This is a genomic window from uncultured Ellagibacter sp. (genome assembly GCF_934636505.1).
Classification (GTDB): domain Bacteria; phylum Actinomycetota; class Coriobacteriia; order Coriobacteriales; family Eggerthellaceae; genus Ellagibacter.
On record NZ_CAKUAL010000007.1, the window covers coordinates 1 to 50,254 of the forward strand.

At 60.2% G+C, this 50,254-nt stretch carries 48 protein-coding genes; 6 read left to right on the forward strand and 42 right to left on the reverse strand.

Annotated elements, in window-relative coordinates:
- The 5 genes from nadA to Q0G18_RS01575 all read right to left on the reverse strand — a co-directional run.
- The coding region (gene nadA / locus Q0G18_RS01555) for a quinolinate synthase NadA (RefSeq protein ID WP_297148878.1) at nt 1-432 on the reverse strand (432 nt) is incomplete at its 3' end.
- A gap of 229 nt (nt 433-661) precedes the next feature.
- On the reverse strand, nt 662-1,051 hold the full coding sequence (locus tag Q0G18_RS01560; RefSeq protein ID WP_297148880.1) for a hypothetical protein: 390 nt from the start codon (nt 1,049-1,051) through the stop codon (nt 662-664).
- Nucleotides 1,052-1,169: 118 nt separating this feature from the next.
- The gene (gene dut / locus Q0G18_RS01565; protein ID WP_296058816.1) at nt 1,170-1,619 is read right to left on the reverse strand and encodes a dUTP diphosphatase; all 450 of its coding nucleotides are present in this window, start codon (nt 1,617-1,619) and stop codon (nt 1,170-1,172) included.
- Nucleotides 1,620-1,622: 3 nt separating this feature from the next.
- Entirely contained in the window at nt 1,623-2,069 is a 447-nt protein-coding gene (nrdR, locus tag Q0G18_RS01570; RefSeq protein ID WP_296058818.1) for a transcriptional regulator NrdR, read from the reverse strand.
- A gap of 117 nt (nt 2,070-2,186) precedes the next feature.
- Nucleotides 2,187-2,525 (reverse strand): hypothetical protein, encoded by a 339-nt coding sequence (locus Q0G18_RS01575; RefSeq protein ID WP_297148882.1) that lies wholly within the window; start codon nt 2,523-2,525, stop codon nt 2,187-2,189.
- Between the two features lie 115 nt (nt 2,526-2,640).
- On the opposite strand from Q0G18_RS01575, the gene lexA reads away from it, so the two are divergent.
- Nucleotides 2,641-3,291, forward strand: a complete 651-nt coding sequence (gene lexA, locus Q0G18_RS01580; protein ID WP_297148885.1) for a transcriptional repressor LexA — start codon at nt 2,641-2,643, stop codon at nt 3,289-3,291.
- Here the strand turns inward: lexA and hflX are convergent.
- The 26 genes from hflX to Q0G18_RS01710 all read right to left on the reverse strand — a co-directional run bounded on the left by hflX (nt 3,251) and on the right by Q0G18_RS01710 (nt 31,975).
- Nucleotides 3,251-4,591 (reverse strand): GTPase HflX, encoded by a 1,341-nt coding sequence (gene hflX / locus Q0G18_RS01585; RefSeq protein ID WP_297148965.1) that lies wholly within the window; start codon nt 4,589-4,591, stop codon nt 3,251-3,253. The genes lexA and hflX overlap by 41 nt on opposite strands.
- A gap of 2 nt (nt 4,592-4,593) precedes the next feature.
- Entirely contained in the window at nt 4,594-5,511 is a 918-nt protein-coding gene (gene dapF / locus Q0G18_RS01590) for a diaminopimelate epimerase (RefSeq protein WP_297148887.1), read from the reverse strand.
- 25 nt (nt 5,512-5,536) lie between these two features.
- Nucleotides 5,537-6,508 (reverse strand): tRNA (adenosine(37)-N6)-dimethylallyltransferase MiaA, encoded by a 972-nt coding sequence (miaA, locus tag Q0G18_RS01595; RefSeq protein ID WP_297148889.1) that lies wholly within the window; start codon nt 6,506-6,508, stop codon nt 5,537-5,539.
- Between the two features lie 5 nt (nt 6,509-6,513).
- Nucleotides 6,514-7,884, reverse strand: a complete 1,371-nt coding sequence (gene miaB / locus Q0G18_RS01600) for a tRNA (N6-isopentenyl adenosine(37)-C2)-methylthiotransferase MiaB (RefSeq protein WP_297148891.1) — start codon at nt 7,882-7,884, stop codon at nt 6,514-6,516.
- Nucleotides 7,885-7,890: 6 nt separating this feature from the next.
- Nucleotides 7,891-8,208 (reverse strand): stage V sporulation protein S, encoded by a 318-nt coding sequence (locus tag Q0G18_RS01605; protein ID WP_366513193.1) that lies wholly within the window; start codon nt 8,206-8,208, stop codon nt 7,891-7,893.
- Nucleotides 8,209-8,340: 132 nt separating this feature from the next.
- A complete protein-coding gene (locus Q0G18_RS01610) occupies nt 8,341-9,441 on the reverse strand; it encodes an ATP-binding protein (protein ID WP_297148894.1) in 1,101 nt (366 codons plus the stop codon).
- Nucleotides 9,442-9,444: 3 nt separating this feature from the next.
- Nucleotides 9,445-10,977, reverse strand: coding sequence for a ribonuclease Y (gene rny, locus Q0G18_RS01615; RefSeq protein ID WP_296058835.1), 1,533 nt, complete (start codon nt 10,975-10,977; stop codon nt 9,445-9,447).
- Nucleotides 10,978-11,194: 217 nt separating this feature from the next.
- Nucleotides 11,195-11,761, reverse strand: coding sequence for a regulatory protein RecX (locus Q0G18_RS01620; protein ID WP_297148896.1), 567 nt, complete (start codon nt 11,759-11,761; stop codon nt 11,195-11,197).
- A gap of 6 nt (nt 11,762-11,767) precedes the next feature.
- On the reverse strand, nt 11,768-12,823 hold the full coding sequence (gene recA / locus Q0G18_RS01625; protein ID WP_297148899.1) for a recombinase RecA: 1,056 nt from the start codon (nt 12,821-12,823) through the stop codon (nt 11,768-11,770).
- 173 nt (nt 12,824-12,996) lie between these two features.
- Complete coding sequence (pgsA, locus tag Q0G18_RS01630) at nt 12,997-14,163, reverse strand: CDP-diacylglycerol--glycerol-3-phosphate 3-phosphatidyltransferase (protein WP_297148900.1); 1,167 nt, start codon at nt 14,161-14,163, stop codon at nt 12,997-12,999.
- Nucleotides 14,163-15,476, reverse strand: coding sequence for a 30S ribosomal protein S12 methylthiotransferase RimO (rimO, locus tag Q0G18_RS01635; protein WP_297148902.1), 1,314 nt, complete (start codon nt 15,474-15,476; stop codon nt 14,163-14,165). The genes pgsA and rimO overlap by 1 nt, the downstream gene beginning before the upstream one ends.
- A gap of 12 nt (nt 15,477-15,488) precedes the next feature.
- The gene (locus Q0G18_RS01640) at nt 15,489-15,986 is read right to left on the reverse strand and encodes a YajQ family cyclic di-GMP-binding protein (protein ID WP_297148905.1); all 498 of its coding nucleotides are present in this window, start codon (nt 15,984-15,986) and stop codon (nt 15,489-15,491) included.
- 14 nt (nt 15,987-16,000) lie between these two features.
- Entirely contained in the window at nt 16,001-17,146 is a 1,146-nt protein-coding gene (locus tag Q0G18_RS01645) for a helix-turn-helix transcriptional regulator (protein WP_297148907.1), read from the reverse strand.
- Between the two features lie 3 nt (nt 17,147-17,149).
- The gene (locus tag Q0G18_RS01650; RefSeq protein WP_297148910.1) at nt 17,150-19,756 is read right to left on the reverse strand and encodes a DNA translocase FtsK 4TM domain-containing protein; all 2,607 of its coding nucleotides are present in this window, start codon (nt 19,754-19,756) and stop codon (nt 17,150-17,152) included.
- Between the two features lie 84 nt (nt 19,757-19,840).
- On the reverse strand, nt 19,841-21,700 hold the full coding sequence (locus Q0G18_RS01655; protein WP_297148912.1) for a ribonuclease J: 1,860 nt from the start codon (nt 21,698-21,700) through the stop codon (nt 19,841-19,843).
- Between the two features lie 69 nt (nt 21,701-21,769).
- Nucleotides 21,770-22,666 (reverse strand): 4-hydroxy-tetrahydrodipicolinate synthase, encoded by an 897-nt coding sequence (gene dapA / locus Q0G18_RS01660; protein WP_297148914.1) that lies wholly within the window; start codon nt 22,664-22,666, stop codon nt 21,770-21,772.
- A gap of 98 nt (nt 22,667-22,764) precedes the next feature.
- Nucleotides 22,765-23,541 carry a 4-hydroxy-tetrahydrodipicolinate reductase gene (gene dapB, locus Q0G18_RS01665; RefSeq protein WP_297148917.1) on the reverse strand — a complete coding sequence of 259 codons (777 nt, stop codon included), beginning with the start codon at nt 23,539-23,541 and terminating at the stop codon, nt 22,765-22,767.
- 39 nt (nt 23,542-23,580) lie between these two features.
- Nucleotides 23,581-25,800, reverse strand: a complete 2,220-nt coding sequence (locus Q0G18_RS01670) for a polyribonucleotide nucleotidyltransferase (RefSeq protein WP_297148919.1) — start codon at nt 25,798-25,800, stop codon at nt 23,581-23,583.
- A 164-nt stretch (nt 25,801-25,964) separates the two neighbouring features.
- Complete coding sequence (rpsO, locus tag Q0G18_RS01675) at nt 25,965-26,252, reverse strand: 30S ribosomal protein S15 (RefSeq protein WP_158048528.1); 288 nt, start codon at nt 26,250-26,252, stop codon at nt 25,965-25,967.
- A gap of 177 nt (nt 26,253-26,429) precedes the next feature.
- Nucleotides 26,430-26,678 (reverse strand): TIGR03905 family TSCPD domain-containing protein, encoded by a 249-nt coding sequence (locus Q0G18_RS01680; RefSeq protein ID WP_297148923.1) that lies wholly within the window; start codon nt 26,676-26,678, stop codon nt 26,430-26,432.
- A 16-nt stretch (nt 26,679-26,694) separates the two neighbouring features.
- On the reverse strand, nt 26,695-27,471 hold the full coding sequence (gene recO, locus Q0G18_RS01685; RefSeq protein ID WP_297148925.1) for a DNA repair protein RecO: 777 nt from the start codon (nt 27,469-27,471) through the stop codon (nt 26,695-26,697).
- A 5-nt stretch (nt 27,472-27,476) separates the two neighbouring features.
- A complete protein-coding gene (locus Q0G18_RS01690; protein WP_297148927.1) occupies nt 27,477-29,081 on the reverse strand; it encodes a PASTA domain-containing protein in 1,605 nt (534 codons plus the stop codon).
- 126 nt (nt 29,082-29,207) lie between these two features.
- Nucleotides 29,208-30,113 carry a GTPase Era gene (gene era / locus Q0G18_RS01695; RefSeq protein ID WP_276995963.1) on the reverse strand — a complete coding sequence of 302 codons (906 nt, stop codon included), beginning with the start codon at nt 30,111-30,113 and terminating at the stop codon, nt 29,208-29,210.
- Nucleotides 30,114-30,115: 2 nt separating this feature from the next.
- A complete protein-coding gene (locus Q0G18_RS01700; RefSeq protein WP_297148929.1) occupies nt 30,116-30,475 on the reverse strand; it encodes a diacylglycerol kinase family protein in 360 nt (119 codons plus the stop codon).
- Entirely contained in the window at nt 30,476-31,006 is a 531-nt protein-coding gene (ybeY, locus tag Q0G18_RS01705; protein WP_297148932.1) for an rRNA maturation RNase YbeY, read from the reverse strand.
- 18 nt (nt 31,007-31,024) lie between these two features.
- Nucleotides 31,025-31,975 carry a PhoH family protein gene (locus tag Q0G18_RS01710; protein ID WP_297148935.1) on the reverse strand — a complete coding sequence of 317 codons (951 nt, stop codon included), beginning with the start codon at nt 31,973-31,975 and terminating at the stop codon, nt 31,025-31,027.
- Between the two features lie 80 nt (nt 31,976-32,055).
- Between Q0G18_RS01710 and Q0G18_RS01715 the strand changes: the two genes are divergently transcribed.
- The 3 genes from Q0G18_RS01715 (at nt 32,056) to Q0G18_RS01725 (ending at nt 36,221) form a co-directional block, all read left to right on the forward strand.
- Nucleotides 32,056-32,925 carry a methylenetetrahydrofolate reductase gene (locus tag Q0G18_RS01715; RefSeq protein ID WP_297148940.1) on the forward strand — a complete coding sequence of 290 codons (870 nt, stop codon included), beginning with the start codon at nt 32,056-32,058 and terminating at the stop codon, nt 32,923-32,925.
- 85 nt (nt 32,926-33,010) lie between these two features.
- Nucleotides 33,011-33,700, forward strand: coding sequence for a vitamin B12 dependent methionine synthase (locus Q0G18_RS01720; RefSeq protein ID WP_297148942.1), 690 nt, complete (start codon nt 33,011-33,013; stop codon nt 33,698-33,700).
- On the forward strand, nt 33,693-36,221 hold the full coding sequence (locus tag Q0G18_RS01725) for a homocysteine S-methyltransferase family protein (protein WP_297148944.1): 2,529 nt from the start codon (nt 33,693-33,695) through the stop codon (nt 36,219-36,221). Before Q0G18_RS01720 ends, Q0G18_RS01725 begins: the two co-directional genes overlap by 8 nt.
- A 128-nt stretch (nt 36,222-36,349) precedes the next feature.
- Here the strand turns inward: Q0G18_RS01725 and Q0G18_RS01730 are convergent, their stop codons facing one another.
- From Q0G18_RS01730 to lepA, 8 genes are all read right to left on the reverse strand, one after another.
- Nucleotides 36,350-37,582: a MiaB/RimO family radical SAM methylthiotransferase gene (locus Q0G18_RS01730; protein ID WP_297148946.1), complete on the reverse strand. Its 1,233-nt coding sequence runs from the start codon at nt 37,580-37,582 to the stop codon at nt 36,350-36,352.
- The gene (locus Q0G18_RS01735) at nt 37,579-38,373 is read right to left on the reverse strand and encodes an RsmE family RNA methyltransferase (RefSeq protein ID WP_297148948.1); all 795 of its coding nucleotides are present in this window, start codon (nt 38,371-38,373) and stop codon (nt 37,579-37,581) included. Before Q0G18_RS01735 ends, Q0G18_RS01730 begins: the two co-directional genes overlap by 4 nt.
- A 30-nt stretch (nt 38,374-38,403) precedes the next feature.
- Nucleotides 38,404-39,546, reverse strand: coding sequence for a molecular chaperone DnaJ (gene dnaJ, locus Q0G18_RS01740; protein ID WP_297148949.1), 1,143 nt, complete (start codon nt 39,544-39,546; stop codon nt 38,404-38,406).
- A 54-nt stretch (nt 39,547-39,600) separates the two neighbouring features.
- Nucleotides 39,601-40,611, reverse strand: coding sequence for a heat-inducible transcriptional repressor HrcA (hrcA, locus tag Q0G18_RS01745; protein ID WP_297148951.1), 1,011 nt, complete (start codon nt 40,609-40,611; stop codon nt 39,601-39,603).
- A gap of 135 nt (nt 40,612-40,746) precedes the next feature.
- Nucleotides 40,747-41,856: a radical SAM family heme chaperone HemW gene (hemW, locus tag Q0G18_RS01750; RefSeq protein WP_297148953.1), complete on the reverse strand. Its 1,110-nt coding sequence runs from the start codon at nt 41,854-41,856 to the stop codon at nt 40,747-40,749.
- Nucleotides 41,856-42,875 carry a tRNA dihydrouridine synthase DusB gene (dusB, locus tag Q0G18_RS01755; protein ID WP_297148969.1) on the reverse strand — a complete coding sequence of 340 codons (1,020 nt, stop codon included), beginning with the start codon at nt 42,873-42,875 and terminating at the stop codon, nt 41,856-41,858. The genes hemW and dusB overlap by 1 nt, the downstream gene beginning before the upstream one ends.
- Before the next feature lie 29 nt (nt 42,876-42,904).
- A complete protein-coding gene (locus Q0G18_RS01760; protein WP_297148955.1) occupies nt 42,905-43,108 on the reverse strand; it encodes a hypothetical protein in 204 nt (67 codons plus the stop codon).
- Between the two features lie 2 nt (nt 43,109-43,110).
- Entirely contained in the window at nt 43,111-44,913 is a 1,803-nt protein-coding gene (gene lepA, locus Q0G18_RS01765; protein ID WP_297148956.1) for a translation elongation factor 4, read from the reverse strand.
- Between the two features lie 372 nt (nt 44,914-45,285).
- Between lepA and rpsT the strand changes: the two genes are divergently transcribed.
- Nucleotides 45,286-45,786: a 30S ribosomal protein S20 gene (rpsT, locus tag Q0G18_RS01770; protein WP_158048512.1), complete on the forward strand. Its 501-nt coding sequence runs from the start codon at nt 45,286-45,288 to the stop codon at nt 45,784-45,786.
- Nucleotides 45,787-45,907: 121 nt separating this feature from the next.
- Here rpsT and holA read toward each other — a convergent pair whose 3' ends face one another.
- The 3 genes from holA to Q0G18_RS01785 all read right to left on the reverse strand — a co-directional run bounded on the left by holA (nt 45,908) and on the right by Q0G18_RS01785 (nt 49,994).
- A complete protein-coding gene (gene holA, locus Q0G18_RS01775) occupies nt 45,908-46,918 on the reverse strand; it encodes a DNA polymerase III subunit delta (RefSeq protein WP_297148957.1) in 1,011 nt (336 codons plus the stop codon).
- A gap of 9 nt (nt 46,919-46,927) precedes the next feature.
- Nucleotides 46,928-49,210 (reverse strand): DNA internalization-related competence protein ComEC/Rec2, encoded by a 2,283-nt coding sequence (locus tag Q0G18_RS01780; RefSeq protein WP_297148960.1) that lies wholly within the window; start codon nt 49,208-49,210, stop codon nt 46,928-46,930.
- 124 nt (nt 49,211-49,334) lie between these two features.
- Entirely contained in the window at nt 49,335-49,994 is a 660-nt protein-coding gene (locus Q0G18_RS01785) for a ComEA family DNA-binding protein (RefSeq protein ID WP_297148961.1), read from the reverse strand.
- A gap of 34 nt (nt 49,995-50,028) precedes the next feature.
- Here Q0G18_RS01785 and Q0G18_RS01790 point away from each other — a divergent pair.
- On the forward strand, nt 50,029-50,254 hold a 226-nt coding region (locus tag Q0G18_RS01790; RefSeq protein WP_297148963.1), incomplete at its 3' end, for a hypothetical protein.

Consider the following 50,254-nt stretch of genomic DNA (forward strand, 5'->3'; position numbering starts at 1 on the left):
GGAGTTCACGTAGCATACGACGGCGAGGTTGCCGGCGTACTTCGCGCGGATAGAGTCGATGTCGGCCTTGCGGATCATGTGCGCCATCGGGCAGTCCGCAGCAGGTTCGGGCAGGAGCACCGTTTTCTCAGGGTTTAGCAGTTTTGCTGATTCCCCCATGAATTCCACGCCACAGAGCACGATGGTCTGCTGCGGAAGGTCAACGGCAAGCTTTGCCAGTGCGAAGCTGTCTCCAACGTAGTCGGCAACATCCTGCACCTCAGGCGGTACATAGTAATGAGCCAGGATGACAGCGTCTTGGCTTGTTTTAAGCCGCTCGATTTCGGCCGACAATGCTTCGATGTTGACGGCTGCGTCGTGTTCCGCTGATGCCAGAGCATCTGAGGCGTGCGTTACGTTTGGCTTGGTATCGCGATTGCCTAGTTCGTTCATGCTCGCTCCATGTTTCGTATCGTTGCTCGCGGATTGAGTATGACGTAGTACTTTACACATGACTTGTCATCTGTAAAGTGCACATCTTATCTTCATTTGTTCTAATTTACATAACGCCTATTATCAGGTTTTTGTATCAAAGAGTTAGGAGCGGGCGCAATTGCTTAGCGGGTCGTTGAAAGACGTTTGATTGGAGATTGTTTCGGCTTGCCGGAACGCCGTTGTTGCTTTAGCCCCAGGTGGACGTAGCTGTTCCTGCGGTGTTTACTGCACCGCCCCCGAAAAGCGTAGTCAGGTTACCGGTCTGTGAGGCTTCGAGCACGGCTGGCATCACGAGCGCCAGCGAAATGACATTAAGGACAAGCGCTATCGTGCAGATAATCAGTGCAATGGCGCCTGGTTTTGCCGCTTGCATGACCTTTTGTGAAAATGCTTGGTCTTGCGGTTGTTTTTTCAGCATGGTGTTGATTCTCGAACGAGCTATCAACGAGCATATAAATCCTGCCGTACTCAGCAAGACTCCGCCGATGATGAGCGAGACAGGTCCAGCGATGTTGGCGAACGTAATCAGTTTCCTCGTTGAGGCGAGTTTTTGCTCTTTTTCTTCGCTATTCCGCACTGTTATCCTTCGTCTCGTAAATTATCAAGTTGTTGACCTGGGGTTTCATATATGAAGCTCTGAGAGCCGTTCTAAGGTACGATCTTGGTTTCTTTGGGCAACTATGCCGTGGAAATCGTTAGCTTTGAACGCCGCTGCTTCCAAATCCGGAGTCGCCGCGCTCGGTTTCGTCCAATGAGTCTCTGCATTCGAAGTTTGCGTTCTCTACCTTCATGATAACGAGCTGAGCAATGCGGTCGCCTTTTTGCGCTTGGAAGGTATCTTTTGGGTCAAGATTGATCAGGGTGACCTTCAGCTCGCCTCGGTAGTCGCTGTCGATAAGTCCCGGCGTGTTGACGATAGATATTCCGTGCTTCACAGCAAGGCCGCTTCTCGGCATAACAAAGCCTGCATAGCCTCTTGGCAGTGCGATTGCGACTCCTGTTGGAACGAGCTTTCGTTCGAAGGGCTTGAGCGAAAAATCTTCGGCTGAGCGCAGGTCTACGCCTGCGTCGCCCTCGTATGCGTAACGGGGAACCTCCAAGGTTTCATCAAGCCGTTTTATAGGAACGAGTAACTGTTCTGGCATGATTTATCGCAACTCCTCAAGTGCTTCAGCGAATTCTTCAATGTTTTGAAAGTCTTTGTATACGCTCGCGAACCTGACATAGGCGACATCGTCGAGCTTTGCAAGGCGCTTCAGCGCCATGTCGCCAAGTTCTTTCGATCTGATTTCGGTGCGTGAGGTATTGCGAAGCTCGGTTTCGATGCTGTCGATCAAGTCGTCGACCTGCTCTTTTGAAATCGGCCGCTTGGCGCATGCGATAAGCAGGCCCCTGAACAGCTTGTTGCGATCGTAGGCTTCGGACGAGCCATCGACTTTAACGATGACAAGCGGGTTATCGCCCAAGCGCTCGTATGTGGTGAATCGGCGTTGGCATTTCAGGCACTCTCGGCGCCTTCTAATCGATGTTCCGTCTTCGGATGGGCGTGAGTCTACGACTTTTGATTCAAGGTAGCCGCAGGAGGGACAACGCATGTGCATGCTCCTTTAAACTTTACTTTTGTTAAAGGTATCATACCGTATGGATTGTCCGTTACGGCTTTGATCAGGATGTCCGCACAATTGAAGATGCGGACATCATCAAAAGGTTTCTTACAGGAAAAACAGGATAAACGAAGCGATTGTCATTGCGACGCCGCATGCGATTGCGTGTGACGGCTTCATATCGCTGTGAGAGACGCCGCGTAAGGTTCCTTCTTTGAGGCTTCGCACCATCTTGCGATCATTGAGTGGCGTGGTGAAGAGCGCTTTGAGTTGGGAGAAGTCTGAAGGCTGTGCTGCCGTGCTGTTCTGTTCGAAAGACTCCCAATCGAACTCGTTTTGCGCAGTAGCTGGGAACTCGATGATGGTCGCAGATTGCGATTGCTCTGCTGAACTGGGCTTCAGCGCGGCTGATCCGTGTACGGGGTACCTCATTTCGAAATTTCCCATCTTTGTGCCTCCTTGCCCTTGCGTAGAACCTTTGTTCGCGTTTATAATAAATCGAACAAAGGTTCACGTCAATAATTATTTCAAACATTTGTTCGATTTATTGAAAGGACGCACTATGGCCACCAAAGTGACGAAGCGTCAACAAGCTGTTCTCGATTGCATTGAGGATTGCATTCGGGAAAAGGGCTACGGGCCGACGGTTCGTGAGGTATGCCATGCTCTGGGGCTTTCCTCCCCTTCTACCGTCCATGTCCACCTGAAGGCTCTCGAAGAAAAGGGCCTTATCAAACGAGACCCTTTAAAATCTCGATCGATTTCGCTTACCTACCCTCTTGAGGGCTCATCGGTGCAGGCGAGCTCCGTTCCAGATGTCGTTCAGCCGAGCTTTAGTAAAATCGTGAACGTGCCGCTTGTGGGAGATGTCGCTGCGGGTGTGCCAATTCTTGCTGAAGAGAATATTACCGACACGATTTCCCTTCCGACCGACATTGTCGGCGATGCTCCCTCGTTCCTCTTGTCCGTGCGCGGTGAATCAATGATCGAGGCAGGCATCAACGACGGCGACTACGTGGTCGTTAAGGAGCAGCCAGTTGCCAATAACGGCGATATCGTTGTCGCCATCATCGACGATGGGGCAACCGTGAAGCGCTTCTACAAGGAGAAGGACCATATTCGGCTTCAGCCGGAGAACTCCTCCATGGATCCGATTATCACCACGAATTGCTCTATCGCGGGCAAGGTTGTTGCGGTGTTCCGTCGTTTGTAAGGTAGGGCTGAAAGGCGCTGACATAGCTTCGGGGGACGAACATTGTGATTGCGGTCCCCTGCTCTTCGTGGGTTTCGCTCACGATATGGCAGCGTTCATGAGCCTTTGCAACAAGAGCCCCCTTTGCATAGGGAATGAGGACGCTCATATGCGTATCGGCAGCTGAAGCGGCTTGCGCGGTTCGTTTGACGAGCTCCTCAATCCCCTCTCCTGTTGCAGCGGATATCGCAATCGCCTGCGGGTAACGGGACTTGAGAGCGCTAATGTCTTTGTCGCTTAGCAGGTCGCACTTGTTGAATACCTCGATTCGGGGAATCAATTGAGCGCCGATTTGCTCGAGCGTCTCGTCGACGGCATCGCGTTGGCCTTCTCGTTCGCTTGAGGAAGCATCAATCACGTGCAGAATCAAATGCGCTCCCGTGATTTCATCGAGTGTCGATTTGAATGCCTCAACCAAGGTCGTCGGCAGTTTCTGAATAAACCCAACGGTGTCGGTGACGGTTATTTCACGCCCTTCGGGCAGCTCGAACTTCCTTGTCGTGGAGTCGAGGGTTGCAAAGAGCTTGTCATAGCTGAGGACATCGGCGTCGCAGAGGCGGTTGATCAGGCTTGATTTACCTGCATTGGTATATCCGGCCAGAGCAACGCGGAACATGCCGCTCGAATATCGTTCCTCGCGCTGAAGCGATCGCACGTCGGCTAAGTGGGCGAGCTCGCGCTTGATGGAGGTGATTCGCTTGCGTACCATCCTTCGGTCGACCTCGAGCTGGCTTTCGCCTTCGCCGAAGCGCGATCCGACGCCGCCACCCATGCGATTCGAGGCGAGATGTGCCCACATGCCGCGAAGGCGAGGGTAGAGATATTGGTTCTGCGCGAGGCACACCTGCAACCTGCCCTCTTTCGAGGTGGCATGGAGCGCGAAGATGTCAAGGATGAGCGCCGTGCGATCGATGATCTTGACGCTCTTATCGACGGTCTTTTCGAGGTTGGATTGTTGCGACGGGGTGAGCTCATCGTCGAATATGACCAGGTCCGCCGCATATGAGCGAGCAAGCTGGGCAATCTCTTCCGCTTTGCCTGTTCCGACGAACGTTCGAGGATTGGGTGATTCGAGCTTCTGCGTCGTCTTCGCGACGGTGTCAGCTCCCGCAGTGTCGGCGAGGCGCTCAAGTTCGGCGAGCGAAGAGTCGAGGGACCACTTCTGGTTCGGACGATCAACCCCGACGAGGATTGCTCGTTCCCGCTGTTCCTCAAACGTCGTTTGCGCTCCCTTGGTGAGCACCGTGGCGAACTGCTCCATGCTTACAGGACTACCGTTCCCTCGAACGACTCGGCGGCAGGTCCCGTCATCATGACATGGTCGTCCTCGGCCCAAAGGATGTGGAGCACGCCACCGCGGAGGATGAGGTCGTTTTCGCGTCCGGTGCGTTCGGTCAACGCAGCAGCGACGCAGGTTGCGCATGCGCCCGTGCCGCACGCAAGAGTCTCGCCGCAGCCGCGCTCATACACGCGCATCTCGATTCCCGCCTCTCCGATATGGGCAAACTCGATATTGGCCTTCTCGGGGAATACGGGGTTCGACTCGTAGAATGCCCCGATTTTCTCAAGGTCGAGCGTCGCAAGTGACCTTTCCTCGGAAGTGAACAGGTCTTTCGGCAGTGCATTGAAGTCGTTGATGAAGGTGATCGCATGAGGGTTGCCCATTGAGACGCAGGTGAAAGCGAACGGCCCCCAGGGCGAGTCGATTTCGATTTCGCGAGCATAGGCCGCGCCCGCCGGAGACGTTGCGTTCGCCTTGGCGTTAACGGGAACCTCGCTCGGCTCGAGGATCGGATGGCCCATATCGACCGTTGCTTGGGTCATCCGATCCTCATCGTCGACAGTGAAGCTGATCGGCTTCGGTCCTGCGAGCGTATCAGCGACAAACGAGCCGTCGCTCGCCTGCACGTATCCACGGTCGACGAGGAACTTCGCGAAGCAGCGCACGCCATTGCCGCACATTTGGGCAAGCGTTCCGTCTGAGTTGATGTAGTGCATATAGGCGGCGCACTCCGGTCGTTCGGAGGGGCGCACAAGAATGACGCCATCGGCGCCGATGCCGAAATGACGATCGCAAAGCCAGGAAACCTGGGACGTGGTCAGCTCGATCTCGTTAGAAAGATCGTCCACGAAGACAAAGTCGTTGCCAGCTCCGTTAAGTTTGGTGAATGAAAGCTCCATAGGTGCATGTCCTCTTTCTGTTGGCTTAGGCGCCCATTGTATCAAGTGAGTGTTGCGCTTGTGTTGCGATTGCTTCAGCGTTTCCGGAATCCGCGTCAATCCATGCAATTCGCGTATCTTTGCGGAACCATGTACGCTGTCGTTTTGCGTATCGTCGCGTTGCGGTCTTGATCTGCTCGATGGCCTCGTCAAGCGAGATATCCCCGTCGAGGGCAGATACGATTTCCTTGTATCCGATAGCCTGAGGTGCGGTGATACCCTGGCGAAAGCCTTTGTCGAGCAATCGTTCAACCTCGCAGACGAGACCGCATTCGATCATGTTGTCTACACGCCGTTCGATTCGCTTGTTGAGTATTTCTGGATCGACGGCGAGTCCGATAAACTTGGCAGGAACAGCTTGAGGAATCGATGCGAGATTCTCCTTTTGGATCGCATACGTTGTGCCCTCTTCGAGAAGCTCAAATGCCCTGATCACGCGTCTTACGTTGTTCGGGTGGATAACGGACGCGCTTTCGGGATCGCGCTCGCGTAGCCGCTCCCAAAGCTCATCGGCTCCGTTGTCCTCGTAGTAGGCAGTCCACTTTTCGCGTACGGGGTTGTCGACCTGCTCCCCTTTCGGGAAGTCATAGGCATCGATTGCCGCGCGGACGTAGAGTCCCGTTCCCCCGACAAGCAGTGCCCTCTTTCTACGTTTGTCGATATCAGAGAAGCATTCTCTTGCATATTGCTGATATACGGCTGCCGAATACGGTTCCCCTGGGTTCACGAGGTCGAACCCAAAATGGGGAACAAGCCGCTCCTCTTCGGGGAGCTTTCCAGTGCCGATGTCCATGCCTCGGTAAATCTGCATAGAATCGGCACTCACCACTTCCCCACCGAGATTTCGCGCAAGCAGCTGCGCAACGTCGGTCTTTCCCGATGCCGTCGGACCAACGACACAGATGACAGGGCGCATAAGCGGAAGGCTGATGGTCGTCTTCCCCGTTTCGTCGATCATGGCGTTTAGAGACGATCGTCCGCGCCCAGCACGTGGCCCGAAAGGTACCATGTCTTAGCGTCGTCGATCTTGACGTTCACGAACGTGCCGGCAAGTTCGCTCGGCGTTATACCCTGAGGAGCGAGCGCGTGGATGGTTTGGTTCTTGGGGCTTTTGCCTGCGATCATTCGCTCATCGCGTTTCGAGGATCCCTCCACAAGGATAGGGACAACACTTCCGACATCCGGTTGGTTGAGCTCGAATGCGCGCTTTTGCACGAGGTCGACGAGACGATCGAAGCGTTCCTGGATCACCTCGCGCGGCGTCGAATCTTCGATTTGCGCCGCAGGCGTACCTTCACGCTTCGAGTAGATGAAGGTAAATACTTGATGGTAGCCAACCTCTTCCACGAGGCGGTACGTGTCCTCGAAATCTTTTGCCGTTTCACCTGGAAAGCCGACGATGATGTCGGTCGACAGGGCGATATCGGGTCGTACGTCGCGAATCTTGCTGATAAGGCGCAGGTAATGGTCGCGCGAATAGCGCCTGTTCATTGCTGCGAGAATGGCGTTGGAGCCCGACTGCACGGGAAGGTGGAGCGCAGGCATGAGCGATCGCAAGGATCCGAACTTCTCGATAACCTCGTCGGTGAGGTCCTTCGGATGGCTCGTTGCGAAGCGAAGCCGCTCGACTCCCGTTTGGTCGACGGCGTCGAGAATATCGGCGAAACGGGGTTTTCCGTAAAGGTCGCGGCCGTAGGAGTTCACGTTCTGTCCGAGCAGTGTAATTTCTTTCACGCCGGAGGCGACATAGCGCTCGGCCTCCGCTACGATGTCCTCAATCGAGCGTGATTTCTCGCGACCGCGGACATACGGAACGATGCAGTAGGAGCAGAAATTGTTGCATCCGATGGTGATGGGTAGCCACGCCGCCCAAGAATGCTCACGGCTTGTCGGGAGCTCGGTCGGGAATTCGGATGAGGCGGCGAGCACCTCGACCTGCTTCCCCAGTCCCTCAATAGCCGCCTCGAGCAAACGTGGAAGCGACCCGAGGTTGTGCGTGCCGAACACGACATCGAGATGAGGAAGGGCCTCAGTGAGCTTCTCCCCATCGCGCTGCCCGATGCAGCCGCCGACAGCGATGACGCGCTTCGACAGAGGAGATTCTGCACGAAGTGGAATGTTTTTCATGGAGGCGACCTGGCCATAGAGGCGCGTATCGGCTGCTTCTCGGACGCAGCAGGTCATAAAGACCACGACATCGGATTCCTCAACGGTTTCTACCATGAGTGCTCCGAGCGCCTCGAGCATGCCCGCTATGCGCTCGGAATCGTGTTTATTCATTTGGCATCCGAAGGTGTGGATGCAGAACGTAAGCCCATTGATGGGTGAATGCATGCGGTATCAGCGCTCCGTAGGGTTGGCGGTTTTCTGTTCAGCGGCGATGGAAGGTATCACGGCGCCGCGCGGTTCAACGGTGAAACGGATGGCAGTTCGGTATTCGCCATCGATAACGATGTCGGCAAAGGATGGGGCGCATACGATTTCGATGCCCACGGGAGATAGGAAGCCACGCGAGATTGCGATGGCTTTGACCGCTTGGTTCACGGCACCGGCCCCTACCGCTTGGATGTCGACGTGAAGTCCATCCTTGATCATGCCAGCGATCGCTCCAGCGACAGATGCAGGAGAGGATTTCGACGACACTTTTAAGCAACCGATTGACGGCTGCGATTCCGATGGGGTTGTCACGAGCATTTCCTTGTCGTTTCGTAGTGTGTTTCAGTGGTGGTATTTATGTCACTGAGAGAAATGATAGCAATTACTCATCAGCGTGGCAACCTGCGCAAACGGCTATCTCAGCTTATCGAAGCGCAGGGTGATCTCGATCTTTTGGGGGCCGACCTTCACTTCCGGTGCGCCGAGCGGATCAAGGTAATACCGATTGGCGATATCGAGGAAGGCATCCTTGCAGGAATCCGCGAGCATTGCTTTGTCCTCATCGCAGAGACGAAGCGACCTGCCGTCGCGATTGACGGCTTTCTGGCTGGCCGCTTTCGAGGTTTCGCGTGCCTTTTCCTTTGCGGGAATCGCCTGAGTCCTTACGAATTCGGCCAATGGAATGATGGGTTTGATCTCCTCATTTAAGATTCGGCGGGCGGAGCGCTCTGAAAGCGAGAGCCCCAATCCTTCTGCGATTTCGGCGAAGCTTGCCGGATCGGAAGCAGTGCAGAGGCGTTTGCATACCGGCAGCTCGAGCGGGTCTTTGCAGAAGGCCCGAAGGGCAGGAGAAGTGGTCGTCGCCCCGAACTCGTAGAGCGTGGCGGCGATTTCGGTCGCCGAACCCCAATAAACCGAGCATGCCTTCCTCGATTCGAGGGCGAATTCCGTTGCGGTGCGGACGATGTTTTTCGGCCCTCGCATCGAGTAGGTTCCCGATTCCGTTACTTCGAACGTAGGGAAGGTTGATTGATCGGCGCGTTCTGGAAGTTTGGTGAGGTCGGTTTCGACGTAAATCGCGCTACCGAAATCCTTGTCCGACGTGAGAACTTTTGCCTGCGTCGAGTTTACCTTGATCGAGTAGAGGGCCATTCCCCTGCCGTGGACTCCCCATTTGTCCATGTGGACTGAATCGAGCTTGGAGGTGACGCGCGGTTCGAAGATCTTTTCGTGCAAGGCGGGCGGAATGCCGTCCCCGTCGTCGAGCATCGTAAGCTTTCGGGTGTCTCCGTCGCGGCCAACCGCGAGGAAAATGGTGCGGGCATGGGCGTCTCGCGCGTTGCGAAGCAACTCGATGACGATGTCCTCGGTTGAGCGGATGTCGTGGGCAGCTTGACGCCGCTCCGCTTCGGACGTACGAAGACGAACGAAGCCATCCCCTAAATCGTCTTCGATTCGGAGATGGCTTTCGTCACAGATGGAATCAACGAATTGTTCGAGATCCGATGCACCCATGTATTATTTTGCGATCCCGATGGCTCGGCTTTCGCGGATGACAACGACCTTGACCTGGCCCGGGTACTGCATCTCGCTCTCAATGCGGTGAGCGATATCGTGAGCTAAGACGACGGTCTGAGCCTCGTCGACAACTTCGGGCTCGACCATGACGCGAACTTCGCGGCCGGCCTGGATAGCGTAGGTGCGCTCGACGCCCTTGTAGGAGTTGGCGATTTCCTCGAGCTTCTCAAGACGCTTGACATATGCGTCGAGGGTTTCTTTACGTGCACCAGGGCGCGCAGCGGAAACGGCGTCGGCGGCCTGCACGAGTACGTCGAGGACGCTGTTCGGCTCGACGTCGTTGTGGTGTGCTTCGATCGCGTGGACGATTTCGGGACGCTCTCCGAAGCGGCGTGCAAGGTCTGCGCCGATGACGGCATGGCTGCCCTCGACTTCGTGGTCGACCGCCTTGCCTAGGTCGTGCAGCAAGCCGGCTCGCTTGGCGGGAATCGGGTCGAGCCCAAGTTCGGAGGCCATGACGCCGGAGAGATATGCAACCTCGAGCGAGTGGTTGAGCACGTTTTGACCGTACGAGGTACGGTAACGAAGGCGGCCTAAGGTTCTTACGAGCTCGGGATGCAGGTCGTGGATCCCCGTGTCGAAAGCCGCTTGCTCGCCCGCTTCGCGAACGCGCTGGTTAACGTACTGCTCGGCTTTGCCGAACATCTCCTCAATGCGCGCAGGGTGGATGCGGCCGTCAGCGATGAGGTTCTCCATCGTGACGCGACCAATTTCGCGGCGAACGGGGTCGAAGCATGAAATGGTGACGCACTCGGGAGTGTCGTCGATGATGAGGTTCGTGCCGGTGAGCTGCTCGAACGAACGGATATTGCGGCCTTCTCGTCCGATAATGCGGCCTTTGAGGTCGTCGGACGGGATATGAATCGTCGACACCGTGTTCTCAGCCGAATGGTCGGCAGCCACGCGCTGGATGGCGAGGCTCAAGATCATGCGGGACTTCTTGTCTGCCTCGGCTTTCGCCTGCGCTTCCGCATCGCGGATGATCGCGGCAGATTCGTGAGCAACCTCATCCTTCAGCGAGGTGAGCAGTTCGTTCTTCGCTTCCTCGGGCGTCATGCCCGCGATGCGCTCAAGGCGCTGCGATGCTTCTTGCTCGACTTGAGCGACATCGCGCTCGCGGCGTTCGATCTGACCCTGCAACGAGGAAATTTGATGCTCCCTTGCGTCGAGTGACTCAACGCGACGATCGAGCGATTCTTCACGCTGGGAGACGCGGTTCTCAGCGGCGCGCACCTCTTTCATGCGCTCCTTGTTTTCCGCTTCGGCTTCCTGCTTGAGTTTGAGAGCCTGATCCTTTGCTTCGAGGACCGCCTCTTTGCGCATCGTCTCGGCTTGTCGTTTTGCGTCAGCAATCATGTCGTCGGCCTCTTGAGCAGCTTTCTTCGTCGAGGCGTTGATTACATAGCGGGTGATGACGAAGCCGAGAGCTATGCCGACGATTGCGCCGATGATCAGCCATGCAATTCCGGGCATATGCTCCCCCTTCCCTTTTTGGTTTCCAGTAGTCATGGCATAAAAAACCCGGACAATGCCGGGCCAAAGCGAAACGCGTATCAAAAGGAGCGTCATATTGGGTTATAGATATATATGAAGTCCCTCAAGGGACGCAAATCACTTATGCCTCCATACATAATAGAGTATGTTTGCTGGTCATATAACCCTCAAGGTTAAAAAATGCGAAAATGCTCGCTTAGTCGGCGAAATATTCGCGATCAGGAGCAGCAAGAGACTCGCTCCAGCGTCTCGCGGCGGAAGCGGCGACGTCTGCGCTGTAGCCCTTTTGGACGAGCTTACGATAGGCGCCTTCTCGAAGATTCTTCGACCGTGGTGGTTTTCGGTTTAATAGCGCGATCGCTCGTTTAAGCTCATCGTCTCCAAATTGCTCGTAGGCGAGCTGCCATGTTTCTTCCGAAGGCGAGTCGATATCGAGTTGTTCGAGGGCGCGCTCAATGCCGCGGCGGCCTTTGCCCTGCGCCAGCTGGGTGCGCATGAAGGCTTCGGCATAGCGCGCGTCGTCGACGATGTGCGCTTCGATTGCGCGCCCAAGGGCGTTCGAAACAGCCTGCTCGCTGAAGCCGTCCTTGATGAGCCGCTCATGGAGCTTCTTGCTCGCTTGTTCACGGATGCTTGCAAGTTTCAGAATCTTCTTGAAGGCCTTTGTCTCCTCCTCCGCCAAGCTGGTCTCTTCATAAACGGAGGAGGACTCGATTTCCCTGATATTGCGCTTGAGCTGCTCTATGTCGACGAGCGTTGCCATGAACAGCTATTTCTTCTTCGGTTTGGCGACGGGGGTGACTGCATCGGCTTCTTCTGCGGTGCGCGTCGGGATGGGGATTTCAAATGCTTCACGAACTTTGTTTTCGAGCTCTTCCCTCATCTCGGGGTTTTGACGCAACGTAGCCTTCGCAGCCTCGCGGCCCTGTCCCAAGCGCTCTTCGCCGTAGGTATACCACGCGCCGCTCTTCTTTGCGACGCCGCATTCGACGGCCATATCGACGATGCAGCCCTCACGGGAGATTCCCTCGCCGTACATGAGGTCGAACTCGGCCTGGCGAAACGGAGGCGCGACCTTGTTTTTGACGACTTTTGCGCGAACGCGGTTGCCCACGACTTCGCCGTCCTTCTTAATGCTGTCGATGCGGCGAATATCGATACGCACGCTGGAGAAGAACTTCAGGGCGCGGCCGCCTGTGGTAGTTTCGGGGTTGCCAAACATCACGCCGATCTTCTCGCGGAGCTGGTTGATGAAGATGCAGGTTGTGTTCGATTTTGAAAGGGAGCCTGCGAGTTTGCGCAGCGCCTGGGACATGAGTCGCGCCTGAAGTCCGACAGTGGTGTCACCCATCTCGCCTTCGATTTCAGCTCGGGGGACCAGCGCCGCGACCGAGTCAACTACGACGGCGTCGATCGCACCGGAGCGCACGAGCATATCGCAGATTTCGAGCGCTTGCTCGCCCGTGTCGGGCTGGGAAATGAGCACCTCGTCGATGTCGACACCGAGGCGTGCGGCATACACAGGGTCGAGCGCATGCTCGGCATCGATGAAGGCGACCACACCGCCCATCGCTTGGGCTTCGGCGAGAATCTGGAGGGCAAGGGTTGTCTTGCCCGATGATTCAGGGCCGTAGATCTCGATGATGCGGCCACGAGGCACGCCTCCGATTCCGAGGGCTGCGTCGAGCGGCAAGGCCCCAGTTGGAATGACGCCGATGTTGAGGCGCTCGCCTCCTTCGCCAAGCTTCATGATCGATCCCCGACCGAATTTCTGCTCGATCTGATCGGTTGTGATCTTGAGCATCTTGGCTTTTTCGTCGTTCATTCCTTCTCCTCCGATTACGGCGATTTCGTCCATGTCATAGCTCCTCATTATACGAACAAACGTTTGTGAGTCAAGACTCGCAGTGGAACTTGCCTCAGCAGAATCGTAACGTCGCATTCTGGCAGAGCTTTTACGAAAACCTTCCCGATTTCTGGCAGCTTATCTGCAGGAAATTAAGCGAAACTCGTCGAAAGCGCGCCCTCGATCATGCGCAAAGCTTCCCGAACTGTCGCATTGCGAACCTCTTCGCGATTCCCTTCGAAATGGAAGCACGTCGCTTCGCAGGCGTTTTGCGTGGAAACCGCGGCCCATACGGTGCCGACCGGTTTGCCCGGCTCCTCCCCGCCGGGACCTGCGATCCCCGTCGCAGCGACGGCTATGTCGACATCGAGGTTCTTGCGTGCGCCCTCTGCCATCTGCCGGGCGACCGTTTCGCAGACGGCCCCTTCGGTCATGAGAACCTCCGCGTCAACGCCGAGCTCGCGATGCTTGATGTCGTTCACATAGCTCACAATCGCGCCGTGCACGACCTGCGAGCTACCGGGAATCGCTGTGAGAGTGCCCGCGATGAGGCCTCCTGTCAGACTCTCGGCGCACCCGATGGTCGCACCCTTCTCGCTCGCGCTTTCGATGACGCGACGTGCGATGTCCTCGTTCGTTTCGTTCTTCGCGTTCTCCTCTCGCAGGAGAGCTCGTTCCTTGCTCGTGGTGAGTCCGAGAAGGTGGCGCGCCTTTGCGAAGTAATCCATCATCGAGATGATGGTGAGTGCGAGCGCTACAATCATGGCGAGCCACGAGAGCACGTAGAGCGGGTTATCGAAGGGATTCGGGCTGGTCACGGGGAGGATGGAGTCCTTCACGATGAACAGCACGATCGCGATGATCTGTGTGACGGTCTTCGCCTTGCCATACCAGCTTGCCGCGATGACAACGCCCTTGTCTGCGGCGACCATGCGAATGCCTGACACGATGAACTCGCGTGCCAAGATGATGAGCACCGGCCAAGAAGGCAGGACCCGGAGCTCAACCAGCGCGAGTAGCGCTGCGCAGACAAGAATCTTGTCCGCAAGCGGGTCCATGAACTTGCCGAAGTTCGTCACCTCGCCACGGCTGCGCGCGAGGTAGCCATCAAGCCAATCCGTACATGATATCAGAATGAAGATAAGGGCCGCGATAAGGCTTTTCGTGGTCGATGAAACGCCTGCAATACTGAACCAGGTCGGCCAGGGGGTGATAAGCGCGACGACGAACACCGGGACGAGGCAGATGCGCACGAGCGTGATGATGTTGGAAATCGTCCAAAGCTTGTCGGTCTCCCCCGGTTTCAACTCGGTCGACATTACTCGGCCTCCATTTCGTAGAGCAGCGTGTCGGCAATTCGGACACGAACGATGTCGCCCACGTTCCCCTCGGTGAGGTAGGTCTCGCCGTCAACGTCAGGTGCCTGGCACATCGCACGGCCGAACAGCTGACCGTCTTCTTCGATGCCCTCTACGAGCACGTCCATTTCCCGCCCGACGCGTTGCGCGATGCGCGGTGTGCACGATGCGTCTGCGAGGTCTCGCAAGGTCTGCGCGCGCTCGGCTTTGATGTCTTCGTCGATCTGCCCAGGCAGCTCGTATGCGGCCGTGCCCTCCTCGCGGGAGTACGCGAAGACGCCTATGTAGTCGAAAAGCCCTTCGGAGACGAAATCGCATAACTCTTCGAACTGGTCTTCCGTTTCTCCGGGGAAGCCAGCGATCAGCGTCGTGCGCAAGGTGACGTCAGGAATTGCTGCGCGAATGCGCTCGGCGAGTGCCAGATACTTCTCGTGTGAGCCTGCGCGGTTCATGGCGTGTAGAAGCGTTTTGTCGACATGCTGGAGCGGAATATCGAGGTAGGAACAGATGTTGTCGCGATCCGCTATGGTCTTGAGCAACTCGTCGGTGATTCCCTCGGGTTGGACGTACATGACGCGAAACCACGTCGATGGGTAGTGCTGCGCAAGCTCGCCCATGAGCGCTGCAAGCGATGACGGTTCCTCGAAGTCCTGTCCCCAGCGGCCGGTGTCCTGCGCGATGAGCACGATTTCCCGTGCACCCTTCGCGACATGAGCAGCCACTTCACGGTCGATGTCTTCGAGTGCGAAAGAGTGGTAACGCCCGCGAATATAGGGAATCGCGCAATATGAGCAGAAGCGGTCGCAGCCGTCGGAAATCTTCACGTACGCCGAGACGCTTGAGGGCTCGTCATTGTAGTCATCGTCAGACGCGGTGCGCTCGGGCGAGCCTCCGAACAGGGCATTAAGGATTTCTCCGAGATCGTCCTCCTTGCTGCAGGGGACAAAAGCGCAGGCCTCGGTCAGCTCCGCCGCAAGCTCGTCGCCGTAGCGTGCCGGCATGCAACCTGCGACAATGAGCTTGGCGTCTCCCGAGGCGACGTTTTCCATACCCGCTGCCTCAAAGATTGCCTCGAGGCTTTCCTCTGTAGCACTCTGAATGAACGAGCAGGTGTTGATGACGATCGCATCTGCCTTCTCGGGGTCTTGCTCGATTCGGTAGCCCGCGGCTTTCGCCTTTGCGCGCATCTTCTCGGAGTCGACTTCGTTTTTGGCACAGCCGAGCGTGATGAAGGCGACGGAGCGCCCGCCGCCTTGGGTAACTTCCACTGTCATGAACAAGGATTCCTAGCGATAGTTCGTGTACTGAAGCGGTTGGCCGTAGTCCTGGCCTTTCAGGAAGGCGATAACCTCCTGAAGCGTGTCACGGGAAGCCGAGGAGACGCGGAGCTTGTCGCCTTCGATGGTCGCCTTGCACTTCAGCTTGAGGTTGCGGATGTCCTTGCTGATCTTGCTTGCCGTCTCCTTGTCAATGCCGTCGACGATCGTGGCGGAAAGACGCACGCTCTGCCCGGTTGCGGCTTGCGGCTCTCCCCACTTCACAGCGGTAAGCTCGATACCGCGCTTCACGAGCTTGCTGCCGATCACGTCTTTCACCTGGCGGGCGACGAAGTCAGCCGGTGCGTGGATCCCAAGGGTCTTGTTCTGCTTGTCGAGCGTGATCTCAGCGCCCGAGTCCTTCAGATCGTAGCGCTGCGAAATATCGCGTTTAGCCTGCTGAAAAGCATTGTCGACTTCCTGGATGTCAACGGTCGAAACGATATCGAAGCTCGATTCCTTTGCCATGTGGGCCTCCTTGGTTATTCGGATGTACGGGTCGTGCTCTTCGTTGAGGTTGCATTGCTCGACGAAGAAGAGGTGGTGCCTTTCGTACTGCTGGACGACGACGTCGAAGTCGATTTCGAGGAATCGCTTGAGGATGCGCTCGACGACGAGGACGACTGGCCGTGGTCTTGCTGCCATTTTGCGAGGATCTGCGAGAAGTCGACGGTGTAGTCGTACATGCCGTTGCTGTTCTCGGTCAAGTCGACTTTCTCCCCGTCGACGGTGACCTCAACGGCGCTCGAAGCGTCGGAGATGAAGCGCAGCTTGGTCGTGACGTCGAAGGACTTCTCGGCCGGGCCTGTAACCGTCTCAGCAACGGATGCGGAGCTTGATCCGTTTTCGTAGATCTCGATGTAGACGCTCGAACCCGACGCGACCTTGTAGGTGAAGGTGGCCTTTGTCGGCGCGACGGAAGACTGCTGGGTTTGGGAGTCTGCGTCCGATGAACTGTCGGTGTCGCCTTGCGCCTGTTTGTTCGAAGTATCCGACAAGCCCGTGATGGGCACGGTCGGCGTTTCCTGAGCGGGTTGGGATTCCTTGCCGCCGAACACGAACACGCAGATGATGATGACGATCACGGCGATGATGCCGATGCCGATGAGCAATAGAAGTTTCGGGCGCTGTTGCGTCACGTTCTGCGGTGCCGCGTAGAGGTTGGTGTACTGAGGGCTTCCCGGCGAGAGCGGCCTGCGCGAGGTGTGCACATGGTCGTTTCCGCGAGCAGTTCCACGCGCGTCATGTCTATCGTCGAACATGAGGCGTCCCGATGACCTTCGCGATGAATCGTCGGCCTGACGTGAGTTCGAACCGCGCGACGAGCGCTGCGACCTCATGTTCGGCACGCGCGACGAGTCGTTTTTCATCTTCCCCGTCTCGTAGGCGTTTGCGGCCTCGAGGTACATCCGCGTGATGGTCGTCTGGTTGACGCCGACGATGCGCGCGTAGGTGGCGACCATGTTCTTGGCGTACCCGCGAGGCGGCATGCGCGTGAAGTCGTTGTTTTCGATTGCGCGAATGATGTCGGCGCGAACGCGCATCTGCCGCGCGACGGATTGAACGTCCATCCCCCGGCGTTCGCGCGCTTCCCTGAGCACAGCGCCGAATGTCGTATTGCTAGCCACCTTCTACTCCTTTGCGGCGTCGTTCGCTTCGAATGCTTTCAGTGTCTCGAGCTCCATGGCGTCGACGAGAACCTCGCGCGGCTTGCTGCCGTTGGGCGGACCGACAACTCCATGTTCCTCAAGCATGTCCATTATACGACCTGCTCGCGAATACCCCACCTTCAAGCGCCTTTGAATGTTCGAGGTCGATCCGAGACCCGATGACACGACGATGTCGGCCGCTTCCCAGATAAGCGGGTCGTCCTCCTCCACCGTGCCGCCTGAACCGTCGGGCGACTGCGAGAGGTTCGTCACGATGTTGGTCTTCAAAATCTCGGAGTGGTACTCGGGCTGTCCCTGTTCCTTCAGCGCGTCGACGACGGCATTGATCTCGTCCTCGGAGACATAGCACCCCTGGATACGCTGCGGTTTCGCGTACTCCGGCTTACTGAAGAGCATGTCGCCAAGGCCGATGAGGTTCTCGGCGCCAGGGGTGTCCAAAACGACGCGCGAGTCGATGCCGGAGGCCACGTTGAACGCGATGCGGTTCGTGATGTTCGCCTTGATGAGGCCCGTCACCACGTTGGTTGAGGGGCGCTGAGTCGCCACGATGAGGTGGATGCCCGCGGCACGGGCAAGCTGCGCGATGCGGCTGATGGAGAACTCGACTTCCTTGCCGACGTTCATCATAAGGTCGGCAAGCTCGTCGATGATGATCACGATATAGGGAAGCTGTGTGGCGAGCTCCTCGGGAACGGGCTCTTCGGTTGCCTCCGCGTTCTCTATCGCTGCGTGAACCTTCGCGTTGTATTGGCCGATGTTTCTGGCGCCGACCTTCGAGAAGACCTTCAGACGGCGCTCCATCTCGGCAACGCCCCAGGCGAGCGCGCTCGCTGCCTCCTTCGCCTCGGTCACGACCGGAACGTAGAGATGGGGAATGCCGTTGTAGGGTGTGAATTCAACGCGCTTCGGGTCGATCATGATGAAGCGGACCTCCGCGGGCGTCGCGCGCATGAGAATCGACATGATCATCGCGTTGATGGACACCGATTTGCCGGAGCCGGTTGTGCCGCCGATGAGCAGGTGGGGCATCTTCGCGAGGTCGGTGATGATCGACGTGCCCTCGACATCTTTGCCGATGGCCATGAGCAGCGGGCCGCCTTCGGCGTCCTTGAGAACATCGCCTAGAAAGACGGTCTGTCGAGTACGGTTAGGTACCTCGATACCGACGTAGTTCGTTCCGGGAATAGGCGCAAATATGCGAACACCCGGGGCGGCGAGCGCGAGCGCGATGTCGTCGGAGAGCGCCGTGACGCGGCTCACGCGCACGCCTGCAGGAAGGTCTACTTTGAAGAGCGTGACCGTGGGGCCTGCGACCCACCCGACGACGTCGGCCATGATATGGAAGTCGGCGAGCGTTTCCTGCAGGTGGGCAGCCGTATCTTGGAGCTCGATCTCGGACGCACGGTCCTTCTCGGGGTCGTTGGAATAGGAAAGCAGGTCCATCGAGGGCAGCGTGAACCCTTCGAGCGGCGTCGGGGCACTTGCGGGCAGTTTCGCGCGCGCCGCCCTCTTGGGCTTGGGCGCTTCTTCTTGCGGTGCCGCTGCGTCGGAGTCAGCCTTTTTGCCGAGCTTTCGCGTGAGCGATGATGACGTGCCCTCGATGGGCTCGATCCTGCGGGTCGGCATCGAGGCAGGTTGAGCCTCTCCCCCATCGGAAGTGCTCGCCTGTTGCTCCTCGAGCTCGGCGAGGCGAGCCGCCTTGCGCTCTGCGCGGCCGAGGGTTCGGGTTTTCGCGGAGGAAGACGTTCCCTGTGCGATTGATTCGGGGGTTGCCAGGGGATGCGCGGCGATGACCCGCGTCTCGGCACTGCCGTCGACCTCGGGAGCTTCCTCATCTGCCGTATCGATTCCCTTTGAGTTGCGGCGAATTCTTGCGAAGGGCATAGAAGACCCCGCACCTTCCTCTGTTCGGCGCTCGGCGCGGCTTTCCCTGATTTTCTCAATGAGCTTGGAGATGGAGAAACCGATGATGCACACGCCGGCAACAGCGACGCCGATGACGATGACCATCGAGATGACCTGCCCGAACAGGGTGATTCCGAGCCAGGCGATGCCTGCTCCGATATAGCCGCCCCGAACGGTCAGCTCGTGCTCGCTGAAAAGTATGCTTGCGAGGTCGGCCCCTTCAGGCAAAGGCGTTGCGAGCGCGAACACCGCGAGAAGTGCGACGAAGACGAGCGCAAGGCCTACCGCCACGCGGGTCGGCACGCGTTCGGCTTCGAAGCGGATGAGGAAGGTGATTCCGATTGCGAGCAAAAATAACGGCAGGATATAGGCCCCGATACCGAGCGTGAGATGAAGCGCGCTCGAGATGAAGGAAGTCACGATAGCGTCGGAGCGCATGACAGCCGCGATGAAGAGCACGACCGCCGCGACCGTGAAGGCGATGCCCACGATATCGCGTTTCGCGTACTCGTCGATGAGCTTGCGGGAATCGCGCTCGGCGTCAGCCGCCTTCTGGGCGCGGGGGTTGCGCCCCTTGCGCGTGCCCGGCTTCCCGGACCCCGCACCTTGCGAGCGACGGTTCGCGGCGGTGTTCCTCGACGACGAAGATGGCTTCCGAGCCACTATTGCTCCTAACTGGTTCGTTGGTGCTGCGTGTTTGCGAAGCAGGCCCCCGCGTCGCTGGGGCGCAGGGGCATGTTGGGTCGTTTAAATCTCAAGCAGGTTGGCGATAACCATGGGGCGCTGCTTGGTGCGCTCCCACAGCAGGGACAAAAGCGCGTCGCGTGCGGCCTTCTTGGCCTCCTTGAGCGTGGCGTTCTTGCCAAGCGCCTTGCGAAGCGCGCTCTTCACGGCAGCTTCTGCGTCGCGCGCGAGGTAGGCGTCGTCTCCGCCGGTGATGCCGCGCATCTCCACCTGGACCTCGCCTTGTACCTCGTGGCGCGAAAGCGAGACGGCAGCCGCAATGCAAGCAAAGCCCTGCTCGCCGAGTGCGCAGCGCTCGTCGAGGACGTCTTGCGAGGTGTCGCCGACCGAAAGCCCGTCGACGTAGACGATGCCGCTCTGAACAACCTCGCCACGATGGACGCCGCGGGGAGTGAGCTCGAGCGATTCGCCGTTCTCGCACAAAAAGATGTTGTCCTTAGGTACGCCGGTTGCTTCCGCAAGGCGAGCGTGGGCGCGTAGGTGCGTCGACTCTCCGTGGACGGGCATAAAGGATTTCGGCTGCACGATCGAGAGGACGATTTTGAGCTCCTCAGCACCCGCGTGTCCCGAAACATGGACGCGCGCACGACTCTTGTCGTACACGTCCGCGCCGATCTTCGCGAGCGAGTTGATGACGCGCGTGACAGCCTTCTCGTTGCCAGGGACAGGCGTCGCCGAGATGATGACGGTGTCGCCTTCCTCGATATCGATCGTCTTGTGCTCGCCGTTCGCGATGCGCGCGAGGGCCGAGAGCGGCTCGCCCTGGCTGCCCGTGCACATGATGACGACCTTCTCGGGCGGGATGCCCTTCAGCTCGTAAGCATCGATGAGGTCCTCGTCGGGAATGTTGAGATATCCCAGCTTGCGAGCGATATCGGTGTTCTGCACCATCGAGCGGCCTGTGACGACAACCTTGCGGCCGTTCGCGCGCGCGGCGTCGCAAATCTGCTGCATGCGGTGGATATGGCTCGCAAACGATGCGATGATGACACGCTGCTTCGCCTGGCTGATGATGCGGTTCAGGGTCTTACCTACTTCGGCCTCGCTCGGCGTGAACGTGGACTTCGTCGCGTTTGTGGAGTCGCTCATCATGAGGTCGACTCCGATTTCGTGGTAGCGCGCAAGCGCACCGAAGTCGAAGTGGACGCCGTCGATCGGGGTCTGGTCGAGCTTGAAGTCGCCGGTGTGCAGCACGTTGCCAGCCGGGCTCTGTAGAAACACGCCCACGGCGCCGGGAATCGAGTGGTTCACAGCGAAAAACTCCGTCGTGAAGCAGCCCATCTTCACCTGCTGGCCGGGCTTGATTTCAACGAGCTTAGCGTTCTTGATACGGTGCTCGGCGAGCTTTCCCTCGATGAGGCCGAGTGTGAGCTTGGTCGCATAGATGGGAACCGGGCGATCGAGATCCTTCAGAAGGTACGGGATCGTGCCCGTGTGGTCCTCGTGGCCGTGCGTGATGACGATGCCGCGCAGCTTGTCGGCGTGCTCGAGCACATAGGTGTAGTCCGGCAGGATAAGGTCGACGCCGGGATGATTGTCGTCGGGGAACATAAGGCCCGCGTCATCGACGATCATGTCGTTTCCGCATTCGAACACGGTCATGTTCTTGCCGATGGCGTCAAGACCGCCAAGAGGGATGATCTTCAGTTTGGCCTTGGGGTCCTTGCCCGCGCTCGATGAACGCTTCTTTTGGGTGGGCTTGCGCTTCTTCTGAGCGCCGTCGCCCGCTTCCCCACCCTTGGTGAGCTGGGGGCGTTTATGCTCGAGCTTCACGTGCTTGTATGTTTTGGTTTTCTTTCCCTTCTCCGCGGCACCGTTGTCGGGCTGCCGAGAAGCTGATTCGGTATGTTTTTCCTTTTCCATATATTTCCTTTATCACGGTACGCGAACGCCCGCAGGCGCAATTCACCTGCGGGCGTTCGCGCTGATCGATTAAAGGACGCCGACCTCGCGCATGATCGATGCGAGGCGTGCCGATTGCTCGGCGGTGGCGTCGATAAGCGGCAGGCGCACGCCGCCGACGGGGAAGCCGACAAGCTTGAGGGCTTCCTTCACAAGAATGGGGTTCGAGGTCTCGAACAGGCCGTTCATAAGCGGCAGAAGCGCTTCGTGGGCAGCCCATGCCTCGTCCCACTTGCCTTCGGCGCACTTCGTGACGAGCTCCTTCATGCGCTCCGGCGCGACGTTGCCGGTGGTCGAGATGACACCCGCACCGCCGAGGCGCATGACGTCATAGGTTGCGGAGTCGTCACCGGAATACACGCTGAAGCCCTCGGGGGCAGCAGCGGCGATGGTTGCGATCTGGTCCATCTTGCCGGACGCTTCCTTCACGGCGATGACGTTCTCGCAATCGTTGGCGAGGCGCAGCGTGGTCTCAGCTTCCATGTTGACAACGCAGCGGCCCGGGATGTTGTAGAGGATAATGGGGAGCTCCACCGCATCCGCAATGGTCTTGAAGTGCTGGTACATTCCCTCTTGCGGGGGCTTGTTGTAGTACGGGACGACGCACATGAAGCCGTCGACTCCAAGTTTCGCCACGTCCTTGGCGAAATCGACGGTGTCGGCCGTGCAGTTGTCCCCCACGTTGGCGATGACGGGGGCCTTGCCGCCGATCGCCTCGACGACGGCGTGGAAAAGCTCGATCTTCTGAGGGTAGAAGACCGTGGGGCTCTCGCCGGTGGTTCCATTGATGATAAGCGAGTCGTTACCGCCTTCGATAAGGCGCGTGGCAAGTGCCTGCGCGCGGTCGAGGTCGAGTTCGCGCTCATCGTTGAAGGGCGTGACCATAGCGGTAATCAGGCGACCGAAGCGGGGTTCAACGTTCGACATGGGCGTCTCCTTAATTCATGCGTGCGCCTCCCCGCCATAAAGGCAAGGAGGCGAACATATGCTCGATTTATCTATTATGCCAAAGTGCGCAGGGCGGATTACGCCTCATGCATGAAGTTCTCCAAACCTACAATCAGGCCCTCACGAGCACCGACGCTCCTGATACCCAGCAAAACGCCGGGCATATAGGACGCTCGGTCCCAGGAGTCGTGACGGATGGTGAGCGTCTGCCCCATCGATCCGAAGATAACCTCCTGGCTTGCGACGTAACCCATCGAGCGCACGGAGTGCACCGGAACGCCCGAGACGAGTGCGCCGCGCGCACCTTCAGCACCTGGAAGTTCCGTCTCGGCCCCAGGCGCCTCGCTTGCGCGGCCGCCGCGGGCATCTGAGATGATTTGCGCCGTGCGCATGGCCGTTCCCGAAGGCGCATCCTTTTTGTTGCAGTGGTGCATCTCGATGACTTCCGCCTCGGGGAAGTAAGGGGCTGCCGCCTTGGCGAACTCCATCATGAGCACCGCGCCCGTCGTGAAGTTCGGGGCGTAGAACAAGCAGGTCCCGGAAGGAGCGAGCGCGGCGAGTTCGTTGAGCTTCTCATCGGAGAGTCCCGTCGTGCCGACGACGCAATCGATGCCCGCAGGCAGCGCACAGCGAAGGTTTCCCTCGATGACGCTCGGCTGCGTGAAGTCGACGACGACGTCGAACCCGCCGGCAGCCACAGCCTCCTCCATCGAGGAGTAGACCGTGAACGTCGCCCCCTCTTTGGGGAAGGGGTCGATGCCGCAGGCGACTTCCATGTCGTCTGCGGCGTTCACGGCGTCGATGACCGCCGAACCCATGCGGCCGAAGCATCCAGAAACAGCTACTTTAATCATGGTGTCCCCGTTTCTTTCGCAATCGGATAGTGCTAGTTTTTAAGCCTCGTGGCGACGGCGCGGCGTGCGGCCGTTGCTCGAACGCTGGCTGCGCCCGGGGCGCATGTCGCGCTCACCACGGTCGTTGTTGCGGTGAGAATGCTCGCGGCCGTTGTCGGCGGAGCCTTCCGGAGCATCGGGCTTGTCGAGGCGATCGAGCGAGATCTTGCCCGTCTTCGGGTCAACCTCGAGAACCTGCACCTTCACAATGTCGCCCAGGGAGAGGACGTCTTCGACCTTGCCCACACGGCCGTTGGCGACGCGGGAGATGTGGAGCAGGCCGTCCTTGCCCGGCGTGAGCTTCACGAAGGCGCCGAAGTCCTTGATGCCGACGACTTCGCCCTCGTAGATCTCGCCGACCTCGGGCTCCTTCACGATGCCCAAGATCATGGCCTTGGCAGCCTCGCCGGCCTTGCCCTCAACTGCGGCGATGTGGATGGTGCCGTCTTCCTGGATGTCGATGTTGGCGCCCGTTTCCTCCTGGATGCCGCGGACGACCTTGCCGCCGGAACCGATGACGTCGCGGATTTTGTCGACGGGAATGTGGATGGTCTCGATGCGCGGCGCGGTGTCGCGAAGCTCGGCGCGGGGCTCGGGCAGCTTCTCGAGCATGGCGCTCAGGATGAATGCGCGGCCTTCGTGTGCCTGCTTGAGCGCGCGGGCGAGGATGTCGACGGACAGGCCCTTAGCCTTGTTGTCCATCTGAAGTGCGGTGATGCCCTTCGACGTGCCGCAGACCTTAAAGTCCATGTCACCGAGGAAGTCCTCGAGGCCCTGGATATCGGAAAGGATGACGACGTCGTCGCCTTCCTTGATAAGGCCCATGGCGATGCCGGAGACGGGGGCTTTGATGGGCACACCCGCATCCATGAGCGCGAGAGTGGAGCCGCAGGTGGAAGCCATCGAGGAAGAGCCGTTGGATTCCATGATCTCGGAGACCACGCGGATTGCGTAGGGGAACTCGTCCTCGGAGGGGATCACGGGCAGAAGCGCGCGCTCGGCGAGGGCGCCATGGCCGATCTCGCGGCGCTTCGGCGAGCCCATGCGGCCGACTTCGCCGGTGCAGTAGGGCGGGAAGTTGTACTGGTGCATGTAGCGCTTGCCCTCGACCGGCTCGATGGTGTCGAGGCGCTGCCACTCGTTGAGCATGCCGAGCGTGCAGATGGAGAGCGCTTGGGTCTGGCCGCGCTGGAAGAGGCCGGAGCCGTGAACGCGGGGCAGGTAGCCGGGCACGATGTGCAGCGGGCGGATCTCGTCCGGACGGCGGCCGTCGGCGCGCTCGCCGGTCTCGATGACCATCTTGCGCATGGCCTTCTTCTCGAGCTTCTTAAGCGCGGCAGCGATGTCGGAGCCCCAGCTTGCGCGCTCTTCGTCGGTGAACTCGTTGGTGGTGATCTCGGCCTTCAGATCCTCGACCTTGTCCATGCGCGAGAGCTTGTCGGCATCTTTGAGTGCTGCAGACATGCGATCGAAGTACGGCTCGACGCGCTCAGCGATTTCAGGAGCGGGGGTATGGAGCTTGTACTCCATCGGGGTGGGATTGACCTTAGCGATGAACTCGGCCTGCTTGTCGCAGAACGCGGCGATCGCTTCCTGGCCGAAGGTCATGGCAGCGAGCATGTCCTCTTCCGAGATTTCCTTAGCGCCCGCTTCGACCATGGAGATGTAGTCCTTGGTGCCGGCGATGGTGAGGTCGAGGTCGGAGTTGGCGTCCTCCTCGTAGGTGGGGTTGACGATGAACTCGCCCGTTTCGGCGTTGCGGCCGATCTTGACGCAGGCGGCAGGGCCGTCGAAGGGGGCACCGCCGACAAGCAGTGCCGCCGACGCGCCGCCGACGCAGATGACGTCAGGCTGATTCTCGCCGTCGCACACGAGCGTCGTTGCGACGATGTGGACCTCGTTTTTGTAGCCGTCGGGGAAACCGGGGCGGATCGGACGGTCAATCATGCGGGCGTTCAGGGTGCCCTTCTCGGAAGGACGCGCCTCGCGCTTGAGGTAGCCGCCGGGGATGCGGCCGACGGAGTACATCTTCTCGATGTAGTCGACCGTGAGGGGGAAGAAGTCGTAGTCTTTCTCCTGCTTGGAGACGACGGCGGTCACGAGGATCGTGGTGTCGCCTTGGGTGACTAGCACGGCACCGGTTGCCTGCTTGGCCAGCTCGCCAGTCTCGAAGCGGTACTGTTTGCCGTACAGCTCGAAGGATTCGACGATCTTTTCCATGTATTCTTTCTTTCTCTTAGCCTCATGCGCCCTATTGCGCCTGAGCTTCTTCGGCTGCGGGGTACTCACATTCCCCCGCCTCCACGAGCGCGCCCGCCGGATGCGATGCGCGACCGCCTTGCATATAGCACGGGACCCGCAACTTGCGGGCCCACGTTCCAAGCTTAGATGTTGTCGCGAATACCGAGCTTCTTGATGAGTGCGCGGTACTCTTCGATGTCGCGCTCCTTGATATGCTTCAGGAGGCCGCGACGCTTACCGATGAGCTTCATCAGGCCACGACGGGTGTGATTGTCCTTCTTGTGGGACTTCAGATGCTCGGTAAGATTGCGAATGCGCTCGGAGAGGATTGCGACCTGGACCTCGGCGGAGCCGGAGTCGTTGTCGGACTTGCCGAATTCCTTGATGAGTTCGGCGGTCTTCTCCTTGGAGATGCTGAGCTTCGTTGCCATTGTTTTCCACCTTTCAAGTATCTAAGCTCTCGATCGTCCCGGGTAGGCAAGCGGGTGGCGCATGCGAACTAGGGGCGAACCAGCTGCCGTTATGACAGCCTGCTTATTGTAATGGGACGTCTTCGGTGCGGCAAGCGAGATAAGGGGCATTCCCACCTGTTCTGCACAATCTTGCCGTTATTCGGCCGCTTTCGCCTCGCGAAGGGCGTGGCAGAGCTGGTCTGCGCACGACGTAGAGCGGTTGCCGCAGGTGTTTCCGTCGAGGATCGAGCAGACATCGGCGATGCCTTTGCCCTCGACGAGTTTGGAGATTGCCTTCAGGTTGCCGTTGCATCCGCCGATGAAGTCGACGTGCTTGATCGTGTCGCCCTCGACCTCGACGTTGATGGCGCGCGAGCAAACCCCTTTGGTTCGGTAGGTGTACATTTCTTCCTCTTTTCCGTCATTTCGATTCGTAAAGCCCGCTCGTGAACATAAACGAGAGCGAGCGAAGCCTGCAGCCGACATGCTCGACGCACCATCTCTGACATAGATCGAGCACCGAGAACGCCTCGCGTACCCCCATGCGCGCGCCTGCGATGTCGGAAAACGTCGAGCGCAGAAGGAAGTTCGACCATTCGGCGGCTTGGGCGTCGATGTAGCCGGCTTCAGTATGCGCTCGACAGTGCGAGCATATCACACCGCCTTCGCGCGGGGAGAAGGCGAGCGAGCCGTCTGGCAGGGGCGTCACGGGATTTCCGCAAGCGGCGCACTCGGAGAGTACGGGTCGCACACCGGTCATGGCGAACGCCTTCAGAAGATGGCCGGCAGCGATTGAAGGCGCGCCTGCGGCGTCGGTGTTGCACATCGCCCGAAGCGCGGTCTGCGTCATCGCGAAGAGGTTCGGGCATTCGAGGCCTGCTTGCGTGGTGCGCTCGACGAGCTCGGCTATAGGGGCGGCGGCGGAGGTGCGCTCGATGTCGCCGCGCAGGGCGGCATTTCCTTCGACGAGTCGCGCCTCGGACACTACATCGAGCGAGCGGCCCTTCGCGCAGAGGACGTCTGCCACCGAGAAGAGTTCGAGCCGCGAAGCGAAGCTGCTTTTCGGCTTGCGCGCCCCCTTGGCGACCACACGAAGCTGCGAACCGTCCTCGGCAAGAAGGGTGAGGATAAGGTCGCTCTCCCCCAGCTTCGTCTTGCGCACGACGATGACGCGCGCGGTGTAGGTGGGGCGTGCCACGAGCGCTACTTCTTAAGCGATGGTTTGCTGGAGGCGATGCTGTTGTCCGAGTTCCACTTGATGGTGCCCGACTTCTGCTCCGCCGAGCCGTAAATCGTGCCGAAAAGCAGCGTGTTCTCGAACTTCTTGGCGGTGATTGTGTAGCTCACGACCCCATCGCCCTCGTAGTTCACGCTGTCGCAGGAGACCACCTCGTAGTTAATGCCGTCCATGACAACGGTTGCGCCCTTACCGAATAAGGCGTAGGTTTCGGACACGAGCTCCTTCTCGCGTGATTTCGACACGGTAATCGTCACGGTGGAGCCCGATTTCAGCTTGGTCTCCGCGGCGGGATCGGTGGAAAGCACCGTGCCCTCGGAGCTGTCTTCGGAATACTTGGTTGCGACCTCGACGGCAAAGCCCGCTTCCTTGAGCGCGGCGGTGGCGTCGTCCTGCGATTTGCCTGTGACGTCAGGCACAACGTAGGACTCGGCAACCGTGACGGTCACGGCCGTCGCCGACTTCACCTTCGTTCCTGCTTGGGGCTCGACTTCGAGCACGGTGCCCTCGGCCTCGTCGGATTTCACTGTCTTGAACGTGACGTTGCCAAGGCCCTCTTTCTCAAAGGCGGCCTTCGCCTCATCTTGAGTGCTCCCCACGATGTCGGGGACGGCACGCGGGGTCGCAATGGAGACGTTCACCGTGGTGCCGCTGGGAACGCGCGAACCTGCAGCGGGGTCGGTGATGAGAACGATGCCCTCGACTTCGTCCGATTTTACCTGCGACGTGTCGACGGCGAATCCCTTGCTCTCGAGGAGCCAGATCGCGTCAGCCTGGGCCTCCCCCGTCACATCGGGCACGGTCTTTCCTCCCCAAAGTTCCAGCGAATAAGTGACGCCGATTGCCGCGGCGGCGAGGATGGCCACAACGACGACCGCAACGATCGCGCGGGTTCTGCGGGCAGCCTTGCGTTCCTTCGCTTCCTTCTCGGCGTCGGGCGACTCGTATTTCTTCTGGGCAGGCGCGGGCTCTCCCTCGATTTTGGGAAGCTCCATCGTGTCGCCGGAGCGCCACGAGCGCGCAGGCGGAACATAACTCGAGTCGACAAGCCGCTCGAAGCCCGAAAGGTCGACGGTATTCGCCGCGTTCAGGTCGATCTTGCGCGTCTGCTCGCTGGCGAGCGAATCGCTTCCGCCGGATTGAGCAATGTCGATGCGCGGCAGGGCCTCATCGAGTGCCTCGCGTTCGGCATCGTCGATTGCGTCATGCGAGGCCGCCTGCTCGTCGGGGGTTTTCCCGAGCTCCTCGTCTTCTGCTTCCTCGATATCTTGCAATTCTGCAGCATCGTCGATGGAATCGGAGTCGTCTTCGTCGACGAGTTTGAAGGAGTTAGTCTCATCGACACCAGACGCCTTCGGGTCCTTAGCATTCAGGGGCGTAGCGGCGTCGATGACCTGCGTCTTGTCAGCATCATCCGCCTCTTTGCGCCCATCGAGCTCCTGCGCATCGCCGAGGGCCACCGCGTCGATGACCTGTGTTTTGTCGGCACACGAGAGCAGAGGGCTCCCACATTCATTGCAGAATTTAGCTCCTTCGCGATTTTCGCTTTGGCAATGAGGGCAGATCATCATGCGCGCATTCTCCCGTTCAAACGTCTCATCTGCGTTATTGTAGCTGAACGGACGTCGGTATATCGGCGTCGCTGCGCACTCCGTCCGATACGCGACAATACCTGCACAAAGCGAAGGCGGCGAGAATTAAGCGCCCTCGCCGTAGCCGAATCGGCGAATCTGCGTGGCGTCACGACGCCAGTTCTTCTTCACCTTTACGTTCAAATCGAGGAACACGCGGCAGCCGAGCAGCTGCTCGAGATCGGCTCGTGCCTCGCTGCCGATGCGCTTGATCGCAGCGCCCTTTTTCCCGATAATCATGCCTTTTTGGCTGTCGCGCTCGACGTAGATAGTGGCGAAGATGCGCTGAAGGTCCTTCTTCTTTTCGTACTGCATGTTATCGACGGCGACGCCGATCGAGTGCGGCACCTCATCGTGGAACGAGCGCAGGATCTTCTCGCGGATAAACTCGGCGATCACGACTTCCATCGGCTGGTCGGTCTGCATGTCGGGCGGGAACCATGCGGGTCCTTCGGGCAGGAAGAAGACGGCCTCCTCGACGAATGCGTCGACGTTCGCGCCGCTGCGCGCAGAGAGCGCCACCATGGCGTCCCAGGTCATAAGGGCTTCTGCTGCCTCGCGTTGGGCAGCGATTTGCTCGGGTGTCGCGATGTCGGTCTTGGAGAGCACGCAGATGCGGCGCGCCTTGCAGGCGGCGACCTGCTTGGCGACCCATTCATCGCCGCGGCCGATTGGCTGGGAGGCGTCGATCACCATGGCAACGACGTCGATGTCTTGCAGTCCCTTGAGCGCGGACTCGTTGAGCTCCTCTCCGAGGGCGTCGTGGGGCTTGTGGATGCCCGGCGTGTCGACGAGGATGAGCTGGAAATCGTCGCGCGTCAAGACGGCGCGGAAGCGGTGGCGGGTCGTTTGGGCGGTCGAGGAGGTGATGGCGATCTTCTTGCCCATGATGGCGTTCAGAAGCGTCGACTTGCCCGCGTTCGGACGTCCGACAAGGGTGGCGAAACCCGACTTGAAGCCTTCTTTTTGCATTCCTAGCACAGCAATTCTCCGATCTTGGGGACGAAAACGATAGCGGCGACGACAACCGACGCCGCAGCGAGGATGAGAGCTGCTCCCGCCGCGCAGTCTTTGGCGTGCTTCGCGAGCACGTGGTATTCAGGTGACACCAGGTCAACGACGGCTTCGATCGCGGTGTTCGCGGTCTCAGCCGCCATGACCGCGCCGATGCAGATAACGATGGCGAGCCACGAGGGGGCGTCGATACGCAGGGCGAACCCGAGCGCAACGGCGGCAACGGCGAAACCGGAGTCTATGCGCATGTTCCGCTGCTTGAAGGCGAACGCGACGCCCTCGGCTGCGCATTTGAAAGCGTGAGGGAGCGATTGGGTCATCTAGTGCTCTCCCCTCACGAGCGCTCCCGGACCGTTCATCTCGCCGAAGATGGAAAGCTCGAGCCCTCGCTTGCGCGCCCAACCGCGAAGAAGCTCCGCCTCGCGCGACTCCATGACTTCGGCCTCGTCGTCTTCGATGTGATCGTAACCGCACAGGTGTAAAAGGCCGTGGACAAGAAGGACGCTAAGCTCGCCTTCGAAGGTGGTGCCGAACTGCTCGGTCTGCCGCTCGGCGACGTCGACCGCGACGATCACGTCTCCGAGCTCGAAGGGCATCTCAGGGATTTCATCGCACTCTCCGCCCATCTCGTCGTCGAGCCCATCGCATTCGAACGAGAGGACGTCGGTGGGGCCGGTCTTTCCGCGGAATTCCTCGTTGAGGCGGGCCATCTCAACGTCGTCGATGAAGCTTATCGAGACCTCGGCGTTTTGCGGGCAGTCCTCTTGGGAGAGCACGAAGTCGGCAAGCTCGGTTACGGGGACGCTCGCGACGAGGTCCTCTTTGTATTCGCAGTTTACTTCGATGTTCATGGAAACCTCCTTGCCGCTTTAAGCGTCAGCCTTATCGTAGGCGGCGACGATCGCGGCCACGAGCGAGTGGCGCACGACGTCTTTGCCCGAAAGGCGGCAAAACGACACGTCGTCGATGTCTTTGAGGACTCGTTCGGCGTCGGCAAGCCCAGAGCGCGACCCCGGAAGGTCCCGCTGTGTCAAATCGCCGGTGATGATCATCTTCGAGTTGAAGCCGAGCCTGGTCAGGAACATCTTCATCTGCTCGGGCGTGGTGTTTTGCGCCTCGTCGAGGATGATGAAGCTGTCGTTGAGCGTGCGCCCGCGCATGAAGGCGAGCGGAGCGATCTCGATGACCCCGCTGTCGATAAGGTCGTTGGCGCGCTCCATGTCGGTCATGTCGAAAAGCGCGTCGTAGAGCGGGCGGATATAGGGGTCGACCTTCTCGTTGATCGTGCCCGGCAAAAAGCCGAGGTTCTCCCCCGCCTCAACGATGGGCCTGGTCAGGATGATGCGCCCAACCTCCTTGCGCTTGAGAGCGGCGACGGCCATCGCCATGGCGAGATAGGTTTTGCCCGTTCCCGCGGGGCCGAGCCCGAACGTGATGGTGTGGGAGCGGATGGCGTCGACGTAGCGCTTCTGGCCCGCCGTCTTCGGCCTGATGGCCCGCCCGCGAAACGTGAGTAAAATGTCCTCACGCAGCGCCTGGGGCGAGAACTCCGCGCTGCGAAGGAGCTCGATCGAGCGCAGGGCGTATTCCGGGGTTACTTCCTCGCTCCGTTCCGCGACCTTGATGAAATCGGAGAAGAGCGCGGTAAGCGACTGCACTTCGCTTTGATCGCCTGCGAGGATGATGGAGTCGCCCCTCACGGTCACGCTCGCCTCGAATGCCGATTCGACGACCCGCAGCGTCGAGTCCGCAGGTCCGACCACAAGCGCCAAATCGACGCTCGCCGGTGCAGTTAGTGTAATTTGCGTTTTGTCTGTCATGCTTGCCATTGTAGCATGCGGGCAACACGTTACCCTGATGCCCGACATTCCCCACATCACTGGATGCAGAAGGAACCATCATGACCACGATAAAGCAACTGTTCGACGAATCGCGCGCCGCTTCGCGCCCAACGCTCTCGTTCGAGATCTTCCCGCCGAAGGGCGATCTGGACCACCGCACCGCGCGCGAGGTTGCGGGGGGTCTCGCCCCCCTCGGCCCCGATTTCATCTCCGTCACCTACTCGGCGGGCGGCGGCGGCAACAAGCATTCCACCAACGATGTGGCAGAGATTATCCAGTCTGATTTCGACACGGTCTGCGTCGCGCATCTCACCTGCGCCGGGGCGACCGCGTCTTCGATTGCGGCCTCCATCGAAGATTTGCGTGCGCACAACATCGAGAACGTGCTCGCGCTGCGCGGCGACATCCCTGCAGGGGTCGAGCCCACTGAGTTCCGCTTCGCGAAGGACCTTATCCCCACACTTGCCGACGCTGGCTTCTGCGTGGGCGCTGCGGCGTATCCCGAGGGGCACATCGACTGCATCGACCCGAAGGTCAACATCGAACATCTGAAGGAGAAAGTTGATGCGGGAGCGAGTTTCCTCGTGACGCAGTTGTTCTTCGACAACGATTTCTTCTACCGTTTCCGCGAACGATGCACCTCCGCTCGCATCTACGCCCCGATTACCTGCGGCATCATGCCGTTTTTGAGCAAGCAGCAGATCCAGCGCATGGTGTTCATGTGCGGCGCCTCGCTTCCGAGCCCCATTATCAAGCTGCTCGCGCGCTACGAGGACGACCCCGCGAGCCTTCGTGCGGCGGGCATCGAGTACGCCTGCAAGCAGCTTATCGACCTAAAGGAGCACGGCGCGGACGGCCTTCATGTTTATACGATGAACCACCCCGACATCGCCCGCGCCTGCACCGAGGCGATACGCTGTGCCGGCTAGAGGCGAAACCGATTTGCGCTTCGCAGGCTTTCTCAATGGGAAGCCGAGGAGTGGGTCGTTTCCCTGTGCCCCAGCAAAGGGGTCTTTGCGCCTCGATCGCGATGAGGCGCTCGGGTACCTGGGCTACGGCGACCAGGAACTCGATTGCGAGCTTGCTGCCCGCTTCGACGCGATAGCGAAAGAGTGCGAGGAGACGCTTTCGCCCGCCTACTCGTGGGCGGCGTTCGCCATCGAGCGCAATGTGCCTGATGGAGAAGGCGCGGGGGTGTATCTTTCGGGGGCGCCCGCCCGCCTTGCCGGTGTGAGCATGGCGGCGCATATGGAAGGTGCTGCTGGCGTGGTGCTGCTTTCCTGTACGGCGGGAATGGCATCCGAGCGCGCGCTCGCCCGCTATCAGGCGACGAGCCCGACTGAGGCGCTCTTCTACAGCGCCTGCGCTTCGGCACTCGTGGAGGCATGCGCGAACCGCGTTGAAGCTCGGGTGGTTGAAAAAGCGAGCGAGGCGGGGCTTCGCACCAACTGGCGCTTCAGCCCAGGTTATGGCGATGCTCCGCTCTCGATGCAGCCTGCCCTGCTGCGGGCGCTCGGCGCACCGGGCCGCTTGGCGGTGAGCTGCACCGATAGTTTTCTGCTCGTGCCGTCGAAGAGCATCACGGCGGCAATCGGGCTTTTCGAGCCTGGGACGCGCGCGGCAGGCGTGAGGCGAAGCTGCGCTACGTGCTCGCTCGGACAGGTGTGCACGATACGAAAGCAAGGGAGAACATGCCATGGCTAGCGATTTGAGCGGCCTTACCATCAAAGACGAACACTTAAGGCGTGCGCTCGAGGGGCAGGAGTACCTGCTCGTCGACGGCGCCATGGGAACGCAGATGCAGGAGCGGGGCCTCGATGCGCTCGAAGCCGTCCCCGAGCTGCTCTGCAAGACGCATGCGCACGATATCGCGGCGATCCATACAGCTTATATCGCGGCGGGCGCCGAGGTTATCACGACCAACACGTTCAGCGCGAACCGTCTGAAGCTCGGCGACAAGATGAGCGTCGAGGAGGCGTATCAGCTGGCGGCCGATTGCGCGCGAGCCGCCGGTGCGCCCTACATTGCGGGCGACATCGGCCCGACGGGCTCGCTGCTCGAGCCGATGGGCACGCTTTCCTTCGACGAGGCGTACGGCATCTTCGCCGAACAGGTGCGCGCAGCCGTCGCCGCGGGATGCGACATCATCCTCATCGAGACGATGGCCGATCTGCGCGAGGCGAAGGCAGCCCTGCTCGCGGCGCGCGAGAACTCGACGCTGCCGGTGTTCGTCACGATGACGTTCGGGGAAGACGGCCGAACGTTTCTTGGCACTACGCCCGAGATCGCGGCGGAGGTCTTAAGCTCGCTCGGCGCGCAGGCGGTCGGCTTTAACTGCTCGCTCGGTCCGGCCGAGCTTGTCGGTGCCGCGCACGCCATGGCGTCTCGTGTGCGCTGCCCGCTCATGGCGCAGCCCAATGCCGGCCTGCCCCATATGCAAAACGGCGAGACCGTCTTCGACGTCGGCCCCGAGGAGTTCGCGCGCGCAATGGGCCCTCTGCTCGATGCTGGCGCGAGCATCGTCGGTGGCTGCTGCGGGACGAGCCCGCGTTCGATTGAGCTGCTCTCAAAAGAGCTCGCCCGCCGCGAAAAGCCGACGCCGCGTGCCTTCAAGCCTGCCTGCGTTCTTACGAGCGCCCAGGAAGCGGTTGTGCTTGAAAAGGGAAAACACGCTGTTGCCGTCATCGGTGAGCGTATCAACCCCACGGGCAAGAAGAAGCTTAAAGCCGCGCTTCGCTCGGGCGATCTGGACTACGTCATCGGCGAAGCGGTCACGCAGAGAAACTCAGGCGCCGATGTGCTCGACGTGAACGTTGGCCTTCCCGAGCTCGATGAGCCTGCCATGCTCTCCGCCGTCGTCGAAAAGCTCTCGGCCACGGTGACGCTGCCGCTCGTCATCGACTCGAGCAACCCTGACGCCATCGAGCGCGTGGTCCGCAGCTACGCAGGAAAGCCGCTGATCAATTCCGTAAACGGCAAGCGCGAGAGCCTCGACGCCGTGTTGCCGCTCGCCAAGAAGTACGGCTGTGCGGTCATCGGGCTCGCTCTTGACGAGTCGGGTATCCCGCCTACAGCCGAGGGCCGTTTTGCCGTTGCCGAGAAGATCGTCGCCGAAGCCGAGCGCATCGGCATCCCCCGCGAGGACATCGTAATCGACTGCCTCGTCATGGCAGTCGCCACAAATCAGAGCGAAGCGATGGAAATCGTGAAGGCAGTATCGCTTGTCAAAGAGCGCCTCGGGGTGCGCACGGTGCTCGGCGTGTCCAACGTGAGCTTCGGCATCCCGCAGCGCGCGCTCCTGAACAGCACGTTTCTAGCGGCTGCTCTCGGCTGCGGGCTCGACTTCCCAATCCTTAACCCCTCTTCGGCGCGCTATATGGACACGGTGCACGCCTTCCGCGTCTTAAACATGCAGGACGCGGGCGCGGTGCGCTACATCGAGGACTACGCGAACGCGCCCGACCCCTACACGGCGCCCGTAGGCACGGCGGCGGCGCAGGCGGGAACCCTTCCGCAGCCGCAGCCCGCGAAGCCAACCGACGCCGCTTGCCCGATCGCTATACCGGAGTCGCTCGCGCATGCATCGGGCGAGATCGAGCAGGTTGTCAATCTCATCATGTCAGGCCGTAAGGGCCCTATGGGAGAAATGACCGAGAAGCTTCTTGCGTCCTGCGATGCGCTCGACGTCGTGAACGGGGCATTCATCCCCGCACTCGATGTCGTTGGCAAGAAATTCGATGCAGGCGAGTTCTTTTTGCCCCAGCTCATGGCATCGGCTGAGGCCGTGAAGGCAGGCTTCGACGTCGTGCGCGAGCATATGGGCGAATCAGGTACCGCCATCGACGACGGGCGCGCGATTGTCGTCGCGACCGTGAAGGGTGACATCCACGACATTGGCAAGAACATCGTGAAGATGCTGCTTGAGAATTACGGGTACCGTGTCATTGACCTGGGGCGCGACGTTGATCCGAGCGAGATTTTGCGCGTCGTGCGCGAGCAGAACGTCCGCCTCGTCGGCCTATCTGCCCTCATGACGACGACCGTGAAGGCGATGGAGGAGACGATCGAGCTGCTGCATTGCGAAGTGCCGGGGTGCTCGGTGTTCGTCGGCGGTGCCGTGCTCACGCCCGAATACGCCGCGCAGATCCACGCCGACCACTACAGCAAGGACGCGGCCGATTCGGCGCGCTATGCGGAAGAGTATTTCGCGAGCATCGGCTTGTAAGAGGCGCTGCTGCGTCGTGCAATGCGAAGGAGCCTTCCCTTTCTCGTGCTTGGGAAAAGGAAGGCTCCTTTAGTTTTGAGGCAATATTACTTCGGCGAACGTTCGTCTTGCACAGCGGGAAACCCCAGCTAGAGCGTGACCTCGATCATCTCGCCCGCCTTCGCGTTCTTTGGCACAGGGACCTCGAAGTAGCTCTCCGTGAGGGCAATTCCCTCTTCCTCGACGATGGCGAGCTCGCGTGTGCCCTTGCGGGCCTCGCGCTCCTTGTCGCGCAGCAGGTCTCCCAAATCGCGCAGCCGCTGGGCGCGGTCAGCCTTCACGCCGGGAGGTACTTGGTCGATGCGCGCCGCAGCAGGCGTTCCCTCGCGCTTCGAGTACGGGAACACATGAATCTTCGAGAACCGGCAGGTACGGGCGACGCGGAGCGTGTCCTCGAACTCCGCTTCCGTCTCGCCGGGGAAGCCGCAGATGATATCGGTCGACAGAGACAGCTCGGGAACGCGATTGTACAGGTTAGCGACGATGGCCTCGAAATGCTCGGCGCTGTAGGGACGATGCATCTCGCGCAGCACCTTCGAGTTGCCCGATTGCAGGGGAAGGTGAAGATGTCGGCAGACGCGTCCGCCTGCCGTTGCGAGCACCTCGACCAGATCGTCGTGCACGTCGCGCGGCTCGACGCTCGAAACGCGGAAGCGCACGGGGCATTCCTCTTCTTCGTGCAGGTCGGCCGTCTCTTCGAGGAGCATCCGCAGAAGGTCGGCGAGCCCTGCCGCCTCTCCCGTCTCCTCGTCACGCCAACGGTAGGAGCCGAGGTTTATCCCGGTAAGGACGATTTCTTTCACGCCGGCGCCCGCAAGCGCGCGGCATTGGCGCACGACCTCGCAAGGATCCACGCTGGTCGCCTTCCCACGTGCAACGTGCACGACGCAGTAGGTGCAGGCATTGTTGCAGCCGTCCTGGACCTTCACGCCCACACGGGTACGATAGCCCTCTCCAACGGGAAGCGCGGGCCCGTGCGCCGCGGCGTCGAGTCCCCAAGCGCCGGCATCGATTGAGGATGCAAGCTCGGCTTTCCCCATGACGCGCACGCGAGGGTCCATTGCAAGGAAGGTGTCCTTGTCGATGGCGGCGGCGCATCCGGTGACGACGACGGTCGCGCGGCCGTTCGCGCGCAGCGCTCCTCGCACGGCCTTGCGAGTCTTCTTCTCGGCCTCGCCCGTAACCGTGCACGTGTTCACCACGATGAGGTCGGCGTCGGTCGCGTCGCAGCTTGTCGCGCCGTGGGCATCGAGGGAAGACGCGAAGGCGTCCGACTCGACGCGGTTGACCTTGCAGCCGAGGTTGACGACGGCATACTTCATCGAGTGCCTCCAAGCTTTCCCAGCTCATACAAGGTAAGGGCAGGGGCTACGACGCCCGCCGTCTCCGTGCGGAGAATAGATGCGCCCAAGCTGACAAGCGAAGCGCGAGGGTTCGCGTCCAGAAAGAAACCAACCTCGCGCTCAGTGAGCCCACCTTCAGGCCCGACCACGACGGCGATGCGCGCATCGCCGCGGGCGCAGGTGCACTCCGAAAGCCCCCGCTCGATCGCTTGCGCAAGCGAAGCAGTTTGGGGAGCCTCCTCCCAACAGATGAGCACGGCGGTCGCCTCTGCAAGCTCGGACGCTGCCTCCTTCGCGCTCCGGGGCTCGAGCACCTCGGGGATGCGCGGCTGGCCCGACTGCATCGCGGCGCTCTTCGCGATGGAGCACCATCGGTCAAGGCGGGTCCTCGTTTTCTTCGCGTCGAGCTTCACGATGGAGCGCTCGCAGATCAGGGGCATGAATGCCGCCACTCCGAGCTCGGTTGCATGGCGGATGACCGAATCCATCTTCTCGCCCTTGGCAAGCCCTTGCACGAGCATCACGAGCGGGCCGTCGTCGGTCGCGTCCTCGTGGCGCGTGATGCGCACGAGGGGGAAATCATCGTCAAAGGATGCAATCTCGCATTCGAAGTAATCCTGAGCCGCGTCGACGACCGCGATATGCTCGCCCGGGGCCAAGCGCAAAACCTTGGCGTGCTTGGCGTCATCGCGCGCGAACCGCAAGGGGAAGACCTCTTGCGGCTCGTCGGCGATGACCTGTTCCTCAAGGAAGAAACGTGGCAGTGACATGGGTGTTTGCAACCTTACCCTTCAGATGCGCTAGTTGAAGGCGTCGCGCAGCTTTTGCAGCGGGCTTCGAGGCGCTGCGACCTCTTCGCCCATCTCGTCTGCGAGCTTCTCGAGCAGTTCGCGCTGCTTCTTCGTGATCTTCTCGGGAATGACGACGTTCACATGGACGTACATGTTCCCGCGGATGTCGCTCTTCAGGCGCGGCATGCCGAAGCCCTTCACGCGAACGACCTGCTCGTTTTGGCAACCCGCGGGGATGCGGACCTGCACCTTCTCGTCGGGCATGATGCCGTCGATCTCGATTTCGGCACCGAGGATCGCCTGAATGAAGGACACGTTCGCACGCCCATGCAAGTCGTCGCCGTCACGTTCGAAGAACTCGTGCGGCTGGACGCGGCAGGTGACGATGAGATCGCCCGCCTGCGCTCCCTGGATGCCCGCTTCGCCGAAGCCGCCCACGCGCAGCTGCTGGCCGTCGCGGATACCCGCAGGCACCTTCACCGTGACGCGCTGGCGATCGGGGACGCGGCCCTGACCTTCGCATTCGGGGCAGGGGTTCTCGATCGACGAGCCAGTGCCGTTGCACTTCTTGCAGGTTGTGGCCGTCTGCATGTCGCCCAAAAACGTGCGCTGAACGCTGACGACGCGCCCCTTGCCGCCGCATTCGGGGCAGGTGACGACCTTGCCGTTCTCGCCGAGGCCCGTCCCCTTGCAGTCGGGGCACGGTGCGAGGCGATCGTAGACGATTTCCTTCTCGACGCCGCGTGCGACCTCTTCGAGCGTGATACGCAGGCCGACGCCCATGTCGCGGCCTTCCTTGCGCGCGGGCCGCCCGCCCTGGCCGCCTTGTCCGCCGAAGAACGACGAGAAGATGTCGCCCATGCCGCCGAAGCCGCCGCCGAACAGGTCGTCGAAGTCGACGTATCCCGATCCCCCGCCGTATCCGCCGCCCGCGGCGCCGGGAATGGTGCCGAAGCGGTCGTATTGCGCGCGCTTGTTGGGGTCGGAGAGGACATCGTATGCCTCGTTGAGTTCCTTGAACTGGTCCTCAGCGTCGGCAGCTTTGTTCACGTCGGGGTGCAGCTCGCGCGCACGGCGACGAAACGCTTTCTTGATCTCGGCGTCGGACGCGTCCTTCGACACGCCGAGAATCTCATACAGGTCCTTGGCCATCTCTTGCCTTTCTCAACTACTCTCGTCAGCGGCTCGTCAAAGCCGCACAGTTCACTACGATTCACCAAGCGCCGCGCTTGCTGCGCGCACGGCTTGGATAACCTTCGAATAATCCATTCGCGTCGGTCCGATGACGGCGACGACACCTTCCGCCTCTCCGCGCCCGTAGCGGCTCGCCACGACGGACACTCCCGAGAGGCCCTCGGTCTTGTTCTCCTTCCCGATCTGCACGGAGAGGTCCTCATCGGTGCTCGTCAGGTCGTCGAGGATATGCAGAAGCACCGTGTCATCCTCGAGCACCTGCACAAGTGGCAGCACCGCGTCGGTATGCGAGAACTCGGGCTGCGCGAGAAGCGCGCTCATACCGAGCTGGTGAGTGCGCCCCGTCTGCCCTTCCTGGATGCAGGAGAGCACCTCGTCGAGCACTGCGCGCACGAGCGGATCGGAGAAGGCGCGCTTCATGCCAAACGACAGGCCGCGTTCCACGTCGGAGAGCGATTTCCCGCAAAGTGCCTTGCTGAGCAGGACTTGGATGCGCGAAAGCTCGTCGCTGCCGACGGGGATGGTGAAGTCCATTTGGCGGTTGAAGACGTTGCCGTCTTCGGTCACGACAACACAGATAGCGCGAAACGCCGTAAGGCTCACGAGCGTGATCTGCTTGATGCGCGTCTCAAGGACCGTCGGCGCGAGGACGATCGAGAGGCAATCGGTAAGCCTTGCAAGCGCGCTCGAGGTTTGCTCGAGGAGCGAATCGAGTTCCGAGGCGCTTTTGCGCAGGTCCTCGGCGACCGCTCGGTAGCGCTCCTCGTCAGGAAGCGAATCATTTGCCAGCAAATCGTCCACGAAGGTGCGATACCCGAAATCGGTCGGGATGCGACCCGCGGAAGTATGGGGCTGCGCGATATAGCCTTCGTCTTCGAGGATCGAAAGCTCGTTTCGGACGGTGGCAGGGCTCACGCCGAGCTTGTAGCGCTCGGTGAGTGTTCGAGACCCGACGGGCAAAGCGCGCGCCACGTATTCCTCGATGAGCGCCGCGAGAACGCGCTGCCTTCTATCTGAGAGCATGACTTCACCCCTTTCATCTCGATGTCTGCCATGCCAAAGAGCCATTCTAGCAGCCGATGCCTTCGAGTGCTAAAGAATTTGGCAAGGTGCGCCATATCTTGATAGATGCATCACAGGACTCGTGTGCGCAGAGGCTTATGCGAGGTCGAAAAGCGCGCCGTAGAGCTCGTTTCCGAGAAGCCATCCCCGCTCGGTCGGGCGCAAGCGGCCCTCGCTCCAAGCTGCAAGGCCCTCCTCGACAAGCTCGCCGATTGTCTCGTCGAGGCGCGGGAGCATGAGCCTGGCCTCGGCAATCTTCTCCTCGGAGACGCCGCGCGTCATGCGCATGCCGAGCATAAGGTCCTCGGCGACCATCTGCGCGGCGTTCAAATCGTCAGTTACCGAACCGTCGGTCACGCGCATCCGCCGCTCGCTGTTCTGCGTCATGGTCGCCGCCGAAGTGCCGATTCCCAAATACGGCACGCCCGTCCAGTAGGCGATGTTGTGGCGGCATGCGAAGCCCGGCTTCGCGTAGCTTGCAACCTCGTATCGCTCGAAGCCCGCGGCGGTAAGAAGCGATTGCGCGATTTCCATCTGCTCAGCCTCAACGTCGTCGTCGGGCTCGGGCATCTCACCTGAGAGCATCATGCGGTCGAAAGGAGTATGCGGTTCGATGGTGAGCGGGTAGACGCTCACGTGAGAGACTCCGAGCTCGATAACGCGAGAGACGCTTTGCTCGAAGGATTCCGCGCTCTGCCCAGGGATTCCGCACATAAGATCGCAGCTCACGTTGGCGAATCGCTCATGTGCCGCCTCGATAGCGCGGCAGGCAGCCTGCGCGTCGTGGGCGCGCCCGATGGTTTCAAGCACCGTGTCATCGAAGCTCTGCACGCCAATGGAGAGCCTGTTCACCCCAAGAGCCCAGATGTCGCGGACCATGTTCGGAGTGAGGCTTTCGGGGTTCGCCTCCATCGAGCATTCCACGTCGGGCTCGAGGCGCATCGACGTCGAGAGTGTGTAGAGCAGCATGGACAGCCGCGACATCCCGATATGGCTCGGGGTGCCCCCGCCCAGATACACCGACTCGACCGCTGCAAGCTCGCCTTCCTTCGACTTGCGGCGGATCGCAAGGCAGAGGTCTTCCACGTAGGAGTCGATGCGAGGGTCGTCCGCCGCAACGGCCAACGTGGTGAAATCGCAGTACGCGCAGCGCTTCACGCAGAAAGGCAGGTGCAGATAGAGAGCGCGGTAGGGATCGTGCGGCATCAGTTGGCCTCCTTGTTCAGGGCAGCGCCCGAGGCAGGCTCGTGCGCGCTTTCGTGCGCTGCTGCGAAGGCGAGCAGCTCGTCGAACACCTTGTCGAAATCTTCCGGCGTGACGCAGGCGTTGATCTTCCCGCGCGCGGTCGCAGCTCCGGGAAGGCCCGCCATGTACCACATCGCGTGCTTGCGCATCCGAACGATGTTGCGCCCCTCCCGCTCGGCGAGCAGGTGGGCGTGGCGGCGCGCCATGGCAAGACGCTCGGCAGTGTTGGGCCGCACGGGTTCTTCCTCGCCCGCGAGTGCAGCTTTCACCTGGGCGAATACCCAGGGGTTGCCTTCGGCCCCGCGTCCGATCATGATCGCGTCGCAGCTCGTCTTCTCGCGCAGGGCGACCGCATCGGTGCCGCAGCGCACGTCCCCGTTCCCCACGACGGGGATGGCGACGCCGCGCTTGACCTTCGCGATGACGTCCCAGTCGGCGCTCCCGCGGTAGAGCTGCTCGGAGAAGCGCCCGTGCACAGTGACGGCGCACGCCCCCGCGTCTTCCATTCGGCGGGCGAACTCGGGGGCCGTCTCCTCCCCCATCTTAAAACCGCGGCGGAACTTCACCGTGACGGGATGTTTCACGGCGCCGCGCACCGCCGACACGATGGATGCGGCGAGCGCAGGGTCGCACATGAGCGCCGAGCCGTCGCCTTTCGTCACGATTTTGCGCGCGGGGCAGCCCATGTTGATGTCGAGGTACGCGAGTGAGTCGCCCATCGTCTGCTCGATCCACGCGGCCTGCTCGGCCATGACGGCGGGCTCGTGCCCGAACAGCTGCACGGCCACGAGGTCCTCCCCCGGAGCGAGGCGCAGCAGGTGGCGCGTCTTCTCGTTTGCGAAAGAAAGGCCCTTCGCTGAAACCATCTCGGTATATGCAAGCGAGGCTCCCTGCTCGCGGCAAAGCGCGCGGAACGCCTCGTCGGTCACTCCCGCCATCGGCGCGAGGAGCAGCCGATGCTCGGCGAAGAAATCATGCATCATGCGAATCTCTCAAAACGTCGTTGCTATTAAGCGCTCGCAAGCGTGCCGAGCGTAAGGGCGCCCATGACGAAGAGCGCCACGACGAGAATCAAGGCGACAACTCCCACGATGAGGCATCCGGCTACGGGGAAAGCCCCCTTCGCATTCATGCGCTCGCGCTCGGCAGCCGCTTTCTTCTCGTCGAAGGGGTCGTCTAACCAGTTGTAGGATTCTTTATCTCTTCTCGACATGGTTAATCGTCAACCTTAAGGATCGCCATGAACGCCTCTTGCGGGACCTCCACGTTACCGATGGCCTTCATACGCTTCTTGCCCTGCTTCTGCTTCTCGAGCAGCTTGCGCTTGCGCGAGATGTCGCCGCCGTAGCATTTCGCGAGAACGTCCTTGCGCTTCGCCTTCACCGTCTCGCGAGCGAGCACGCGTCCGCCGATGGCTGCCTGAATGGGCACCTCGAACATCTGGCGCGGGATGATTTCCTTCAGCTTTTCGGTGAGCACGCGCCCGCGGTCGTAGGCCTTGTCCTTGTGGACGATGAACGACAGCGCGTCGATCGGCTTACCGGAGAGCAGGATGTCGAGCTTCACGAGCTGCGAGGGCTTGTAGCCGGCGAAGTCGTAGTCGAGCGACGCGTAGCCCTTCGTGTTCGATTTCAGCTTGTCGAAGTAGTCCATGATGAGCTCGGAGAGGGGGATCTCCCAAAGCATCTCGACAGTGTTCTGCGAGAGGTAGTTCATCGTGACGAACGTGCCGCGGCGTGCTACAGTGAGGTCCATGACGGCGCCGACGTAATCGGGCGGAATGAGGATCTTCGCCTTAAGATAAGGTTCCTCAATATGCTCGATCTCGCCGGGGTCGGGCATTTCCTGCGGTGAATGCAGGCTCATCATTTCCCCGCCCTGCTTGAAGACGTGGTATTCCACCGAGGGCGCGGTCGCGAGCAAATCGAGGTTGAACTCGCGCTCGAGGCGCTCCTTCACGACCTCCATGTGCAAAAGCCCCAAAAAGCCGACGCGGAAGCCGAAGCCGAGCGCGTGGGACTTTTCGGGTTCCCACAATAGCGCGGGATCGTTGAGCGAGAGTTTCTCGAGGGCCTCCTTCAGGGGCTCGTATTGGTCAGACTCGATGGGGAACAGGCCCGTGTAGACCATAGGCTTGGCCTCGCGATAGCCGGGCAGCGGGTTGTCGACGCCGCCTTCCGCAAGCGTGATCGTGTCGCCGACCTTCACGTGGACAAGATCCTTAAGCCCCGTGACCAGGTAGCCAACCTCGCCGACGCCAAGCTCGGGCAGCGGCTCCTCGACGGGATGGCGCGCGCCCACCTCCTCGGCCAGGATGTCCTTGCCCGACGCCATGAGGCGCAGGCGCTGGCCTTTCCTCATGGAGCCGTCAACAATGCGGACAAGTGCCACGACGCCGCGGTACGGGTCGAAGTAGCTGTCGAAGATGAGCGCGCGCAGCGGGGCGTTCGCGTCGCCTTTTGGCGCGGGGATGTTGTAGACCACGGCTTCAAGCAGGTCGTGCACGCCGACGCCCGTCTTTCCCGAAGCGAGCACCGCGTCGTCTGCGGGGATCGCAAGCGCGTCCTCTATTTCAGCGCGAACGCGCTCGGGGTCGGCCGAGGGCAGGTCGATCTTGTTGATAAGCGGGATGATCTCGAGGTTCGCGTTCATCGCCATCATGGCGTTCGCGACCGTCTGCGCCTCAACGCCCTGGGTCGCGTCGACCACGAGCACCGCGCCCTCGCATGCAGCCAAAGAGCGGCTTACCTCGTAGGTGAAGTCGACGTGGCCGGGGGTGTCGATAAGGTTGAACTGGTATTCCTCGCCGTCGTCGGCCTGGTAGCTCACGCGCACGGCCTGGCTTTTGATCGTGATGCCACGCTCGCGCTCGATGTCCATCGTGTCGAGGAGCTGGGCTTGCATGTCGCGCTCGGCGATGGTGCCCGTCATCTCGAGGATGCGGTCAGAAAGCGTCGATTTCCCGTGGTCGATATGGGCGATGATGGAGAAGTTCCTGATATGCGAGGGGTCGGTCATGACGATCGATAGGTCCTTATCTCTTGCAGTATTTGTGTTCAATGTATACGTTTGCACCTGAAAATGGCGCAATTCACTAAAAACTACGTGCAATTGGCGCAAGCGTTTGCTATTCTATCGCATTGCGTATCCAGCAAGCGTTCGCATGATGATATTCATCGGCGAATCCGCAGACACGGCTGCAACAGGGAAAGCGCTTGTGCTGGACGGCCGATTGGCCTGCGAGACAGAGAAATCCTGACTGTTTCCTATGCGAGACGCGCATCTTTGCGGTTTCTTCGTCTCGCGTGTCAATCTTGCCTTCCAACACTTTTCCAGCAACGTGTCGTGCTGCGTGCGCGGACTATCAGTTGTTTTAGGAAAGGAACGAACATGGCAAACATCAAGAGCCAGAAGAAGCGCAACATCACCAACGAGAAGGCGCATCAGCGCAACAAGGCTTGCAAGTCCGAGCTGAAGACCGCAGTTCGCCGCGTGCGCGAGGCTGTTGCCGCCGGCAACGGTGCCGAGGCTTACGCTGCCGCTCTCGCTGCGAGCCGCCTGCTCGACAAGGCTGCCTCCAAGGGCATCATCCACAAGAACCAGGCTGCTAACCGCAAGTCCGGCGTCATGCAGCTCGCCAACACCATCGTGACCGACGCCGATCGCGCCGCTTACGTGAAGCCGGAGCCGAAGAAGCAGGAGGCCACGGGCAACAAGAAGGCTGCCAAGAAGGCCGAGCGCAAGGCCGCCCTCGCTGCCGCTTCCGCCGAGAAGGCCAAGCGTCGCGAGAAGCAGCTCAAGGAAGAAGCTGCTGCTAAGGCTCGCAAGGCCAAGGAAGCCGAAGAGGCCGCCAAGGCCGAGGCTGCTGAGGCCGAGGAAGCTGCCGAATAAGCAAATCGCTTAACGTGACTTTCGAAGGACCCTGAGTTCGCAAGAATTCAGGGTCCTTTTTATTTGGGAATCGAGGTGATACGGGAGTCGAGTAGTTTGCCCTTGGTCGTGGACGGCGGGACTATCTTCCTTCGCAGACGGAAGTGACCCAGTCCATGAATGCTGCTTCAGGATCGGCGCCGCTTTTCATGGCGCGCTCGGCATCGCGCGCGGTGATGATCGCGCGGCGAAGCTCGTCTCGTGAGAATCGGCGCGCAAGGGTGCTGTGCCCCTTCACCTGCCATGCCTGCTTCGGGCGGGCCTTGGGGTTCGCAATTTTCGCGTATTCAGTCAGCGCTGAAGCAAGCGCATTGGGGTTGCCCCGCTCTGCCAGGACTTTCGCGCACATGATTTCGCGCAGCCGGGTAGTACACATCGCAATGAGCGCATGGGGCGAGGTCGACTCCATCTTCGCGCGATAGATGAGACACTTCTTAAGGTCGCGCGCAGCAAAGGCATCGACGAACTCCCAAGGAGTTGCCTCAGTCGTGCGGCTTACAAGCGAGCGCACCTCATGCTCGGAAACAGGGTCGTTCCCCCGATGCGCAAGGGCAATCTTCGCAATCTCACTGTCGAGATGCACCGTGTTCTCGCCTACTAGCTCGACCAGGGCATTTGCAGCCCCTTCGGTGAACGTCGTCCCGTGCGAGACGGCCATCGACCGAACGGTGTGGGGCAGCTCCTTCTTCTTCAGTGGGATGCACTCGATGACGGCGCTCTTCCCCACTGCAGCGACAGCCTTGTACAGGCGCGTGTTCTTCGCGAGCTTCTCTGCCTCAAGGGCAAGTACAGTTTGGTCACTTGGGGAATCGAGGTAGGCGACAATCTCTTCCGAATCTGCCTTCTTCAGCTTGTCGACATCGCGCACGTAGACCAGCCGCTTCTCGCTTGCGAAAGGCATGGTGTTGCAGGCCGATACGATATCGGCCCCCAGCGCCGTCTCGCCGTCGAAGGTGTCGGAGTTGAAAGAGAGATCGCCGTATTGCGCGAGGCGCTCGCGGAGCCGCCTTAGCACGGTTGAGCGCTTGAGCGCGTCCTCCCCTACGATGAGATAGGCGGGAATGAGTGGTTTTTGCTTTGCTGTTTGCGTCATGCAGCCATTCTATCCCAGGGCGGTAACGCGGATGCTATCGTTTGAGAATTCGCATGAAACGTCTCCCATCTCATCGGTGCGGAAGACGTGCGACCCAACGTTGTCGAGAAGAGAAAGCGTCTGCGCAGCAGGATGCCCGTATCGATTGCCCTCCCCTACGCTGACGAGCGATACCTCGGGGCGAATTATGTTGACGACGCTCTCGGTGAGTGCCGCCTTCGAACCGTGGTGACCGACTTTGTAGATATCGATGTCCCCCAACGTTCCCTCATCGATCATCTCTTTCAGTTGTTCGGATTCGGCGTCGCCGCAGAACAATGCCGTCCACGTGCCCCCACTCGTCGCAAGAGAGGCTAGCAAGCAGAGGCTGTCGGCATTGCCTCCTTCGTCGTTGAACTTGTGCGGCCAGATCACCTTCAGGGAAAACTCCCCGCAGGTAACGGTATCCCCAACAGCAAGGGGCTTAACATTAGCACTCCCCACGACCGACGACGCACTCTTGATGAGGCTTTCGCACGACTCGCAGTCGCACGTGACGGCATCGTGCGCCACGAGCACGCTATCGATTGCCACGACACCGTCAAGCGCCTGCAGCGACCCGCAGTGGTCATCGTCGGCGTGGCTTATGACCACTGCGTCTAGGTGGAAGACCCCCTGCCTCGCAAGTGCTTCCTTGAGGAGTGCGTCGTGGTTTCCCGTGTCGATGAGGATTGCCGACCCTTTGCTTCGCAAGAGGAACGCGTCCCCCTGCGCGACGTCGAGCATAACGATCTCGCTTGGCCTGAGAAGAGGAACAACGACAACGAACGCGATGGCGCACGCGCAGGCTGCTGACCCCATTGCGAAGATTGTCGAGCCCGTGAGCTGGGGCCATAAGAGCCAGAGCAGAAGCGGCCCCGCGATTGAGAGCGCAAGCCCCCACGACACGGAAAGCGATACCGGCACGCAAGCAAAGGGAATCTCCGCGAAGATCGTTATCGCTTGAGCAAGCAAGAAAGCAGCTCCGTTCGCGAAGGGTAGCGCGAGCGGCACAACGACGGGAGCTGCTAAGGAGGCAACGGAACCTACAAGGCTCACGGTGAGCGCAAGCGTGAAGAGCGGTGCGACGACAAGGTTCGCAACAGGGGAAACGAGCGGCAACTGCGAGAAGAGCGCCGCGGAAAACGGTGTCGTTCCCACCATGGCGGCCAACGTGAGCGCTAGGGGCTCGGCTATCCGCCGCACGATGGAGACGGCTGACAGCCATGATGAGATGAGCGGCATGAGCGCGATGATCCCTAGCGTCGACATCGCTGAAAGGAAAAACGATATCGACACACTCGATTGCGGGGAGATGGCAATGATCACGACAATGCACGCGCCAAGCGCCGAGAGCGTCGCTCGACGTCGGCGTGCGAGGAACGACGTCATGCCGACGACAGCCATTGCCGCAGCTCGGAGTGCGGATATGGGCATTCCCGTCAGTACCAGATAAATCGAAAGCACAGCAAGCTGTATCGCAAGGGAGAACCTTCTCGGCGTTCGAACGACCTGAAGCACGGATGCGATCATCCCGCACATGATGGAGAGGTGGGCCCCGGAAACTGCGACGAGATGGGCCACACCCACGGTCTTGCATGCTGCGTACAGATCGCTCTCTCGCAGCTGCTCCCGATATCCGCAGACGAGCGCCTGGCAGAGCGCACCAGCGTCCTCCTGTCCATCGAACAGCGCAATCGCCGATTTCCGCACGTTTGCGAGAATGCCCCCGACGGAGCGCGAATCGTCCAGTCGTTTAATCGTCCCGGGCGACGACACGGCATCGATGCCTTGAAGATAGAACCGCTCGGCAGAGGCCTCCCTCGGCTGAGAAAGCGCACACGTCGCGCTGAACGAGTCGCCGTAGAATATGCCGCTTTCCCCTTTTGGCAGGGTGACATTTACTGTATGCTCTTCCCCGCTCGATTGGGATCTGGCCACTGCGCGCACCGTGGCATTGAAATCGCCTTGCCTCGCGTCTTCTGCGGCGGTGAAGCACCATTCCTGGACAGGAGAAACTATGGCCTGGTCAGACTTCGTTTCGTAGGCAAGCGTGGCAGAGAAGCCGAGCGCGAACCCGATTGCAAGCCCAAAAGCGAGAACGAAAAGCGTCGGTGGTGCGCCCCGCATGAGAGCGAAAACCGCAAGGGCAAAAACGACGCATGCAGCGGCGATGAGAGGAACTAAAAACTCCCGCGCGCAGTGAAAGCCCAGGGTATAGCTTCCCGCGCAAGCGCCCCATAACGCAAGCGCAAGGTTCGTAAGCGGTGGCATCGAGGGACGCTTTGCGGAGCCTTGGGGGCATGACTCATCAAGGGCGTCGCTCGAATGCTGGCCGAGAACGCTCGCCCTCATCGTGAGGCGGTGAGCAGCCTCCTTAACGAATCGCCACCTCTCGTTATCCAACGGTGATACACCCCTCGAGCTGGGTAAACTTCTTGTCCCCAATTCCCGAGACGCGTTTTAGGTCCTCGATGGTTTTGAAGGGGCCGTTCGCCTCGCGATCGGCGACGATCTTAGCGGCGGTCGACGCACCGATGCCGGGCAGCGTGTCGAGCGTTGCTGCATCGGCGGTGTTGATGTTGACCTTCCCCGCCGCCGTGCCAGGTGAAGCCGCGGTTGAGGGCGTGTCGTCCGAACCGCCCTCGGTTTGAATGGTGGGAACGATGATCTGTTCACCGTCAGTCAAGACGCGCGCAAGGTTCACCGCGTCATGCCTCGCGTCTTCAGTAAATCCCCCAGCCGCTTGGATAGCGTCGTACACCCGCGAACCCTCGGAAAGCTCGAACAACCCTGGGGCGGCAACCGCTCCTTCAACGTGTACGAATATCGTCTTCTCGACAACAGGCGCATCAGAGGACGCATCTTCGATAGGTTCCGAAGTGCTTGTCTGCGCTTTCGAGATTGAGAACGCGCTACCAGGCAGCAGTGCATGGGCAAGCTGCGAGCCTGCAATACAGAGTATCGCTACTGCTAGCGAAACAATCCCGATAACTACTGCAGGTTTCGGCTTGCGCTTGCTCGGCGCAGAAAAAGGTATTTTGTCGCGGCGCTTCATCGCTCCCCTTTCGATTGAGTAAGGGAGTATAGCGATGAAGCCTGGCGATTACCTGCCCAAATGCTTCCCGAATCGCGTTACCTTATCCGCGCATTTTAGGCAGGAATGCAACGCCAAAGAAGCAAAACCTCTGCTGAAACTCGCTCGAAATGCTGCAAACCCTGCCAGATTCCTTGCAGAAACCTGGCAGGGTTTGCAGTTAGTCTCCGTCGTTCTCCGTCATAAGGTCGTGCAAAGATTTCTTGCGCGGCTTATAGGCA

Coding starts and splice junctions, on each gene's coding strand:
- hemW (WP_297148953.1), bottom strand. CDS start 41,856: ATGCCGCACGATCCCTACCGCGCTCTCTATCTGCACCTGCCTTTCTGC.
- Q0G18_RS01610 (WP_297148894.1), bottom strand. CDS start 9,441: ATGGGTGCATCGGATCTCGAACAATTCGTTGATTCCATCTGTGACGAA.
- Q0G18_RS01785 (WP_297148961.1), bottom strand. CDS start 49,994: ATGAAGCGCCGCGACAAAATACCTTTTTCTGCGCCGAGCAAGCGCAAG.
- rpsO (WP_158048528.1), bottom strand. CDS start 26,252: ATGGCAACGAAGCTCAGCATCTCCAAGGAGAAGACCGCCGAACTCATC.
- dnaJ (WP_297148949.1), bottom strand. CDS start 39,546: ATGGCCAAGGACCTGTATGAGATTCTCGGCGTGTCGAAGGACGCGTCC.
- dapB (WP_297148917.1), bottom strand. CDS start 23,541: ATGATTAAAGTAGCTGTTTCTGGATGCTTCGGCCGCATGGGTTCGGCG.
- Q0G18_RS01655 (WP_297148912.1), bottom strand. CDS start 21,700: ATGGAAAAGGAAAAACATACCGAATCAGCTTCTCGGCAGCCCGACAAC.
- rny (WP_296058835.1), bottom strand. CDS start 10,977: ATGCCCGGAATTGCATGGCTGATCATCGGCGCAATCGTCGGCATAGCT.
- Q0G18_RS01760 (WP_297148955.1), bottom strand. CDS start 43,108: ATGTCGAGAAGAGATAAAGAATCCTACAACTGGTTAGACGACCCCTTC.
- Q0G18_RS01730 (WP_297148946.1), bottom strand. CDS start 37,582: ATGAAGTATGCCGTCGTCAACCTCGGCTGCAAGGTCAACCGCGTCGAG.
- lexA (WP_297148885.1), top strand. CDS start 2,641: ATGGCCACCAAAGTGACGAAGCGTCAACAAGCTGTTCTCGATTGCATT.
- Q0G18_RS01690 (WP_297148927.1), bottom strand. CDS start 29,081: ATGATGATCTGCCCTCATTGCCAAAGCGAAAATCGCGAAGGAGCTAAA.
- Q0G18_RS01620 (WP_297148896.1), bottom strand. CDS start 11,761: ATGGCAACGCTCGTCGACATAGAGCAGCTCAAGCGCAATATCAGGGAA.
- recA (WP_297148899.1), bottom strand. CDS start 12,823: ATGAACGACGAAAAAGCCAAGATGCTCAAGATCACAACCGATCAGATC.
- Q0G18_RS01680 (WP_297148923.1), bottom strand. CDS start 26,678: ATGTACACCTACCGAACCAAAGGGGTTTGCTCGCGCGCCATCAACGTC.
- Q0G18_RS01780 (WP_297148960.1), bottom strand. CDS start 49,210: ATGCCACCGCTTACGAACCTTGCGCTTGCGTTATGGGGCGCTTGCGCG.
- ybeY (WP_297148932.1), bottom strand. CDS start 31,006: ATGAACATCGAAGTAAACTGCGAATACAAAGAGGACCTCGTCGCGAGC.
- lepA (WP_297148956.1), bottom strand. CDS start 44,913: ATGACCGACCCCTCGCATATCAGGAACTTCTCCATCATCGCCCATATC.
- rimO (WP_297148902.1), bottom strand. CDS start 15,476: ATGACAGTGGAAGTTACCCAAGGCGGCGGGCGCTCCGTCGCCTTCATC.
- Q0G18_RS01640 (WP_297148905.1), bottom strand. CDS start 15,986: ATGGCAAAGGAATCGAGCTTCGATATCGTTTCGACCGTTGACATCCAG.
- Q0G18_RS01710 (WP_297148935.1), bottom strand. CDS start 31,975: ATGACAGACAAAACGCAAATTACACTAACTGCACCGGCGAGCGTCGAT.
- dut (WP_296058816.1), bottom strand. CDS start 1,619: ATGCCAGAACAGTTACTCGTTCCTATAAAACGGCTTGATGAAACCTTG.
- hrcA (WP_297148951.1), bottom strand. CDS start 40,611: ATGCTCTCAGATAGAAGGCAGCGCGTTCTCGCGGCGCTCATCGAGGAA.
- miaB (WP_297148891.1), bottom strand. CDS start 7,884: ATGCATTCACCCATCAATGGGCTTACGTTCTGCATCCACACCTTCGGA.
- Q0G18_RS01725 (WP_297148944.1), top strand. CDS start 33,693: ATGGCTAGCGATTTGAGCGGCCTTACCATCAAAGACGAACACTTAAGG.
- Q0G18_RS01670 (WP_297148919.1), bottom strand. CDS start 25,800: ATGGAAAAGATCGTCGAATCCTTCGAGCTGTACGGCAAACAGTACCGC.
- Q0G18_RS01715 (WP_297148940.1), top strand. CDS start 32,056: ATGACCACGATAAAGCAACTGTTCGACGAATCGCGCGCCGCTTCGCGC.
- Q0G18_RS01575 (WP_297148882.1), bottom strand. CDS start 2,525: ATGGGAAATTTCGAAATGAGGTACCCCGTACACGGATCAGCCGCGCTG.
- Q0G18_RS01735 (WP_297148948.1), bottom strand. CDS start 38,373: ATGTCACTGCCACGTTTCTTCCTTGAGGAACAGGTCATCGCCGACGAG.
- holA (WP_297148957.1), bottom strand. CDS start 46,918: ATGACGCAAACAGCAAAGCAAAAACCACTCATTCCCGCCTATCTCATC.
- dusB (WP_297148969.1), bottom strand. CDS start 42,875: ATGCATGATTTCTTCGCCGAGCATCGGCTGCTCCTCGCGCCGATGGCG.
- miaA (WP_297148889.1), bottom strand. CDS start 6,508: ATGATCGACGAAACGGGGAAGACGACCATCAGCCTTCCGCTTATGCGC.
- nrdR (WP_296058818.1), bottom strand. CDS start 2,069: ATGCGTTGTCCCTCCTGCGGCTACCTTGAATCAAAAGTCGTAGACTCA.
- era (WP_276995963.1), bottom strand. CDS start 30,113: ATGCAAAAAGAAGGCTTCAAGTCGGGTTTCGCCACCCTTGTCGGACGT.
- pgsA (WP_297148900.1), bottom strand. CDS start 14,163: ATGTCGACCGAGTTGAAACCGGGGGAGACCGACAAGCTTTGGACGATT.
- dapF (WP_297148887.1), bottom strand. CDS start 5,511: ATGGAGCTTTCATTCACCAAACTTAACGGAGCTGGCAACGACTTTGTC.
- dapA (WP_297148914.1), bottom strand. CDS start 22,666: ATGTCGAACGTTGAACCCCGCTTCGGTCGCCTGATTACCGCTATGGTC.
- rpsT (WP_158048512.1), top strand. CDS start 45,286: ATGGCAAACATCAAGAGCCAGAAGAAGCGCAACATCACCAACGAGAAG.
- hflX (WP_297148965.1), bottom strand. CDS start 4,591: ATGGAGCAGTTCGCCACGGTGCTCACCAAGGGAGCGCAAACGACGTTT.
- Q0G18_RS01700 (WP_297148929.1), bottom strand. CDS start 30,475: ATGACCCAATCGCTCCCTCACGCTTTCAAATGCGCAGCCGAGGGCGTC.